Genomic DNA, 57671 nt, shown 5'->3' with positions numbered 1-57671 from the left:
TCTCGCTCATTCCCGAAGCCGTCGTCATCCGTAAGGCGCTGGAAGGCGCGACGGTCGAGAGGGCCGCGCAATGCGCAAACGGCGACGATGTGGGAAAGCTCGACGACATATTGGCGCGGCAGCGGTTCCTTGCCGAACGACAGGACATGAACGGCTTTCACGAGGCCGACGAGGCCTTTCACGAGGCGATTGCCCGAATAGCCAACTATTCCGGCATCTGGAACTATCTGAAGCCGGTCAAGGTGCAGATCGACCGGGCGCGGCGCATGACGCTGCCCGCGCTCGGCCGCATGGACCATGTGATCGGCGAGCATGCGATCATCCGCAACGCCATAGCGGCGCATGACGTGAAGGCTGCCTGTAAGGCCATGCGAATCCATCTGGGCGCTGTCATTCCCGATGTCGAGCAACTGCGCGACGCCTACCCCGACTGGTTTATTTGAGCCGACCAGCCCTGAAATAAGTTGGAGAAATGACGAATGCGCGAGGCATGGAGATGGTTTGGACCGGATGCGGGGGTTCCGCTCGATGCGGTGCGTCAGGCCGGCGCCACCGATATCGTATCGGCGTTGCACGAGGTCCCGATCGGGCGTGCCTGGACCAAGGCGGAAGTAGCGACACGCAAGGCGATGATCGAGGATACGCCGTCAAACCGCTCGCCGCTTGTCTGGTCGGTCGTTGAAAGCATACCGGTCCCCGACGCTGTCAAGCGTCACGGCGGCGGCGCGAAAGCCGAGATCGAAGCCTGGATCGCCAGCATGGAAGCGGTTGCGGCCAACGGCATCCATATCATCTGTTTCAATTTCATGCCGCTGGTTGACTGGACCCGCACCGATCTCGACTACGAACTGCCAAGCGGCGCGACCGCGATGCGTTTCGACCAGAACCGGTTCGCAGCTTTCGACCTGCACATCCTGCAGCGCAGGGGAGCCAAAGCCGATTATTCCAAGGAGGACCGCGAGCGGGCGAAAGCTGTCTTCGAGGCGATGAGCGAAGAGGAGGCCGCGACCCTCGTCGCCAACATCGCCAGTGCGCTGCCGGGCTCGACCACGGAGCCGTTGACCGTCCCGCAATTTCGCGACCGGCTGGAGCGTTATGCGGGCATCGATGCCGCCCGGCTGCGCCACCATCTCACCGAATTCCTGGCGGCGATCGCGCCCGCTGCAGAGAGCAGCGGCGTCCGGCTTGCGCTGCATCCGGACGATCCGCCCCGATCACTCTTCGGTCTGCCGCGGGTGGCCTCGACCGCCGCTGACTACAACGCGCTTTTCGAGGCAGTTCCGTCGCCGGCCGTCGGCATGTGCTTTTGCACCGGAAGCCTTGGCGTGCGCGCCGACAACAATCTTCCGGCGATGGCGAAGCACTTCGCTCCGCGCATCCCCTTCGCGCATTTGCGGGCTACCAAGCGCGAAGGCGATGGCCGCACCTTCCATGAAGCGGCGCATCTGGACGGCGACGTGGACATGGTTCCGGTACTGCGCGAATTGTTGGCCGAAGACGGCAAACGGGAACCGCACGACACCATCGTCTTCCGCTCCGACCACGGCCACCGCATGCTGGACGATCTCACAAAGAAGGTGAATCCGGGTTATCCGGCGATAGGCCGCCTGCGCGGTTTGGCGGAACTGCGCGGCGTGATCCACGCGCTCCAGTCGAAGGGTTGACGGCGCGGCAATGCCTACCGTGATCGGCGCGGCCCTCGGTCCGCCTGCGCCGATCCTGCCCTATCCCTGACGTCGATTGGCATTAGGTCGGTTTCCGCCTGTGGAGGACTGCCTCGGGAGACAGCCCGACTATCCGACCTGTTCTAGGCCAATCAATCCTTGACACGACTTCGTGCAAGCGCTTTCATGCAAGCGCTTGCACAGGGGCGCGCATGCCTGACCGAAGGCGGAACAATTCATCTTCAACACCGACGCTGAGCGAGGTGGCGGACGCCGCCAACGTCTCTTCGGCTACCGTTTCGCGTGCTTTCAGCCGGCCGGAGCTTCTCAGTCGCGAGACAGTCGCGAGGGTTCACTCGGTCGCCGCGCGGCTCGGTTATGTCCCCAACCATGCCGCGCGCGCACTAAGCACCGGCCGGATAGGCAACATCGCGCTGATCGTGCCCGATATCACCAACCCGTTCTTCGCGGCGTTGATGCGTGGAGGGCAGGCGACGGCCCGCGAATGTGGCTATGCGACGTTTATCGGCGATTCCGACGAGACGCCGGAAGTGGAGGACATTCTCCTGACCAAGCTGTCGGCGCAGGTAGAAGGTTTCATTATCGCCTCTTCGCGCCTGCACACGAAACAGATCCTAGAACATGCGCGGAAGCGGCCTTGCGTCCTCGTCAACCGCGACATTCCCGGCACGGTACGGCTTCTGGTCGATAGCGGGCCAAGCTATGGGCAAGCGCTGGAGCATCTGGTTTCGCTGGGCCATAGATCGATCGCCTATGTTGCCGGGCCGGCATTCTCCTGGTCGAACAGCCAGCGCTACGGCACCGTGACCAGGAGGGCCGCCGAGCTTGGGGTCGAGATCCTACGGGTTCCGACCTCGCGGCCAAGCTTCGAGGCCGGCCAGGCCTGCGTCGATGAGCTCGTCCTGACGGGCGCGACCGCCGTACTCGCATTCGACGATGTCATGGCGCAAGGCATCATGGCCGGGCTTGCCGCGCGCGGGCTGTCGGTGCCGGGCGACTACAGCGTGATCGGCTGCGACGGCATACTGGCGCCGACCCTTTTCCCGCCCCTGACGTCCATCGCAACCCATTGCGCGGAGGCCGGCAGGCAGGCGGTCGAGCTTCTCGTCGCTATGCTGCAAGGCAAGCCGCTCGCTCACAAGCGCATCAATCTCGTCACCGAATTCGTCATCAGGGCGACAACCCAGGCCCCGCGCTCGCAGCGAGCCAAGACGGGGCTCCATCGACTTACAACCACGGAGTGATCATGCGAATTTACGTGAAACCGGACAAAAAGCTGCTGGGCGCCGCTGCCGCTGAACTGGGGGCGCAGTCGATCCGCGCCGCGATCGAGGCGCGCGGCGCGGCCAATATCGTCGTTGCCACCGGCGCCAGCCAGTTCGAGGTACTTGCCGCGCTGGTGAAGCGGGATGACATCGACTGGTCGCGCGTCACCGGCTTTCACCTCGATGAATATGTCGCCATGCCGGATACGCATCCGGCCAGTTTTCGGCGCTATCTCAAGGAGCGCTTCACCGCGCTGCTGCCGTCGCTCGGAGCTTTTCATTTCATCGACGGGGACGTGCCGGATCCAGGTGCCGAGGTGGCGCGCATCAATGCGTTGATTGCCCGCCACCCCATCGATGTGACCTTCGCGGGCATCGGCGAGAACGGCCACCTCGCCTTCAACGATCCGCCCGCGGACTTCGAGACGACAGCGCCGTTCCACCTGGTAACGCTGGACGACCGCTGCCGCCGTCAGCAGTTCGACGAAGGCTGGTTTCCGACGCTGGAAGACGTTCCGCACAGGGCGATCTCCATGACCGTCAACCAGATCATGAAAAGCGGTCTGATCGTGCTGGCGGTGCCGGACCGCCGCAAGGCCGAGGCGGTGCGCGATACGGTCGAAGCGCCGATCTCGCCGATGGTGCCGGCCGGTATCTTGCGCCGGCATGCCGACTGCCACCTGTTTCTCGATCCGCAATCGACTGCTTTGCTTCACGAAGTGCCGGACACCGTGGGCGAATAACCGTCCACGCAACCTAGAAAAGGGAGGAGACACCAATGACAACCCGACGCAATGCCCTTCTAACGATCCTGGGTGCTGGCGTTGCCGCTACGGCAAGGCCTGTTTTCGCGCTTGCCAAGGAGTTCCCGAAGCCGAAGGAACCGCTGGTCATCAATGTGGTCGACGTTGCCGGCGACCTGCAGCTCAGCCAGCGAGCGCTTGAAAAGTTCGCCGAGACCCATCCGGAACTGATTTCGAAGTTCGTGTACACGCAGGCCCCGGCGCCCGAACTTGCCGCCAAGCTCAAGGCCCAGCAGGCGGCAGGCCGGTTGGACATCGATTTCGTGCTCACCGGTAACGACGCCCTTGCAGCGGGCATCGATCAGGGATTGTGGACCCAGATCCTGCCCGACTACGCCGATATGTTTCCCAAGCTCGACCAGCGCTACCTGCCGGGCGCCTATGCCATGCAGCAGATGGCGAAGGGCCAGGCCTTCGTCGATAGCTGGTATCCGTCAGGCCCGCTCCTGGAATATGCGCCGGATCGGGTCAAGGACCTTCCTGGCACCGCTGAAGAGTTGCTTGCCTGGTGCAAGGCGCATCCGGGAAAGTTCATGTATGCGCGACCGGCGAATTCCGGCCCCGGCCGAACCTTCGTCATGGGCCTTCCCTACCTGCTCGGCGATAAGGATCCGCTGGATCCTATCGACGGCTGGGAGAAGACCTGGGCCTATCTCAAGGAACTGAACGACTGCATCGACTATTATCCCTCCGGCACGACCGTCACCATGAAGGAACTGGGTGACGGCACGCGCGACATCATCGCCACGACCACCGGATGGGACATCAATCCGCGCTATCTCGGCATCGTTCCCGAAGACTACAAGATTGCGACCCTGAAAGGCTTCCACTGGGTCAGCGACGCCAACTATGTGGCTATCCCAAAGGGTGTTTCCGACGAAAAGCTCGGCGTTCTCCTGCAACTGATCGCCTTCATCCTGGAGCCCGAGCAGCAGGCATTCATGTACGATCACGGCTACATGTACCCCGGCCCATCGATCAGGGACGTGCCGATAGAGATGGCGCCGCAGGACAGTCAGGACACGATCAAGCGTTTCGGCCGGCCCGAATATGCCGCGATGATCGCCGACAACCCGATCGAACCGCCGCTCGACGCCAAACCGCTGGTTGCCATGTTCGAGAAGTGGGACAAGGAGATCGGCGGGGCCAAAAACGCCAAATAGGGTATCTCCGCGCACAGCCATTCGACAGCGGTTTGTCCCCGCTGCCATGATAGCTAAGCCGCCTTGACAATACCCTTGGTGGCCCGGGGAAGCCGCCGGTCCAACCGAGATCGCGGTCGACTGGCAAAGGCCTTGGCCGGTCAAGGAATGGATGACTCGTCTGGCCACATGGCGGCCGCGATGCCATCCGTCCTGACGCGAATGCGGCAACCGTCGCGGTACGGTGCCGACGTTCGACGCTCGCCCGCCTGCGCAGCCGACAGCGAGGATGCCTCCAATTGCGCTTGGTGCCGCCATAGGCCGGCACCTTGGAAATCGTCGAGGACGAGGGAAGCTTTCATCCGTCCCAGACGTTTATGAAGTGTTTACCATTCCCAGGGGCTGGTCCCGACCCGGTCGGGTTCGTAGTCACGCCCGCGGTACACCAGCCTAAAGCTGTAGGCCGAGGAAAAATGCCCGCTCAAGCTTTCATCAATCGGATTGCGGCAGCCGTTCCGGAGAATGGCGTTCACCGGTTCTTTCTTCAATTTGCCGGCTCCCAACTGACTGCAGATCCCCGTCGCCGGGCGATCTTTGATCGCATGGCGGACAGATGCGGAATAGAGCATCGTTATTCGTGCTTTGCGCCCGCCGATGATCCTGAAGGCCCAAGTGTCGATTTGGAGGGTGTTTTCAAACGGGGCGCGTTTCCAGGCACGGCAAAGCGCATGGAGATGTTCGCGGCCACAGCGCCCGCTCTGGCTGAACAGGCCGTGGAGAAGCTCCTTCACGGTCAGGACAGGAGCCGTATCACGCATTTGATCGTCACCACCTGCACGGGGTTTTCCGCCCCCGGCCTGGATCTGGAAATAATTGCCCGGTGCAACCTGCCGACCTCCATCGAGCGCACAATCATCGGCTTCATGGGTTGCTATGCAGCGATCAACGCACTCAAGCAGGCACGACACATCATCCGGTCAGAACCCGAGGCCCGGGTTCTGGTGGTCAGCATCGAACTCTGTACGCTCCATCTCAAGGAGACCTCCGACCTCGAAAAACTGCTCTCGTTCTGCCTGTGGGGCGATGGCTGCTCGGCTGCGTCGGTAAGCGCCAGCCCTTTTGGCATAGGACTGGATAGTTTTCACGCGCTCGTTGATGCCGGCAGCCGCGACCTCATGAGCTGGAACATACATGACGACGGTTTCGACATGGTGTTGTCGGGAGAGGTTCCCGCTGCAATTCACCACGCACTCGGCACAGACATCGGCAGCATTCTGGGAAACAAGAGCGTTTCCGACGTCGATCTCTGGGCCGTCCACCCGGGCGGGCGCTCCGTTCTCGACGCAGTGGAGCGCGCGCTGAATCTCCGTGCCGATGCCTTATCGGCCTCCCGCGAGGTCCTTCGTGAAAACGGAAACATGTCCTCTGCTACCGTCATGTTCGTACTCGAGCGAATGCTGCGCGAGGCCACAAAGGAAGACCGTGTGGGTTGTGCCATGGCATTCGGGCCTGGCCTGACGACCGAGACGATGATGTTCCACACAGCCGGCGACACCTAAATGGCCAATGATCTCGACCATCGTCGGATCGAGCGGGAACTGCTCGACAATTTGCCTCCCGACGATCCAAGGGCCGTCGGTTCGCGGCGTGACCTCGCTTGGATAAACGCACTGATGTTTCAGAGCGCGATCATGGCCAGCCTGTTGAAGGCAAACGTGCGCAAAAGCTCACCCAGATTTATGGAAATCGGTTCCGGCGATGGAGCATTCATGCTTTCCGTCGCAAAGCGCCTCGCCCGGCGCTGGACAGATGTCGACCTGGTCTTGCTTGACCAGTTCAACCTCATTTCGGACAGGCGGTTCGCTGATTTCTCCGCACTTGGTTGGCGGATCGAAACCATTACCGACGATGTCTTCGAATGGATCGAAAGGCCCCGCGCCGGCGCCTTCGATGTGGTAGCGGCCAACTTGTTCCTGCACCATTTTTCGGACGCAGCCTTGAAACGCCTGTTTTTGGCGCTTCGCACTCTGGCGCCAGTGTTTCTCGCCACCGAGCCGAGACGAAACGCCATTGCCTTAAGAGCCTGCTCGCTTCTGCGTGTCATTGGCGCGAACGAGGTGACTTTGCACGACGCGGCGGCAAGCGTCCGCGCCGGTTTTGCGGGTCATGAGCTCTCCAGCCTGTGGCCCTGGGATTACAGGCATCAATGTGCAGAACGCAGAATTGGACCGTTTACCCACGCCTTCCTTGCCGTCGACCGCGCTTCGGAAGGTTTGCCATGATGTACGACGCCATCGTCATAGGCGCTGGGCCAAGTGGTTCTTCGGTGGCCTTGGCTTTGAGCGGCCAGGGGCGCGCAGTTGCCATCGTCGAGCGAAGTGAATTCCCGCGCCGCAAAGTTTGCGGGGAATTCATGTCCGCAGTCAATCTGGATCTGCTGGACAGATTGGGCGGAGGCACCGCGGTTCGCGCCAAAGCCGGTCCGGAGGTCAAGCGGGTTGCACTTTTTGCATCGGGTCCGGGCCCAGAGGCGGGCATGCCGCGAGCCGTGGGAGATGCGTTTGGGCGCGCGCTCGGGCGCGACGTTCTGGATGGCATACTTTTGGATGCGGCTCGCGATGCCGGAGCCGACGTGTTTCAGCCTTGGCGGGCGGCGGAGATCACCACCGATGGTGACAACGCTACGGTTCGGATCGAAAGCAAGCACGATCAGGGAGTTCTCGTCGCGCCGGTCGTGATCGCCGCGCATGGCTCCTGGGAGCAAGGAAGGCTTCCGACGAACCTGCCGAAAACCAACGCGCCGCACGATCTTTTCGGGTTCAAGGCTCATTTCACCGGCGCTGAGCTCGACCGCGACCTCATGCCCCTGTTGGCATTTCCGGGCGGCTATGGCGGCATGGTCTGGGCCGACCGGAACAGGATGTCGCTGTCGTGCTGCATACGCCGCGACGTCTTGATCAGGCTGCGCGAAAAAGGCAACGCCTCGTCGGCAGCCCAAGCTGTTCATGCGCATATCCTTGCTTCCTGTCCCCGTGTCGCCTCCACGATCGTGGATGCCACGCTCGATGGCGAATGGCTCGCGGCAGGTCCCATGCGGCCTGGCATACGCCCACGTTTTGCCGACGATATATTTCGGGTGGGCAACCTCGCCGGTGAGTCCCATCCCATCATCGCTGAAGGCATCTCGATGGGGTTGCAGTCAGGCTGGTTGTTGGCCAATGAACTGGCCAGGTTCGACCGTTGGGACCGGGCGGCGAGGATTGCTGTTGGACGCCGCTATTCGAAGGCCTGGAACCGGCAATTTGCAACCCGCATTCGCGTGGCTGCCTTGTTGGCACGTCTTGCCTCCCATCCGATGTCCGCTGCCGCGATGAACACGTTCGTGAGCGGGTTCCCGAATAGCCTGACGCTGGGAGCCAGATTGACCGGTAAAACGAAACCGCTGCCGATCGCGTGCGACTGAGAGGCTCAAGGCTTGGTACTCCAAGACGCTGTAGCGGTCACGCACTCAGTCTTTCGATAGGCCCAGCCTTGCGATTCGAGGTGACGTCTCAGGCCCGGTCATCGCCGGGCCTGAGCTGAATTCTGCTGGCGGAACTACTTGTTGCAATTCTGGGACGGCGAGGTGGCAGTGCCGCTGGCGGTATTGGTGTCGACGTCATTGCCCGCAGTGTCCTTGCAACGGTCATTCATGCCGTTGGGCGTTGTCGTGGTCGAGTTCGTCGCATTCGGATCAGTTGTGACGGTACCCGTGGTGTTGCCGGAGCCGTTGACGCTCGTGCCGCTGTTGTTCATGCCGCCACCTGCGGTACCGCCGGCATTGCCCGAGCCGCTCGTTTGGGCCAGAGCGGATGTGGCGAGCGCTAAGGACAGGGCGGATGCGACGAAGATCGTTTTCATCATAAGTGTCTCCATTGGTTAAATCGCTTGTTGCGATCACTTTCCCAACGGAGCGCCGTCCTTGTTGTTCCTGTAACGGAAAATCGTGATCGATCTTCATTCTTGTCCGGCTTTGATGCTGAGCGAAGCACATCCAGAACTGTATAAATGACGACTGCCGGTCCGTGGCGAGGGCTACGCTCAGCCTGATCGACGGTTATGCTTGCTGAGTAGCATCGGCAGGGAAACCGGCCGGAAATTCCACACGTCAACGCCGACATCACGCTGGCGAGTAAGCGGCTTCAGCTTGCCATGCGAATGGCCGTGCAAATTTACCGATTGCTTGCCCATCTGATTCCAGGTCCGAAACGGATAATGGCACAGGATGAGGAGGGTGCCGTCCACCACCAGTTCCGCATAGTGCTGGATGCTGGCCCAGCCAGATGCGAGCGTTGCATCGCTTCCGTCATTATTGCCGATGATCAGGTGCTTGCGCCCGTTGAGCTGCGACAGGATGTTTTCGATGCCGGCCCTCGGGCGGGCAAAATCACCCAGATGCCAGATCTCGTCGTCCGAGCCGACGGTCTCGTTCCAGAGGCTCATCAGCGCCGCGTCATGCGTCGCCAGCGAGCTGAACGGCCGCCGGTCGATTCGCAGGATGCGTGGATCGTTGAAATGAGTGTCGCTCGTGAAGAAGATCATCCTGTGCGCGGCTTCCCTCGCTGATCGACCCAGCCCATACGCCGGACTAACGATCCGGTATTCGGCTGTAGGCGCTCGTCAGCTCTCTTGCTTACGGCCGTCACCGGCGGCAGACGCTGAGTGTTCAGGCTCCGCAGCCTCGAGACCTTCGATGATCGGCGTGAGCGAGCCATCTTCTTCCGGAACTGGCAGCCGGCCGTTGGTTGCGTTCGCCTTGTCGAGGGCCTGCTGGATGGCGTCCTCTATGTTGCCGATATCTTCTTCGCGAACCTCGCGCCCATATCCCGCGGCGTCCGCATCCTGCTCGAATTGCTGGGCCAACACTGTAACGCTGACTTGCGTGTCGGCGGCCAGGTTTCCGACATTCTCCTGCAGCCAGGTTCGAAAGAACTCGATCGTCGCGCTCATATCGCCTCCTGAACCGGACAACTGCTGCTGAGAGCGGTTGTTCCATGTTCCTGGCCACGCTTGCGGACTCTTGTGACGTTGACCTTGGGTGCCAGGGATCTGATGAACGCGCTGGTTGAGCATGGCCATTGCCGCCACGGCCGCTGCCATCGGTCCCGCGGCCCTTGCCGTCGGCAACACACGGTATCCGAACGGAGTAGCCCCAAACTGTCAGCTTACAATTTGCAGTCATAGGTTACAGACTTCCCTTGTTCTATAAAGGGAGGTGGGAAGTACCTGGGCCTGACAATACTCTAGTGCGAGGTTGACGGTTCGCCTTCGAATCGCGAAATGCCCAGGTGGTTCACAACTCCCAAAACAACGGGAGGTGTCAGCCAAACAGGATGAAATTCGGGTTTCGGACCCTAGTCCCCTCGGTCCGATTCACCGGTTCAAGGGCAACGTTAACACAGCTCAAAGCCGCACAGGAAAAATGCAGTCCGGCAAGTCTCGGCCTCACATCTGGAAACCAGAGCCAGGCACCGACTTCCGCGCAGCACGACGTGTCCTCTCCGGCGATTGAGGAAAATTGCGAGGTGATTGTCGCGTCTGTCGCCTGTCTTGACGCAGTCCCCCCGTTCATGGACAGAAGCGCTCCCGCAACTGCACCGAGCACAGTCGGCAGTGCCTGGCACAACGCCGACCACCTCTCCCTAGCTGGCCAGGGCGCGATATCGCGCGGCTTGGCCAGCTAGCTTTCGCGACCGCTCCTTCAAATAGGTGGATCATTCCGGATCAAGGTCCGGAGATTGAATCGCAAAGCCCGGCAGGATCCAACTCTGGCTCTCCACCCACGCGCAGTGGTTCATGTTGGATATCCAGATATGCTCATATGAGCGCCGAAATTGCAGCAACGCTTCCAGTTCCGGCTTCCCGCGCTCATAGGTGGATTGCGGATCGCCGAGCGTGAGCTTGCTGGCCGCTCGCGAGCACAGCTTCGCATGATGCAACCCCAGCTCAAGGAACTTCACCCGCATGGAGGCTTCTGGATCTTGGATTGCAGAGGCGGCCGCCCTGTCAAGCAAGGCTTCCGCCGGCGCGAAACTCTCCTCTGGATAGACAGCGTGCGCCGCCTTTGCCCAGCTTCGCCAACGAGATGCTCCAAGAGCCTCGAACCCGTCCCGCAGCTGGGCGCGAGCGTTCGAAGTATACGCCTGCCAATAATCAAAATAGCTTTTGACGTCGTCGGCCGCAGGTCCGAAGGCTGAATAATATTCCGACAACAATGACTCCACGGCAGTCTCAGGATGTGTCTGCAGGCGCATCAACAAATAGAGATTTGGACCTTGCGTCGCCCAATGGCCTGTCAGCGAGTCAAAGTCGGTTCCGACCATCCCGTTTCGCGCCGCGTTCTGAAACTCGTCGGCGAACTGGCCGGCGAATATATGCGGCATGCAGTAGCCATCCAGGAAATAGTTGGTGCGCATGAACACCTGGGCAGTCGTTGCCGCCCATCCGCGCCACTGGTCTTTTATCCAGTCCTGCTCTTCGCCGTTGCGTGGATAGTACCAGGCCGATGGGCAAAACCCGATCAGGATATTCGGGTTCAACTTGATTCCCGATGTCGGTGCCGCGAAGTAGTTCATATAGGCGTATCCCACCACGACCGCGTTAGGGTCGTCTTTGGCGGCTATCCGCTGAATGGCCTGCCATGAACGCGCATAGCGGTCCGATACGAAAGGCTTGCTGGCGATCTTCGACTTCGACGGAATGAACTTTCGATAGTCAGGCGGCTCTGGGCCATCCAGCGCCTTGCATACTTCGCACTCGCATTGCCCTGGGATGTCGTTCTCGACCGCATTGACGAAAGTTGGCTGTCCCGCAGAGGCGCTCCGATGCTCACGCCATTGCGAAACGATCTCTTCTCGCAAGCCCGGATTGGAAATGCACATCGAGAAGCGAGCGCCCAGCCTCACCGGGCCCCGTTTGCCTCTGACCAATTGAAACCATTCGGGATGCTCGGTGCCATACCGCTGCCACCAGTCGACGAAAGCGTGACCGTAGTTCGTGGGTACTCTGCGGCCCATTCGGTGGCGACGCAGGAACGTGGCCTGTGCTTTCATATATTCTTTCGCCGCTGCTGCGGTGAAACCCATTTCGGGATGTTGTTCGCTCGTGAAGCCAGCCCCAGGGCGCACGCGACGCTGCATGAACCGAGGCGTAACGACGTAATCAAGCGCAGGGATCACCAAGGACTGTGCCTTTGGGACAAACGTTCCCAGCTCACCTGGCCATAGCCATCGGACACCGAAATAGCGATCAAGGAGCTCGTACACGCCGAAGAGGGTGCCCGCGGACGTGTTTTGGTCGAGTGCACTGCCGGAATGATCGAGGCCGGCGATGCATAGATGGTTGCCGACGGTTCGGATGATACAGGTTTCACGCCCCAATGCGCCGAAGGTGATTCCGGCCGCCCGGGCGAACCGGGTGTCGCCCAGAAAGATATGGGCGGCGTTACGCAGGCCAGCCGGCGAGACATGGCTTTCAGTTGTGATGGCAGGTTGGATGCCGGTCGCTTTTCCTATGTGCCAGCCGAGTTCCGTGGCGGCGTAGTGGACAGAGCCACTCGGTTGGTCCGAAGTAACGAGCGTTACCGCAGGTCTGCCCCCGGCGATAAGCGTTACGCCAGTTGAAGATTGAGCGGCCGCTTTGCCAGGGCTGGTAAAGCCAAGCCAGTGTAACAGGCCCAGAACTGTTCCCTGTGCAAACGTCCTTCGCGATAACGGCCCCATGCCAAAGACCTCACTTAGCGCGCCCTACAAGAATGTAGACCCTTTTTGAGAAGAAGGGGGTTCACAACAATTTGTATCAAGTAAGCTTTGCATGCTTCCGCCGTTACGTTTCCCCTTACCCGCATGCCGTCTATGGATCGCCATTCGGCAGTTCGGGGCCAAGACGAAGATCAGTGTGTAAGGGCTCTCTTTGTACAATATGTACATACATACAGAGGTCCCATCTGATTTAACGGATGCAGAGAATTAATCGATATATCCGCGATTTTCCTCGAAAAAAACTATTCATATCCGCGGGATAAGCAATGCCCTCTTTTGGAGGCTTATCATGATCAAACACATTCTTTTGACAGGCTCACTGACCGCTTCAGTGCTTCTTTCATCTGATCGTTTTGCCGATTCCGGGACAAAGGTCGGGTCGGCGGATGCCGGTCGGTCCGGCGCTGTGCGACCGGTTTGCGCGACCCACTGGTGAAGTCCCCACCATCCGGGAACTCTCATGCGCCATGTTCGTTACTGCTCCACATTATGGAGAGACGGGGGTCGGATGGATTTTTCGAAACGTACGGACTGGGAGGCTCTAGCCAGCGCCCTCGACGTCAACATCTATCAGCGTTCGAAGACAGTGTGGATTGCGGCTGGAAAGTACCGCGGCAAAGACATTGAAGTGAAAGGCCGCTCGCCAAGCATCGCACTCGCATTGTGGAAGGAAGCTGCGGGTTATACCGGCTCGGAGTGGTAGAAAGAGTTGCTCCTCAAGCCGCGCCGCTCAGGTCCGAGCGCGCTCGCGCAGCGCAAGGCGCAAGCATCATTCAAGGGGCGACGCGTGGATAATCGTGACTTCGCGCGCGCCATGAAGCTCCTGACACGACAGCCTTAACAAGTCGAGCCGCCGCAGAGAGGCGGCGCTGGATATCGATTTAACAGTCGATGCCGGTACGCGATGTGTGCGCACCGGCATCGGATCACTCAGGTCCTGCCGGCTTGGCTGTGCCACCTTTGTTGTCGGTTTCGCCGCTGCCATCACGGGATCGGCACGGCCAGGCGGTACCACTTTTGGATGGATCGGCTGCCGCCAAGGGACAATTGACACAAACGGCACCTGGGGATGGCATTGGGCTATGCAAGGAGCGGGGCATCAGGAGCATTCTCCTGTGACGGTGGGCAGTCCTTCAATGAGCGATGCAGAACGTGCTCCGCGCCTCGGCCACGGAAGGTAATCTTCTTCAGGCAATGAGCGGACTCATGGACTCTGACCCCGCCGACCACATTGAGCTAACCGCTGATATTGTTTCGGCCTATGTCAGGAAGAACCGGACGTCGCCTTCCGACCTGATTGACCTGATCCAGAATGTCGGCCGTGCTTTGCAAAAGCTTGCCGTGGGCGATCACCAGCCTGAACCAAAACCTGTTCCGGCCGTGCCGATCCGCAAGTCGGTGACCCCTGACTTCATCATCAATCTGGAGGACGGACGCCGGATGAAATCGTTGAAGCGGTATCTTACGTCCATCGGCATGACGCCAGCGCAATATCGGCAGAAATGGGGTTTGCCGCCGGATTATCCGATTGTGGCGCCGAATTTAACTGCGTTGCGTTCGGAGGCAGCCAAGAGGATCAAGCTTGGACAACGGAATGCCAGTGGCCGAACTTCCAGAGGTTAACCGAATGGAGCACAGGGCGAGGCTCCGGCAGTCCTCGCGCCGTTGCTCGTATCGTCGCATTTGTTTTCTTCGAATGACAAATTTAACGTGCCTGCCCGATGCCAGCGGGACCAGCAGCCAGATAGGGTTGGGGGCAGGGCGCAAACGGCCACGCTGTTCTCACAAGCGTGCAGTTTCTGGTCCCGATCGACGCCATGCCCGATCGACGCCATGATTGAAGATTGCAACGCCTTTCCGCAGGGGATGCGCCTGGAGGCGGACGTGTGCATCGTGGGAGCGGGTGCCGCCGGCCTGGCGATAGCATCACAACTCGAAGGCATGCGGCATCGCATATGCGTCATCGAAAGCGGCGGCATGACGTACGAACACTGGCGCCAACGGCTGTCGCGCGGGCTGTCCGTGGGTCAACCCTACGAAGCTCTTGACCTTTGCCGCCTTCGTCAGTTCGGCGGAAGCACAGGCAAGGCTGGTTGGGGCGGATGGTGCAAGATGTTGGATCATGGCGATTTCGAGCATCGCCCCTGGATACCCCTGAGTGGGTGGCCCGTCGCCCATAAATCGTTACTACCCCATTATGAGACCGCAGCCCGGCTGCTCGGAATCGACGACCTGCTGACCGATTGGCCGACTTCCGCAGTCCTGCCTGAAAACGGGCCGCTCTTTTCGGAACGCTGCTTTCTCAGTCCCACTCCGGATATCGGAGCAACGCTTCGCAAGAAGCTTCAGGACGCAAAAAACGTGCAGGTCGTGCTGCATGCCACGGCGCTGCGGCTCGACACCGACGACTGCGGAAGGCGGGTTCGCTCCATCGAGGTAGCGAGCACGCCGAACAAACGATTCCAGATTGACGCGCGATTTTTCGTGCTGGCCTGTGGCGGTATCGAAAACGCGCGCCTGCTCCTTGTTTCAAACCGACAGGCGCCGAATGGCATAGGAAACCAGTATGACCTGGTTGGCCGCTATTTCATGGAGCATCCCCGGGTAAAATGGGGAAGTCTGCAAGTCAGCCAACCCGACAAAATGATAGACCTCCACGTGCCCTGGACCCGCAGGACCGGATTGTCGCCTGAAAACCGCGGCACCAATGATGCGTTCGGACTGGCGCTGCGGCCCGAGATACGCGCAAACGAGCGCCTCCTTGATTCCCGCACATGGATCAAGCCTGGACCTTGCGTCAATCACATGGATGGTTCCGAAGCCTTGCAGTATCTTGCCTTCTGGCTGCGGAGAGGCCGCCTGCATCGCGATCTGATCAAATGCGGCCGAACTATCCTGATGCATCCTGCGGGAGCAGTGTCGGCAGGTTTCGAACGGGCATGGCACTCACGTCGGCGTGCAAGGCATTTTCATTTTGATACGATACTCGAACAAGAACCGGATCCGGCAAGCCGCGTCACGCTCGATACAAGGCTCGACGAGTTCAGTCTGCCCCGTGTGAAGCTGCAATGGAATGTGGGGCCTCTCGTCCGACGGACGCTTGAGCGTGTCCAGACAATCATCACTGAAGAGATGAAGCGGCTGGGGCACAGAAGCGCCATTCATACAGGCCAGGACGAAAGGGCGGCGGGAGAGCGAGACATCCCTTATCACTGGGTTCGACACCACATGGGCACGACGAGGATGAGCGATGACCCGCGAACCGGCGTGGTCGATAGTTCGTGCCAGGTGCACGGCCTCGCAAATCTGTTCGTCGCCGGCAGCTCCGTCTTCCCGACCGGAGGCAACGACATGCCCACGCTCACCATCGTCGCGCTCGCTATCAGGCTGGGCCAGCACTTGCGGCAAAGCCTCGAATAAGGCTCACCTCCATCTTCGCTAAGGCGGCCAATCGACGGGAAAGGGCGCTGGCTGCGACGTCTCATGCCGCAGGGTCCGCATATGGAATGTGCCGGCTCCTGAATACAATTTTATGTTTTGCCGAGAAAGTATGCGCGTTCTGAGCGAAGGTCTGACCAACGGCTCACATAGCCACCCTGTTTAGCTCTTTGTCGTAACGATTCTGGGTGACCGCTACTTCCGTAGCTACCCCCTATTGGTAAGCGCATGGACTGCGAAGCCAACTATAATACTGCAACCAGGACTTTTTCACTTTGATTGCTTGGGGAAACCGAAATTTTGGCCGCGCTGTGCGTTTTGTCACACCACCACCTCCGGTCCACAAGCTATTACTAAAGTGTTAAGGTATGGGTTTAAAAGCGAAATCTCCGTTGGGGCGAGATTTGCGCGGGGGTGAGTCATGACAAGTTTTTTGCCTGCGAATGATCGGACGGACAAAACTGATCTTGATCAATATCCATCTATTCTCGACGTCAATCGTCTCTCACCGTCCTCGGGAGAGGGAATCGAGATTGCAATCATCGATGGCCGGCCTTTGATGTGTGACTGCTTCAGCAGAAGCCTCGAAATCATCGAGCCATCATTTCATATTCAGCATTACGCGTCGGTCGAAGCGTTCGACATGGCGGATCCCGAAGAAACGCAGAGAGTTTCGACGGTCCTGATGTGTGTGATGTGGTCGAACTCCCAGGCGGACTACCATCTTTCCCAGATAGGCCATCTGAAGGCGACCAGGCCCGAGGTAGGGGTGGTCATCCTATCGGATATCGAGAACTTTGAGGACATTCTCAAAGTGGTCGAAAACGGCGCGCGTGGCTATATTCCTACCAGCGTCAGGTTGCAGGTGGCCGCCAAGGCGATCCAGCTTGTCGCGGCGGGCGGAACCTTCGTCCCGCCCAGTGTTCTCTTTCATTCAGGGCGCGCTGTCACCGACGGCCAGCCCGCGACCAAGCAGCAGCCGCACGGAGACAACACTTTTACTTCGCGTCAGATGTCTGTCATCGAGGCATTGCGTCGAGGAAAGGCGAACAAGGTCATCGCGTACGAGCTCAACATGTGTGAAAGCACGGTCAAGGTACACATCCGGAATGTGATGAAAAAACTTCGTGCCAGAAACCGTACGGAAGTTGCCTACATACTCAACACAACGCCGTATGAAGGGATTGCCATACGGAATTGAAATATATGGGTGCCGCCTCACTCAACGAATAATGGTTCTTGACGGACCGTTTTAGTAGATGTGATTTGCTTGAGCTTGGGGAGCAGCCGCAACGGAAGCGGCTGCGAACCTTTGCAAGGGGGGCGCGACCAGAATGAAACAACCGCCCGTTCGATATCCAGGCCCGCAGACTGACGGGGAGATCACCTCCGTAGCTGATGCCAACCATGTGCACGGGCCGGATTTAAAAAATATCGAGCATTTCAGCAATGTTAAGTCGTCCACCCTGATCGAGATAGACCGCCGCTGTCGTTGGTTGCATCTCAATGAAGGGGATGTACTGGTCCCGGCCGGCGAAAGTGTCGACCGGCTTTTTTTTCTGCTCGAGGGTGAGCTTCGGGCGCTTGTTTATACCCGCAACGGCAAGATCGTTTCGCTCCCCCCCGCGCATCGTGGCTCGCTTGTTAACGGAATTGCCTTGAGCGGCGACATCCAGATGCCATATTCGGTCGAAGCGGCGGGACCATGTACTGTCGCTTCGATCGGCAGTCGTGCCTTTCTGGACATAGTCAAGCAGGATCCTGAAGCCCTGCATGCCGTTGTGCAATTGTTGGTGGAACGTCAGCAGGTGCTTGTCGAGCACATCGTTGAGCTTTCGACGCTCAACGTTCGGTCCCGGGTGCATAAGGAACTGCTGCGTCTATGCGCTGAAGACATCGGAGCCGACGGTTCAGCGAGGATTTCTCCTATCCCGACCCATACGGATCTGGCCCACCGCATTGGCACCCACCGCGAGGCGGTGGCACGCGAACTGAGCTACCTGCAAAACATCGGATTGGTGCTACGCCATGCGAAAGAGCTTTACGTGCCGGACGTGTCCCGCATCGCCGATCTTGTGGCAAAGTCGGACGACTAATCGTAAGCGATGCGTCGGGGCACCTTTCGAGAATGGTCGCGATCTCTGAGATTGCCGGTTGCATTGGGACCAGACATCGGTTGTGTTTGGGCTTGATCTACGCTGGCCCTGAGCGGCAGCTGCGGTGCTCCGAGGTGAACGATAGGCAGCTTCGCCTGCTCATTCGGCTGGTTCGAGACGCCCGTGAACTCGCTCCGCGACCGACTTCAGGAATTGATCGGATGTCGATGTCCATCCGAAGAGTATCTGAACGAGCGTGATCGAGGCATCATGATTGCTCCTTGGGGCGTCCCAGGCGATGGGCTCGCTGGTGCAATCCGTCAGCAGTATGCAGCGATAGTCCCTGAAGAAGGCATCCCGAATTGTCGATTCCACACACACGCTGGTCGTGCATCCTGTCACGATGAGGTGTTTGACGCCTGCGGTTTTCAGAACAGAATCGAGTTCGGTTTCATAGAAACCGCTGAATCGCGTTTTATAGAGGACGATATCCCCTGCCTGTGGCTTGAGGTCGTTGACGACATCTGTTCCCCAGGTGTCGCGGATCAGAATCCGGCTCTCGCTGCCATCCGGGGCTGCGATGGTCGCACCGACCCCGAAGATCTGGAGATGTCGAATACGGTTGGGGGCGTCCGATGTTCCAAGGTCCGAGAGGTCGCGATGATATCCCATCTTCAGGTAGACGATGGGCATGCTCAATTCGCGAGCGGCAGCTATTACGCTGGCAGTAGGGCCGACAGCCCGTTGAATCCCGGAGATATCGATTCCGGCTCTGTCGAACATTCCACCGTTGGAGCCGAAGTCATTCTGCATGTCCACGACGAGGACGGCAGCGTCAGCGGGATCGATTGAAATAGGTTGGGGCTTGGCGTCGATGACAAGTGGATCCATTTCATCCTCCCGCCAGCATGAGGTGTCGCTGTTGCGCCCTTGGCCATCATGATCCCGCGCTCACATCGCGTCACACGAATGAGCTACATCCCTGCTTGCAGCCTAAGAACAGTGGTTACGACCAGTCTGCTATCTATCCGCCTCAAAAACCGCAGGTCGCCGCGCAACGGCGGTCCTACCCCCGCAGCCATGCCGCACGTTTGGCATTTGACGCCAGCCAAAGCCGCATTGCGCTTGGCTGCGAGTTCGAGCGATAGATCTTCTGATGATAGACAAATTCGTAAGGCCACAGCTCGAGCGTTCTGTTCGCGAAATGCGTGAGCACCCAGGTGATCGCCGCCGCCACCAAAATGAAGGCACCCATTGATACGGCAACATTGTCCGAAAAGAGATGGGCGCGGGAAAACAGCGAGCGCGTCAGAAAATACGTGTAGGGATGCACCAGATACAGACTGTAGCTCACCGTTCCGAAGTATCGAAGCAGCCGATTGCCAAGGAGTAGTGCCGTTAAGCTGTTCCGCGACACTGCAAGGAAGAAATAAAGCCCCGTCGCGACCATAAGCAAGGGAAGCTCGGCATTTTGGAAATCGGACCAGTGATAGTCGTAATGGCCGCGGCTGGCGAGAAAGACGCAGGCTGCCAACGCCCCACTCTCGGCAAGCCGGTGGCGGCCCAGGCTTACCCATTCATATCGGTCATAGGCAAGGCGAATCAGCCCGCCGGCAAGAAAGTACAATGCGATCGGATACCGGGCGACAAAGAGCGCCGCGAGAAGGCCGAGCGCAATTGTGCCGAGCCTGGTCGGGCGACGAACCGTCAGGAAAACGAATGCTGCGGTAAACACATAGAACCAGACCTCGAAGGTCAGGCTCCATGCGTTCGGCGTCAATTGCTCGGTATGGGTTGCAAGGTTCAGGAATGTCAGTCCTGCCAGAACCGCTGTGAGATTGTTGGTTTCGGGATAAAAGTTGGTGGTTGCGTTCAGCACGATGAAAAGCAGGCTTAGTGCGAAAAACAGAGGGTAGAGGCGCAGGAACCGTCGGGCAGCAAACTGAGCGGGACTGTAGCGTATCGCACTGGGCAGGATGACGAAGCCGCTGATGACGAAGAAAAGGCAGACTCCGAAGGTGCCGAAATTCCAGAAGGGCGTAATGCGGTCGACATAGGCCGAATTGGAGGCGTAGACGTGCTCCGCCGTGCCGCCCAGGAGGTGAGCGAAGAAGACCATAAGAGAAGCAATGCCGCGCAACCCATGCGCGGCTACATTGAACGAATTGTCGCCAGCCCGCTTCGCTGACGGTTCGACGGGAAAATGCTGCGGACCCGATGGGTTCTGAGGATGGAGATGTGCAACGGTCATCTGAGCCTCCAAATTGGATCCCGCAGACCATTTCACCGTACACCATCCCAGGTCTCGCAATGCTCGGGAATTCGAAGGACACCCCCGCCCAAAAGTAGTGGGCTGCCGCAGAAAACTCCACCGGATGACTAACAGCCGCATTGCGGGACTGATTTAACGGCGACCGCTGGATCGCAACCGAAGTACGGCTTGGCTGACACCGATCGGAATTGGCGGGCCCTCGGCCGCTGCGACGAGAGCCGCCACGTCGAACCGCCCCGCCATGTCGCTTTCCCAAGCCGGAGATCGCCTTTGGGCGACATGCATTAGCGGAGATGGCGGCGGCCCTGCGCGTCGACGATGGTGTTGTCTGCGACATTGGCGCTGATGTGCGCGCCGTTGTGGATCAGGCACTCGGCGCCGATCTGGACGCCCAGGAGCACCGTTGCGCCCATTCCCACGACGGTCATGGCTCCGATGCCCACTCCGCCGGCTAGGATGGCGCCTGGTGTCAGGTGCGCATTGTCCTGAACGAGGCTGTCGTGGCAGACTATAGTCCCTTGATTGACGATGACGTTGTTACCGATCGTACAGCGCGGACCGATGCTCGCGCCGGCCAAAATATGGCAGCCATGTCCAATCCTGGTCGCCTTGGAGACGATCGCGGAAGGATGGATCACAGGCGGCAGAACGAAGCCCATTGCAGTGGCGCGTTCATACATTGCCCGCCTCGCCTGGCTTGACTGGGCGCCTCCGATGCCGATGAAGGCATAGCGCGTGCCCTCGGCAAGCAAGCGCTCCAGGCAGTCTTCCGTGCCGATTACCGAAATACCGCCGCAGACGTGATGGCCGGCGGGCAACGCTTGATCGGTGCAGCCCACGATATCGTATCCGGCACCATCGAGAGCATCGATCAGACAGGCAGCGTGGCCGCCGCCGCCGATGATGACGGCCCGCCTGGAGAAAGCGACAGAACTGGGCTCGCCCGGTTCGGCTCTCTTGGCGCCGGATCGGCGACCGGCAGCAGCGCGCACTTCGGCTTCGCCAATGCGGCCATTGGACGGAATGACGTCCGCAAGGTCGACCCCGAGCTCGGATGCGGCCTTGCGGGCTTTAGCCGTTATCGCGACCTCGCTGGCCCCGACATCGGCCGCGCTGGTTTCCCCGACAAGGGCATTCGAATTTTCGTCGATGATTTTGCAAAGCGTTGCGCCGACAGGAACGAAGTCACCGACCTTGACGTCCAGCAGGCCGACAGTTCCTGTCTCCGGAGCATCAACTTCGACTGCGGCCTTGGTGGTCTCAAGCACGAAAAGAATGGTGCCTTGTTCGACCCTTTCACCTTGTGTGACCCGAATCTCGATGAGCTGGAGATTGTCCTCGTTGGCGTTAACCCGCGGGGCTTCGACAAGCACGGTCATGTACGCTTAGCCTTTCTGGAACAGGTCGATGCAGGCCGCCTGGATGGCGTTCACACCCGGCAGCAGATCGTCCTCCCAGTCGCGGCTTGAGGGAATGGGGTGATCGGGTCCGGTCAATGCGCTGAAGTGCTTGACCCGACCGATCAGCGCGCGCGCACACTCCGACGCGAAGCCCCAGCCGGGAGAGCCTTCCTCCACCGCGACCACACGCGTGCAGTTGCCGACCTGGCTTCGGACATCCTCGCCAGGGAAGGGCGACAGCTGTTCGACGGCCACCACGCTGGTCGCGATTTCCTCTTCTTGCGCGAGTTTCTTTGCGGCCGCGACAGCGTGCTCGACGCAACCCCCATATGTCAGGATCACGACATCTGCATCCGCCGGATGTGGAAGCGCGTCGGGTCCGAGCACGGGCCTGGAATACATCACCTTGTTTTCGATGATCAGGTGAGGGGATCGCGATGCGAAGGCCCGATGCAGAAGCGTACCAGGATCGGCATACTCGTGAGTGGCAAGCACCGTCAGCCCGGGCACGCCGCAAAAATGCTTTTCCAGGCTTTGCGAGTGCGTCGGCCCATAGCCGCGCCGTCCGCCCATGGGAGCGCGGATGATGACGGGGACCTCAACCTGGTCGTTGTACATCCAGCGGAACTTGGCGACGTGGTTGATGATCTGGTCGGCAGCAAGCGCTATGAAGTCTCCGAACATGAGTTCGACGATCACAGGCCGGCCTTTGATGGCCATGCCTGCCGCCATGCCAACAATGCCGCCTTCGCTGATCGGCGTGGTCCAGACACGGTCCTTGTAGGCTGACGAAAGACCCTTGGTGACCTTGAAGGCGCCACCGTAGGGGTCAAGAACATCCTCACCCAAAATCACCAGACGGAGATCGGCTCCCATGAGATCGTGTAGAGCGCGATTGATCGATTCGACGACACGCATGGATCAGCCCCGCGCCAAGGCGGCCGCGGCGGCGGATTCGACCGCGCGGTCCACGACATTCAGGCAGTAGGCGTCGATCTCATCGGCGTTCGCAACGCGCTGGCGCATCGGAGGTATGGGATCTCTGGCTCGAGCTTGCTCAAGACGCTCCGCCGGCCTTGTATCATCTCCCTTGCTGTGCGGGCCGATCCGTTCGGTTCGCAAGTAGAGCCAGCAAGGGCGGGATTCGGCGCGTACATAGCCTATGGCTTCTTGGGCGAGCTCATATATCGCGATCGGATCGTTGCCATCATAGGCGAACGTGCGGACGCCGAACGGCTCGGCCCTGGCGACGATCGAACCGGAGACGGTCAGATGCTTGGGCGTCGTCTGGGCGATCTCGTTGTCCTCGATCACAAAGACCACCGGGGCGGCGAAAACAGACGCAAGGTTCAGGCTCTCGTATACGGCTCCCTCGCCCATCGTGCCGTCGCCGAGGAACACCACTGCGACGGCGCCCTCGTCCTTTCGCGCCAGCGCGCTGCCAACCGCGACGGGCGCGATGCCCCCTTGGATGCCATTGGAGTGGAAGTTGCGGAAGCACAGGTGCTGGCTGCCGCCACGTCCGCCGCAAATGCCGGTTACACGCCCCATGATCTCCGCTATCAGGCCTTCGACTTCACCCGAATAGGCAATGAAATGACCGTGGCAGCGGTGGTTGCTCCAGACAATGTCGCGGTCCCGGTCAAGAGCGTTTATCACGCCAACCGCATTGGCTTCCTGTCCAATGGACGTGTGCGTCGTGCCGAACAGCAGACCTTGGGAAAAAAGATCGAGCAAGCGCTCCTCCACGAGCCGGATGAGCATCATCTGCTGATAAAATCGAACCGCGGCCGGCAGTTCGAATCCGAGCAGACTGCGTTCTGTACGGGCAAGGGTGAGGTTCCGCGCTGCTGACGACGTCACTATCTGCAGCTCTGCCAGAGAAGACGCTAGAACGTTTTCATCCTTTCTGATGGCGCGTTCCTTTGTCATGCTGCCTCGAGCTGGCGCGAAGCCGTAACAAGGATTGACCGCGCCGTCGACGCGGCAGCCATGGTCTCCTCGGTCGTCCAGGACGGGTCGACCAGAAAAGCCATACTCGTTTCACCGAGCTGCCGTGCGACCGGCAGACGTTCGGGCGGCGCTACCCCGGCGTCCGCGAAGGCATGTTCGAGATAGATCTCCGAGCAGCTTCCCGAGAAGCACGGGACGCCGGCCGCATTGATGGCCGCGATCAACTCGTCGCGCGACCATCCGGGAGACAGCAGCTCGGGCTTGATGTAGAAATAGCATCGGTACCAGGCATGCTTATGCTCCGAACCGAGCTGGGGCGCGCGCAGCATCGGCAATTCAGCAAGCGCCTTTATCCAGATGTTGGCATTTCGCTCGCGTTGGCGAGTCCAATCGGGCAGGCGTTCGAGCTGCCGCAAGCCAAGCACTGCCTGGATTGATGTCATGCGCCAGTTGGTGCCGATGCTGTCATGCAGCCAGCGAAACCCTGTCGCCCTATGGGGGGCAAAGACCAGATCGTAGTTCTTGCCGTGGTCCTTGAGGCTCCAGGCAGCGAGCCACAATTTCTTGTCGTCCATTGCGACAAGCCCACCTTCGCCGCCCGTCGTGATGATCTTGTCCTGGCAGAACGAGAACGCCGCTATGTCGCCGAAGGAGCCAATCGGTCGTCCGTTGTATTCGGCTCCATGCGCCTGGGCACAATCTTCGATGACTTTTATGCCGCTGCGCTTTGCGAGTTCCATGATCGGAGCCATATCGCACGGCCAGCCGGCAATATGCACGACGATCACTGCCTTTGTTCGAGCCGTTATCTTCGGCGCAATCGTCTCGGCGGAAAGGTTGCCAGAACTCGGGTCGACATCCGCGAAGACAGGCGTGGCGCCGGCAAACATGACGCAGGCGGCGGAGGCGACGAAACTGCGGGGCGTGACGATCACCTCGTCGCCGGCGCCGATGTGGAGGATCTTCATCGCAAGATCCAGCGCGAGCGAGCCGTTGGCCAGCGCCACCGCGTGACGTCGGCCGAGGCTGCGCGCATAGGCGCGTTCGAAGGTCTTCACATGGTCGCCGGTCCAGGCGTTCACCTGGCCGGATCGCAAAACCTCTACCACATCGGTTATTTGTTCTTCGTCGTAGATTGGCCAGCGTTTCATCGCAGAATACTCCAGCTAGGATTCAAATGACGTTTCGCAGAAGGACAAAGGCCTCGGCCGCCCTCAGATGGGCGGCGGTGCCCCTGACGATCGCAAGCGCCCGCAAGGTTTCGATCGAACGCTCATGCGGGAAATCTCTGATCTGTGAGGCGAACATCGACGCAGCTTCGAGTTTGCGATCCAGCGTCGATGCGATGTCTATGAAGACGTTCGGCACGAAGCTCGGCGTCACATAGGGCGCATTCCAGTTCGTTTCGGAGACGGTCTCATAAGCCATGATCGTCCGCGGATATTGAGATTGGGTCGGGCGAGCGGCTACCAGCGATGACAGGAAGATCAACTGGTGGTCCATGTGCACATCACCGACGAAGGGGATGAGCAACGTATCCGGCACGACATCCCGCAACAGGGTCAGCAGCGCCCTGTTGAGCGTCGCGTGCGGCGTTTCGGCGATCTGCGCTGCCGGCAGATCAAGCCAATGCGTCTGTTGCACGCCCAAACAGGCATGCGCCGCCTTGGCCTCGCTGCGAACCCGCTCCGTCATCTCCTCTGTGAAGGCGGGCGGGCTGCCTCGCGTAACCACTGCGACATGAACTTCTGCGCCTTGCGCAGCCATCCGGGCTATCGTGCCGCCACACCCCAGGACCTCATCATCAGGATGCGGTGCGATCACCAGAAGTCGACCGAGTGCTGGGTTCATGGCCGGACCGTCCCGGCAGGCATAGCCTTCAAAGCATGGTCGACATGGCGGCGATCGACGCGTTCGCCCAACAGTGCCACTTGGACAGTCAGAAACAGTATGTGCAGATCGAGCCACAGGCTGCGGTTGCGCACATACCAGAGGTCGAGCGCCAGTTTTTCGCTGTTGGTGAGGCGGGTATTGCCGTTCACCTGTGCCCATCCAGACAGGCCGGGGCGGACCGTGCCGCGAATACGCCCAAGCTCGCCGAATTCGGCGATGGTGGCCGGGAGCAACGGACGGGGCCCCATGAAGGCCATGTCCCCCCTGGCTATCGAGAGAAGCTGCGGCAGCTCATCGATACGGACGGAGCGCATCAGCCGCGTGGCCGGCGTCTCACGCAAGGCGTCGGGGAGCAGCATGCCGTTCCCGTCTCGCCCCTCGTGCATCGTACGAAACTTGCAGATCACGAACGGGCGACCTTCCAGCCCGCTGCGAGACTGGCGGAAAAACAGCGGACGGCCAATGTTCGCCCAGACAAGGACAGCAGCCACCAGCCATAGCGGCAGGCTGAGAACCAAAAGGACCACCGCGGCGATACGGCTTGGTATGGCCCGGCCAGGCGGAACGCGCGCAGTCCAGCCGCCGGAACGTGCTGTCGGGGTGCTGAGGCCGATCATTGCGACGGTCCGACCTGGACGGAAGAGGTCGTCGCCAAGGTAGTGGCTGAACGGCTTGTCGCGTCCTGGGCGCTGTCCAGGCGGTTTATTGACACCAGGATCGTATCTCCGGCCGCAACCGGATCGTCGAGGGTCGCCACCTTTGTGGCGGTCTGGCCATTTACCTTGCGGCGGATCTGGTAGGTGAACGTGATGGAGTTGTTGCTGCGTGTCTGCTCCGCGGCCAGTGAGCTCAACAGCAGGATCTGTTCCTCGGTCGATTCTCGAACCGCGATCAGGCGTTCGATTTCAGAGTTGTGGGCCTGGAGATCCGTCAGTGCCGTGTGTGTCCAGGTCTGGGTGGCGTCATCCAGGTCACGCTGCAACTGGCTCAATTCGCGGCGCACCGTCGATGCCTGATTGTAGATCTCAAGCAGATGAGATTGCTGGGTGGTCGCTTCGCGCTCTGCGTTCGAGAGGTCTGTGATTGTGACGAGACCTTTCTTGTTGAGGCCCCTGATGCGGTCGAGATCCGCCTGTGCCGAAGCGATCACCGTCTTTTGTATGTCCGAAAGCTGTTGAACATTGGCGAGGGCAACATTCACTTCTTCGATCCCCGCAGAGAGCTGCTTGCGACGTGTGGTCAGCGCTTGTTGATCTGCTTCAAGGATGCGCTGCTCGGTAGGAAGCAGCGTCGCGAGCAGGTTGGCATTCATCAGCCCCTTGATCTTGGCTGGCAGATCCAGTTCCGAGATCTTATCGCTGTTTGCCAACTGGGCCTTGATGCGCGCAGCGGCGACCGCCTCCTTGGCGATCTCCACCACGCTTTCATCAAGAGCTCCGCGCAACCGGGCGCGTGTTACGACGCGATCCTCCGCCGTGGCTCCCCCGGTCGACTGGCCGCCCGCAAGCGCCACCGCCTGCTCCACATTCAGTGCCGGCTGGTAAGGAAATGAGCCCGGCGCCTTGACATCCCCAAGGACGAAGATCGGGCGGAAGCTCACCACCGCAAGGGCTATATGCGGGTCATTGAAGAGTTCACGCGCGATGAATGCTTTACGGATCCGACTCAAGGCGTCGGGTACCGTCAGGCCGCCGACTTCAAAGCTGCCGATCAGCGGAATGTTGATCGCGCCATCGCTGGCGACCGTGAGTTGTTCGGCGGGAAGCGCGTCGTCGATGAAGTCAAACGACACCACATCGCCGACCGAAAGCTTGTAATCATCGTCCGCCGCGGCCCAGGCATCAAGCTGGGAAATCAGAATCGCTGCAACCGCAAGGATCGCAATACCGGCGGATCCCAGTGCTTTCGCAAGGAATGTACTGGTCCATGCGCCTGTCGATCGCCTGCTCCGCGCCGCATTGCAATAAGATGCCATGGAAGCCCACCATAGAATTTTCCTGCAAAGACCCTAGCGACACCTGCGCGAGGACAATGAGTCATACCTTTGGTGGAGCGGTGACAACCTTCGGTCTGGTTCCCACCTAATTTGGCTAACTGGATGTCGGCTGCAACCAACGTATGGTGCGGCTGGATACTGTCGGATGATTGAATGCTTCCTCAGGGCGGAGCGTTGCAGACAGCTGGGAAGCTTGCGTGCACACAAGTGTTCTTCACACCATTACCAGTCTCGACGTCGGCGGCGCTCAGGTCATGCTTGCCCGTTTTCTTGGCCAGGTCGACCAAAATCGCTTCTCGACTTCAGTTCTGTCCCTGCTTTCACCCGGTCCGGTGGCTGCAAACGTAGAATATACAAGATCGGGGCTCGTTTCGCTCGGCATGACGGAACGGCCGCGACCGCGCGATGTCGTTCGGCTGACGCGGTCGATAAGACGGGCGGCGCCCGATCTTCTTCACGGATGGATGTATCACGGCAACGTCGCGGCAACGCTCGGCTCGATGCTGGGGCTCAATTTCTCGCCGGTCATCTGGAGCATCCATCACACGGTTCGAGATCTCGCCGACGAGAAACCGTTGACGCGCCAATTGATACGGCTCTCGGCCCGCCTGTCGAGGCGCACCAGCGCGATCTCATATTGCTCGCGCGTCGCCGCCGATGATCACGAGCGCCTGGGCTTTGATCCGCGCCGGAGGGCGGTTATCCCGAACGGGACGGACTGCGATCAATTTTCCCCCTCGGTCCACGCCGGTGCGAAACTGCGCCGCCTGTTCGGCTTGCCGCCCGGACGGCTGATGATCGGCCATGTGGCACGCTTCCATCCCATGAAGGACCAGGTCAGCCTGGTCCGCGCCATCAGCCGGCTCCTGGAGCAGGGATACGACGTTCAGGGCATATTTATCGGGGAGGGACATGCCGACGGCCCCGTGCGGCGCACCGCCCGTGAGCTCGGCATAGATGACCGCATTACCACGCCGGGCATCCGCGCTGACATCGCCGACCTCATGCCGGGCTTCGATGTCTACGCGCTTTGCTCGGCCTGGGGCGAGGCATTTTCCCTTGCCGTAGGCGAGGCGATGGCCAGCGGCGTGCCGGCGGTGGTTACCGCGGTCGGCGACTCTGGCTGGCTGGTCGGCGACAGCGGCGTGGTCGTTCCACCGGGAGACAGTGAAGCACTGGCCGCCGGATTGATCAGGCTTGTCAGCCTTGAACCGGCCGAGCGCCGCGCCCTGGGTCAACAAGCGCGTCGTCGCATCATGGAGAACTTCTCGCTTTCCCTTTACGTCGGCCGGCACCTGGAACTCTACGAAGCAGCTCTAGGGCGTCGTCGCCATATCCGATAGGAGCGGCTGATGGTTGCTGTGCACATGAATGGTCGAGACTCTCCTCGCGCCCCTATGGACTATGCGATGCGTCGCAAGCGCATCGTCGTCATTGCGAGCCTGACGCGTTCGCTTGTCAACTTTCGTCTCGAATTGTTGAAGGCCATGGTCGCTGCCGGGCATGATGTCATCGCGCTCGCCCCCGACGAAGATGAGCGGGCGATCGCCGGGCTCAAGGCAATTGGCGTGACCTTCCGACAGATTCCGATGGCCAGGACGGGTACCAGTCCGCTGGCCGATTTGCGAACGCTCAAGGCGCTTTACAAGCTCATCCGCGGCTTGGCGCCCGAAATCGTCCTGGCGTATACGATGAAGCCGATCATCTATGGTGGATTGGCTGCCCGCCTTGCCCGTGTACCGCGCCGGTTTGCGCTCTTTACAGGCTTCGGCTTCATATTCAGCGGCAGCATCACGGGACTGCGCGCAACTGTCTTGCGCCGGTTGAGTATTGGTCTCTACCGCTCGGCTCTGGTCGGCTGCGAAGCAGTTTTCGCTTACAATGACGCCGACGCTTCCGACATCCGGCGCCATCGGATGGTTTCTGCGACGACACCGGTGATCATGATCCCGGGTTCAGGAGTGGACCTGACGCTGTTTGCCGCAAGCCGCCCACCTTCAGGGCCACCCGTCTTCCTTCTGATCGCTCGCTTGCTTCGCGAAAAGGGAATTGCCGAGTTTGCTGCCGCCGCGCGTATCCTGAAGACCAAGTACCGCGCTGCACGCTTTCAGATTCTCGGGCCCTTCGATCCCAGTCCCCTCTCCATCTCGAAAGCCGAAATGGACCAGTGGACTAAGGAAGGTGCCGTTGAATATCTCGGCGAAACACACGACGTCGGTCCCTATTTGACCGCGTCCACCGTGTTCGTGTTGCCGTCCTATTACAGGGAGGGCATTCCTCGCAGCGCGCTGGAAGCCTTGTCGACCGGCCGGCCGATAATCACGACTAACGCCCCTGGCTGCCAAGAAACGGTGATCGAGGGGGAGAACGGTTTCCGGGTGGAGCCGCGAGACGTGGAAGCTCTCGCCTCGGCGCAGCGGGCTTTTCTCGACGATGAGGAACTCGCCGCAAAAATGGGTGCCAACTCAAGAAAGCTCGCGGAAGACCGGTTCGATGTTCACAAGGTGAACCAAACCCTGCTCGAGGCGATGGGAATATAGTCGGCCGCGCCCGATCGGCCGCGCGGCCGACGGCGGTCAAGCGGGAAAATAACGACGAATCTGCTGCCGTTTCAAATAGGCTTTCCGCAGGGCACCACGGGCCTGTCGGAAGGGGTCGACGCGGTTGAACACCCAGCCGATCGACGGGCCGCCAGCGAACCGCAGGCGCTCGACAACCTGGGCGAGAGCCTCTTGCGTGGTGTTGTCGCACGCGGCCACGACCACGACAGTGTCCACCGAGGCGGCAATCCTGATAGCGTCCTCGACGACGAGCACAGGCGGCGCGTCGATGATCACCACGTCGTATTCCAGCCGGAACGCCTCCAGCAATTTCGCGAATTGGCTGGAATTGAGGAATTCAGGCAAGGTCTGGTCGTCGGCAGATGGCGCCAGCACATCCAGTCGCGGAACTTCAGGAAGCGTCTGAACGATCTCCGCCAGGGTGCAACCACCATGTAGGTAGTCGTTGAGTGTCTTGTCGGCGGGCCCAAACTCCATGGCGCTATGGATGCTGCGGGTTCGCAAATCCAGATCGATCAGCGCTGTCAGGGCGCCGTCCATTCCAGCTGCCACGGCGAGGCCCATGGCGGTCGTTGTCTTGCCTTCCTGCGGTAGGCCTGAGCTGACCAGGATAACCTGTTTGCTCCGGCCACCGTTCATCCGGGTGCAGGCCATGTACAGCGACCGGAAGGCATCGGAGAAGGCCGACCGCGGTTGCGACAACAAGGTTTCAAGAGGGGGCGTGGCGCGTTGCAGGAACTTCTTGGGCAGTTGCGGAATCGACGCCAGCAGTGGCGCACGGATAAGCTTCGATACCCGTTGTGACTCGCGTATTCTCACATCCATGCTTTCAAGCGTCAGCACAAGGATCAGGGCTAGGATCAGCGACGCGGCGAAACCGCCCGCCGTCATCAAACGAAGTTTGGGAAAGGAAGGGCTCGTCGGAATCTCGGCGGCGGAAACCGTCCGCACGCCGGGCTCGACCGCCTCGGAAAACGGATCGAGGCTGCCAAGTCTGCCTGATACGAGGTCGTAGAGCTTCTGCTCGGTCGACAATTGGTTGTTCAGTTCCCGGAGCTTCGCTTCCGCCAGGCTCCTTTGCCGCAGTTGCTCGTTGGACTCCTCCAAAGTCTTCGCGAGTTGGTTGACCCTGCCTTCGTTGACGCGGACGTCATTTTCCAGGATTGCGATCGTACGCAGCATCTCTTGAGAGATCATCGTGCGGACGGCCGCTACTTTTGCATCCGCCTCCTGGACCAAGGGATGATTGCGCCCGTAGTTGCTGGCCAGTTGCGCGCGGTCCCTCATCGCCGTCGCTTCGTCGTTGCGCAGGGACGTCAGGAAGTCCGATGAGAGCAGGGGATCGACGTTGGCACCGGCGTCGCCGGTCTTGGCCGCCAGCCTGACCTGGGCGAGGCGCGCCTGCGCTTGCGTGTATTCACCTCTGGCGGTGCTGAGCTGCTCGTTGCTTTGCTGGATCGAGGCGCGCAGCAGATCATCGCGCGGATCGCTGGACACGCCGTGTTCTGCCGCATACTTGGCGATCTGGCCTTCTATGGCGGCTATCCGTGACGCAAGCTCCGTCGATTGCTGCCTCAGAAAGCTAACGGCGTCCTTGATGTCCTGCCGCTTGTTGTCCCGGGACCATTCCACGAACAGTTTGGCCGTCGCATTGGCTATCAGGGCCGCCCTCGACGCGTCGTCATTGAAAAAGGAGATCGTCATCGCCGAGCTCTCTCCGGACCGGTCAACCGAAACGCTCGACAGATACGATGAAATCGCCCGATCTTGCTGAACCCCCTTCGATGGCAGCGACGCGGCATCCTGCGGGTCGGCGCCGGCGACAAGGTTCCATAGTGCTCGCGGTATCGAGACGATGAAGCCGACGGTCTGTGACAGCAGTCCAGGGCCCGAATCCGAAGGGGAAGCTCGGCTCGCGGCTGGTTTCAGATAGGTGTTGAAGTCCGGGTCCTTGATGAGGTCCAGTCTGTCGACGACCAGGCTGGCAAAGACACGAGAAGTGATCAGATCCGCCTCGGTGTCCATTCGCGACTTGTCAGGCTGTTGATTAGGCTGCGCTTGTGCGGTGTCGAGAGGATTGGGATCGTCGGATTCGACAACGATCATCGAACGAGCGGTATACGTCTTGGGAAGTTCCATGGCCGCCATGAGCGCGAGAGCGGTGCCGGCAGTTACGACCGCAAGGATTAAAGGGAGGCGCCTTCGGAAAAGCGTGTAGAGTTCGCGCGGGCCGAAGGTGCGTTCCTTCGACGGCTCGATCGGCTCTTGAAGGAATGGTTCCAGACGGCTCCACACGCTGTTGTCGTCTATCAAGCTCACAGATCCCGCCCCTTTTTGTTTTGTCTTCGACTGGTCTAATCCGGCCCTGCCACATCGGACCTGGAGGCAACTCAGCATCGAATTCGCGACTTACCGCGACGACAGTTTTAACATGGTTGTGCGGCCGCAATCGCGCTCAAGAGGCTTAGCCGCAAAGGCAACATCATCCAAAAGGATAGCGTAACCGGCCCGGGCCCTATCTTGGCAGACAGGCTGAACTGCAGGCCCAATGAGGGCTGGCGAAAAGGACTCTCAAACAGATTTCAGGAGTGAGGATGAACTACGCCAGGGCTCCTCGCCATTATTGGACAAGGCCCGGCCCCAAACCGGCCGTCACATCGTTGCCAGAGGTAGCCGAGAGACTCGGGCTTTGGTTCGCCGTGGCGTCCGTCTTTCTCACGCCCTTCAATATTCTTCGTTTTGATGCATTCTACTTTACCATCAGCGACGGCTTCGCTCTCGTGGCCGTGTTTGCAGCCATGCTCGGGAAATCCTTTTCGATCTCTCCCTTGGGGGCGGGGACGTTTCTATGGAACATCGGCATCACCCTACTATGCGGTATGCTGCTGCTAAGCAGTCTGATCCTCGGAGATCCGCAGCGAGGCTTCATCATCTCGGCGCAATATCTGTACGCTTACTTTCTCCTGGCCTTCATGATCGTGTCGAGGCCCTGGGCCGAAATCGTTCTCTTGATGAAATCATTTCTTTGCTCGATCGCCGTGATGTGTCTGCAGGGGATAGTGATAATCGACATCCTCAAGCAACGCGGCACCGTCTTTGTCAGCGGCAATGGTCGTTTCCAGGGTTGGGTGGAACGCGAGAATGAATGCGCAACGCTGATAGCGCTCTCTGTCCCGCTAATGTTGTGGCTGGTGGCGTCAGGCTGCATAAGGCCTCGTTGGCTTTGGGTCGGACTGCCGCTTTTTGGTTATGGCATTATTTTGACAGGATCCAATACCGGCCTGATCGGCCTTGTCTTTGCGGTCACCATCTTCGTGGTCGCGACGGGCTCGTGGCGCCGTATCATTTCTTTAGCTGTGACCTCGCTCGCCACATTCTTCATTGCCGTTACCTGGGGCCGCGATTTCTTGCCCGAGGTCTTCCAACGCCGCGTGCTGAATGCGCTGCAGAATGGTGACCTCGATGAGGCTGGCACGTTTGCGGACCGTATGCGGCTCATTCATGAGGCCATTGGCAAAGCGGACAATAATTCGCTGCTCGGCATCGGTGCCGACCAGTATCGGCACGTCAGCGAATTGCACGCCCCGGTCCACAACGCCTATCTCCTCATATGGGTCGAGGCAGGGCTGCCCGGATTCGTCGGTTTTCTGCTCCTGCTCGTGGCAGGCATCACCATCGCCATCCTTGCCGCTCGTAATCGTGAAGGCAGGGCATCTGCCATTTGCACGGCGACGACCGTTCTCCTCTTCGCGGCGCTGGCCAATGCGCTGCCCCATATCTACGGTCGTTTTTTTGTCGTGCCTCTGCTGCTTGGAATGGCGCCCAGTGTTGCGATTTTGCGCGACGGCCCAACTCCAAGAACGGTCGCGCGCTTTCTTCGCGGTGCTCGCTCCAAGTACGGTCGTTCGCGACCTTTCCTACGCAGGCCGATCTAAGGCCCACCAGCCGAGCTTTCCAGCTTCTACAAAGGCTAAATCGGCGCACCGGAAGATCTTGGTCAGGATCTCCCCATGGCAAGAGCGAGCGATATGCAGAAACTATTTCGCCGGCTCCGATGCTGGCGCGGAGATGAAACGAGCGAGGGCGAACACGCCCTCGACGAAGTCTTCTCCCTCGATAAACCGGCCCTCAACCCAACGTCCCTGGGTATCCTGACTGTCGACGAGCTGACGCACCTTCGAATTCAGTTCGCCAGCGCTCAACTCATCCGCGGCACTGATCCACAGTCGTTGACGTGAAACTCTCTGCCCCCGCTTTGCAACCTCGAGCCGAGCGAACACCGGCTCGATCTCTGCACCGGTTTTCATGCCGTAGTGTTTCAGGAGGTCCATGTCGTCGAAGGTCACTTGGCCGCCCTCATCGATGTAAAGCGGCCGGTTGGTGTTGAGTTCGTAGAAACGTGCCCAACTGCCGTCGGGCAGGCGCGCTGCCTGTAGCCAGGTGGCAGCAGACGTCGCCGCGTGCAGCAACCTCGCATCCCCGTTTTGCTCGTTCAACTCGATCAGGTAATCGATATTGCCGGCGGTTTCGCGCGAGACGACCGCTGGCGGCTCAAACCTGCGCCCCCAAACCGGCTGCATGGAACGATCGTAACCCTGAGCCCAGCCCTGTTGTGGCGCGGGCAGCTGGGCTGCAAGGAGAAAATCACCGACCCTCTCCGCCGTCTTGAGATATGCGGGATCATGATATGTGCGGTACGCGTTGAGAAAGAGACGACCCATATCGCGGGGAAGATTGTCGTTGATGATGAAATAGGGCGGACGATCAGGCTTCTGCCACTCGTGGGACCAACTGGCCGGAATCCTCGCCTTGGCCGCAGCCTTTACATCCGCCCCAGGCGCAGCTCCCTTGAAGAAGACTGGGAAGGCCCCATTCGCGTATTGCACCCGCATCAATCGATGAAGCGCCCTGTCGATGCAGGAACGGACGTCCGGATCCGAACCGCCGCTCGCCAGGTCGAACCACATCAGAAAATTCAGCACGCTCTGTGTGTTGTTGTCATCGAGGACAGTCTCGTTGCGTTGCGGATTGTCCTTGATATCGCGACAGGTATTCCTGCCCAGCTTCAGTGCGTGGTAGCACCATGTCGCCGCCTTTTGCGGGTCGGTCTCGATCTTGTAAAACCATCCGCCGGACTCCAGCTGAGTCTTGACGAGAGCGGTTGCCACGACCTGGGCAGACTGAAGCCATTGCTTGTCGCCGGTAACCTCGAAGATACGCAGGAACGCAGCGCCGACGGCCGGCGTACCAGGCGGCTGCACCCAGCCAACGCTCGCGGGCACGGTACCGCCTTCGCCCACCCTCTTTTGGCCGTCGAGGGAATATTTCCATACATAAGTTCCCGCTACACCGAGATGATCGCGGAAATAGGCCCCCGCAAGCTCGACCGCCTCCCGTGCCTCGGCCACTGTCGGCTGAGGTTGAGGCGCCCCGGCCAGTGCAGTACCGCACGACAGCGCGACAAACAGAGCCGAGGCAATATGCCTTAGCACGGCAGCGCTCCCGCTGGGCCTCAAGCGGCCGCCTCGTGTGGACGCGTGGTTGCCTTGGCTGAACCGAGGATCACATGAGGCACGAATGGCGCCGTCACCGCCGCCGCAGGCTTGGCTTCGTCTCTGCGGTAACTGGGAAGCATATCCGCAACAAGGTTTAACACTCCCTCAGTGTCGCCGGCCCTCGCCAAGCGACGCAATTGCGAAAATCCCTTGCGAAGCGTGTCAAGCGGCATCGCGTTGGGCACGGCGCCCAAGACTCCGGAAATCGGAACGTCGACACGTCTTTCGCTTTCGTCGAAGAGTTCCTCGAACAGCTTTTCTCCCGGCCGGCAGCCGACAATCTTGATCTTGATGTCCTCATCCGGCCGAAATCCCGCGAGCTTGATCATGCGGCGCGCCATGTCGATGATCTTGATTGGCGCACCCATGTCGAGAACGAAGATTTCGCCCTGTCCGAGTTTTTTCTCCAGACCATGGGCCGATGCCTGCAAGGTCAGTTCAACCGCCTCACGTATTGTCATGAAGAAGCGCTTCATCTCCATGTCGGTCACGGTCAGCGGACCGCCGTGGGCGAGTTGGCGCTTGAATAGCGGGATCAGCGACCCGCTTGAACCCAAAACATTGCCGAAACGAACGGTCATGAAGCGGACGGGGGTATCGCCGGCGGTAAAGGCGAGGTCCAGGGACTGGCAATAGAGTTCCGCCAGGCGCTTGGTAGCGCCCATGACACTGGTCGTGTTCACAACCTTGTCGGTGGATATCTGGACCATTGCCTTGGCGCCGCAAAGGCGAGTCGCTTCTGCCACGTTCATAGTACCGATGACGTTGGTAAGAATGCCCTCACAGGGATTCAACTCGACCATCGGCACATGTTTGAGCGCCGCCGCGTGGAAGACCAGGTCGACGCGATGGCGTCGGAAAATCTCGCCCAGACGAACAGGGTCGCGTACGTCGCAGATATATGGCTTCCGGCGCACATTCGGGAATTTCTCCGCCAACTCCAGATCGATGGCGTACAGATTGTACTCGCTGTTATCGATCAGGACCACTTCGGTGGGACCGAGCGCGGCAATCTGCTGCGTGAGCTCTCCACCGATCGAGCCTCCGGCACCGGTGACGACGATGCGCCTGTTTTCGATCATTCGGGACAACGCATCTTTATCAAGAACCGCCTGCGGCCTTTCCAGCAGGTCGGTAAGTTCGATGGGGCGCAAGTCGAAGCGACTCTGATATTTAGGATTGCGCAGCTCCAGGACGGGGGCGGGGCGAGAGACAGCGATGCCCAGACGGTCGGCCCGGTCGATCAGCGCTTCAAGCGTCGGGTCGACGAGGCCAGGCACCCTTTCGGTGAAAATCACGTGGCGGGGCTTGATGCCGCGACCTTCCAGATCGCCGATGACCGTGTCGAAGTCTTCGATGCTACCCAGAACCGGCACGCCGCGCAGGAAATAGCCCTCTGTCGTTGCGCCATTGTCGAGCACGCCGACCGGCCAATGGCGTGCATTCGGATCCCGCTGCAGCGCGCGAATATAAAGATCGGCCGCATCGCCCGCACCGATCAGCAGCACAGGGACCACGTCGCGTCCGTTTCTCGCTCTGTTCGCAGTCGGACCAAAGCGGCTTAGCTCAACGAGCTTGGAGCGGATGCGAACCGAAATAAGCAGCGGCACGAGTAAAAGAAACTGGATCACTATCACCGAGCGCGGAATCGAATCGAGCCGTGTAGCCACAAACATCAGGAACACGAAGGCCAGCGATGTGACGAATGCCGCGCGAACGATACCGAGCATGTCGCCGACGGAAGCATATCGCCAGTTGCGGGTGTAGAGGCAAGTCACCGGGAAGACCACGGCGCATGTAAGCAGGAAGCAAGGGAGTGCGAAGAGCAACGAAGCGTGGCTTTCCGGACCGGTGAATTCTCCATCAAGGCCCAATCGCATGAATGAAGCAAACGACAGTGCCGCCAGCGCCAGGGCCAGGTCGATGATGTAGAGATGAAGGTTCTTGCCAACGGCCTTGGCGCGCCCGGTCACCCGCCGGCGCAAGTACGACAGCACATGAACAATTGTGCGCGGTTTGCTGACGAGACGGCCGAGAGCGATTGCAGTGGCCAGCAAAAGGGATTGGCCTCCCAGTGGACTGATTGCCTCAAACGGCTGATCTGACTGGCTCATTCTGGACCTCGACAAAGCTTAGCCGCCGCGCTCCAAGAGAGCACGTTAAGAGACGCGGCTGTTTGAACTCGCAGGCACAAATCCGTGCCTGCCAGTCCCTTGCTCAATCAAGAACAGGTTGGCCTGCAATCGTTCGGATTCGAGGCTACGATCTTATCGCTGCTATGGGGCGCTTTACCCGCTTTCTAAGCAACACATGCTTTTGTGCATGGGGGGACTATCGGAACTGCAAGCGGACTTTGCCGCGTTAATCCAAAGAGGTACTCCCACCAGTCCGGGCCAACCAGCTAGCTAGGTCTCGCTGCACCGACGCAATGGCTTACAATGGCGGAGATTAAAATGGCCGCTTGAGTTTCGGTCCGGCGGTCCCGTTCTTCGGGCACTTCATTATCGGCGACGCTAATGCGCCAAGCTCACGCTAGCAGAGGAAGCTTTCTATGCTCGGACAGTTGAAGAACAATCTTCGCGACGCTACCTTTTTCCTTGGCGAAGCCGTCGTTCCAAAGAAAATACGCTACTCGGGTCCCCTGGGAGCGTTGCGCCGCCAGATGATCTTTTGGTCGCGGGACTCCTTTGTGCTTTCATACCCGAAATGCGGTCGAACGTGGCTGCGCACCATGGTTGGCCGCGTCATCGACAAACACTACGGCCTTAACCTGCAGAATCCCATGGAAATCCAGCATTTCTGGAAGATCTCGTCGAATATCCCTTGCATTGGCTTTTCTCACGACGACAGTCCAAACCTTAAGCGCCCCAGCGAAATACAGGCCGATAAATCAAGATATTCGGGAAAAAAGATCCTATTTCTGGTTCGGGATCCGAGAGATGTGCTTGTTTCATATTATTTTGACGCAACGCACCGAATGAAGGTGTTTGACGGGACGATCAATGAGTTTCTGGCCCAGGATGTCGGCGGCATTGATTCCATCATAGCGTTCTACAACGCCTGGGCGCACAACCGCGACAAGGTGAAGGCATTTCAAATGCTGTCCTACGAACATATGCGCCAAGCTCCAAAATCGGCGCTTCGCACGGCGCTGGATTTTCTGGGCATTCAGGGCGTGCCGGAAGCGATCCTCGATGAGGCGACAACCTTTGGCTCTTTCGAGAATTTGCGAAAGATCGAAATGGCAGACGCTTTCGGTCACGAAAGAATGCGCCCGACGGACCAGTCGAACCCCGACAGTTTTAAGGTGCGGCGGGGTAAAATTGGCGGTTATGTCGACTATTTCAACAGAGACGAGATCGCTTACATGGATGAGAGAATTGCCAGCTCTTTGGACCCGTATTTCGAACTATACCACCGCAAGGCATAGCGTCGAGCTCTACTGCAAGGGGCAGCCCTTGTCGCTTCCGTGCTGGGACGTCGCATAAGGCTTCCCCGTCGAAAAAGTCCACGGCTCTCCTTCGCCTGTCATCGGTCATTTCCCCACCGTGCTTTGATGGCGTCCATGATCAAAACGTTGAGCTTGGACGCACCGGTCTCGCTGAGATGGTTGTCGTCCCGATAAAAAATCTGAGAGCCTCGATTGGCGAAACAGCGCTGTTGATCGCAGAAGGCCTTCTCCGGATACACACGCACGAGATTTGGATCGGATCCGACATTATCGTATAATTCGTATGTCCGTTGCGTTCGCCGGCGGAAATCCCCGTAGGAAACCGAAATCGGTTCCGCCTGCATATAAGCTGCAGGATCGTTCTGGCGTCTGGCCCGCATGAAAAGCACCTGCGGGACGTTCCAACCCATCTCCGGGACAGGATAGACTAAGACAACCTTCACCCCGCGCTCCAGAAGTGTGTTTATGGTGTGGGAAATGGCCGTGGCGACCGCAGCCGGATCGGCGGGCCCGGTTTCACCCAGCTTGGCCAAATGCGGGTGATCGTCGCCCGGCTCGATTCCCCCCTCGCCATTGTCATAACGGCTCTGCTCCACGAGAATGGGGAGACGCCACAAGAGCACGGCTATCGGCCGCTTCAGCTTGCCAATGTAGTCGAGCCTCTTGTCGTTGTAGTCGCCTGGACAACCCGGTTGGTCCACGTCAACCCTTTGCATACCCAGGAGAAATACGCAGCCGCCTCGATTGAGCGGTGTGAACGAAGCGATATCTCGGTAGTCGTCGAGGCTGTCTCGCATCGGACCAAGCAGAGTGCGAGCGTGAGAGTCACCTAAACTAACAAGAGCATAGCCCTCGGGGTTAGAGCCATGAAAGGTACAAGGGCCCTGTTCAGGCGCAAAGTTGAGACAGCTCTTCCCGTTCTGAAAAATCTGAGCCTCGCGAATATCGGATGCAGCGGCAATCGGGGCAAGGCCGTCCGCAAAACGGCTTGGCATGCCATTTTGGACATACCAGTAGTATCCGCCGCCGCTGAGTAGTACGGCCCCAAGTGAGGCAATCAGCCATATAACGGGCTTGCTGGTTCGCTTTCTGCTGCGGGTCGGCATCTCAACGAAGCGGTAAGTCGCAATGGCAAGTATAACAGATATCAAAATCCAACAAAGTACCATCGTGCCATCGACAGAATTGGTCGCACTCATTCTGCCGAAAGCAAATATTGGCTGGTGCCAAAGATAGAGAGAATATGATATCAGGCCGACAAATACAAACGGTTGGGAGGAAAGCGCTCGTGTAATGGGATCGCCGTGCCCTGTATACCAGATAAGCAATGCCGTTCCTGCAACCGGGATCAGCGTTACAAGTCCTGGGTGGTGCCACTGCGGTCTCATCAACGGCACCGCGCAGATCAGGAGCACCAAACCGACCGCAGGCGCGACTCGTGAAGAGCGCATCGACACAAGCCGGCCGCCAGTCAATTCGCGTCTTGCCAGAAACACCCCCAACCCTAGTTCCCAGATTCGAGGTGGCAGTAGAAAAAAAGATGCATCCGGAAAATGCCTTGTCATCCACTCCGCAAGAATGAACGAAACGACGAGCCCGAGGCACAGGATGGCGGTTAAAAACCTCCGAGCATATTTCCACACCAGTAGGAGAAAGCAGGGGAAGATCAGGTAGAACTGTTCTTCGACTCCCAAGCTCCATGTATGAATTAACGGACGAAAAAGATTGTCGGCTGCGTCGTAGCTCGCAACATGCCAGAAATATAGATTGGAAGCTGAAAAGATGGTTGCAAAAAGGCTCGCCGAATAGTCTCTGAAGGCGCTCGGCAGCATATATAGCCAAGCGAATGGGATCGTCACTGCTAAGACGGTATACAGAGCAGGTAAGATCCGTCTCGCGCGACGCTCGTAAAAGTTGGCGAACGAGAAAGTCCCATCCATGACTTCCCGCTGTACAATCGAGCCAATCAGATAGCCGCTAATAACAAAAAAGACATCAACGCCAATAAAACCGCCGGCAAAGGGGTCAAGGCCCGCGACGCGAAGCCCTGAATGGTAGAGAATCACCAGAACGACTGCGATCGCCCTCAGGCCGTCAATTTCGCGGCGATATCCAACTTGACCGGCCCGGGTCGTGGCAACGATCCCACTCTGGGCAGCTGCCGTGTCTTGGTTCGCATTGCGAGCAGGATGATGGGCTTCGTACGGCAGACCTCGATCCATGCCGGGGGAACCATATATCAATGGCGCAGCTGACTTTTCGCGAAACTCACTCATGTCAAAGGAGGCCCTTCCCTTGGATGCGTCTATCAAGATACCGGCGTGCTGACGCCCGGATCGGCCTGAAGCTGCTGCTGCAGCCAGGTCGTCGTGCTTTTTGCGGCTCCGATGACAAGGAAATCGATGTGCTCTACCCGCATTGTGAAACCCTTTAACCGCCGATTTCGCTGGTTAGGTCGGTCGCCAAGCCGGCCTTGCGGGAGCAAAGCGCCCTGTCATAGATCTTCATGACATTTTCGACATGGCGGTGTGTGCTGTAGGAGAAGAAGGCGTGGTCGCGGGCTGCATCGCTGATCCGGGCCCAGAGCGGCGGATTGGACAACAACCGCGATAGCGGCTCCATGAAGGCCCCGGCGTCTTCCGGCGTGACCAGAAATCCGGTCCGTTCGTTCTCGATAGCTTCCGGATTGCCGCCATGATCGGTTGCAACCACCGGCGTCCCAAGGAACATCGCCTCGATAAGGGTTCGGCCGAAGGGCTCTCCCATGGCGGGAACGACCAGAACATCCGTTGCTGCGAGGAAAGGTTCGATCGGGTTGCGAAAACCCATGAAGCGCACCGTTTGGCCGAGCCCGCGCTCGGCGCAGCGCACGCGGGCGGCAGCTTCAAGATCTTGCGAGCCCGCGGGAGAATTCCCGAACACGCAGCCGACGACTGGGATTTGCGGATGCTCCCGCACGAAACGATCAAGGATATCGATGAAGAGGAGCGGCCGCTTTCGTTCGATCAGCCCACCGATGAAGCTCAGGACGCGTGTTCCCGGTGCAAGGCCTAGCTCGTCCAGAAGTGCAGCCTTGGCCGCGATCCTGTCAGGCACAGTCGACGGATGGTCGAAGGGACTATGGATGACGCTGAGCCGTCCCTTGAGGGATCTGATCGGATGCCGCGGTCGCGAAAATCGCGACACTGTCACCATGCGATGCGCGATGAGCGGCGCCAGCACGTTGGCGCCTTTGGCGTCAGGGTCGCCGCGATGATGCCAAACCAGCCGGACACCTGACAGCCTCGCCGCAATGCCCCAATTCACATGCGTCCTGCCGTCATTGGTGTGAACGATATCGAACTTCTGCTCCTTGATGAAACGCCGCATGCGCGGGAGCGTACTGGTCAGATAGGTCATGACATCGCCGGGAATTGTTCCCTTTCCAGGCGAAGTCGTCGGCAGCGGGAAACCCATGAAAGGCTGACCTTCCATTTGCAGAAAGGCCGCCAGAGGCCCGGCCGTTTCCTGAAGCACCAGAATCGGAACGACCTTCGATGTATCGAGGTTCTGGATGAGCTTGAGCGCCGAGATGTGGCTTCCACCGACATCATCACCGATAAATGGAAAGCAAACCCGTACCGGCCCCTGGCTAGCTCCTCCAACCATCGCTTGTTACCCGGTCGCAGTTCCGAGGTAGCTGCCTCGTTCAAGGTAGCCGACGATCGCTTCCGCGGCCCCCTCGGCGCTCAGATCCGGCGTTACCGTGATCTGTGGCGCTTCTGGGCGTTCATAGGGACTGCCGATGCCGGTGAAATTCTGGATCAGCCCGTTTCGGGCGCGTCGATAAAGGCCCTTCGGGTCGCGGCTTTCGGCGACCTCCAGTGGTGTATCGATGAAGATCTCGATAAACTGCCCTGGGCCGAAGAGGTCGCGCGCCATCCGCCGTTCCGCCTGAAACGGTGAAATGAATGAAGTAAGCGCTATCAGTCCGGCATCGACCATCAGCTTGGCCGCCTCGGCCACGCGTCGAATGTTCTCCACGCGATCAGCATCGGTAAAGCCGAGATCTCGGTTCAAGCCATGGCGAACATTGTCGCCATCAAGCAGGTAGGTGTGCTTGCCGAGCGCATGGAGGCGCTTCTCCACGAGATTCGCGATCGTCGATTTTCCGGAGCCCGACAGGCCTGTGAACCACAGCACCACGGGCCTTTGACCTTTGGCGATCGCCCGCGCATTCATGTTGACATCCAGTGCTTGCCAATGGACGTTGTTCGCCCTGCGCAGACTGAAGTCGATCATTCCGGCACCGACCGTGTGGTTGTTGATCCGGTCGATGACGATGAACGCGCCGGTTTCGTGCACGCTGGAAAAGGGGTCGAAGGCGAGCGGCGCCTGCGTCGTCAAGTTGACAAAGCCGACGTCGTTCTTCTCGAGGGTTTTTGCTGCCAGTTTTGCAAAATTATTGATGTCAACCCGGTGTTTTATCTGCGTGACGCTCGCACCCACCACGCTGGTGGCGAGCTTGATCAGATACGGGCGGCCGGGGATCAATGGATCCTCGTGCATCCAGAGCAGATGGGCCGCAAACTGGTCTGACACTTCCGGGCGCTCCGCCGCCCCCGCCAGGACGTCGCCGCGGGACACGTCGATCTCATCTTCGAGCGTCAGCGTGACAGCCTCGCCCGCCGCTGCCTCCGACAGGTCTCCGTCCTGGGTGACGATGCGCTTGACCAGGCTTGTCACGCCGGAGCGTGCCACGACCACACGGTCTCCCGGCCGGATCACGCCGGCGGCGACAGTGCCGGCAAACCCGCGAAAGTCGAGGTTCGGACGATTGACCCATTGCACCGGCATCCGGAAAGGCGCGCTACGGCGGTCTCGTTCCACCTCCACGGTTTCCAGATGCTCGATGAGCGTCGGGCCCCGATACCAGGGCAGGTTCTCGCCTTTCGAAAGAACATTGTCGCCATAACGCGCCGACAGCGGGATGGCCTCCAGAGAAACGAAGCCAAGCGGTTCCGCGAAGCTTCGATAGGTCGCCTCGATCTCCTCGAATGCCGTTTGCGAATAGTCGACCAGGTCGATTTTGTTGACCGCAAGGACGACATGCCGGATTCCGAGCAGCGAAACGATGAAGGAATGTCGGCGTGTCTGGGTCAGAATGCCCTGCCGCGCATCGACAAGAATGATCGCCAGGTCGGCATTGGATGCGCCGGTAGCCATGTTGCGGGTGTATTGCTCATGGCCGGGCGTGTCGGCGACTATGAATTTGCGCCGCTCCGTGGCGAAGAAACGATAGGCCACGTCGATCGTGATACCCTGTTCGCGCTCGCTGGCGAGACCGTCGACCAGAAGGGCGAAGTCGAGATCGCCGCCGGTTGTGCCGTGGCGTTGGGAATCGCGGGTAAGTGTGGCAAGCTGGTCTTCCATCAGCAGCTTCGTGTCGTAGAGCAGCCTGCCGATCAGCGTCGACTTGCCGTCATCCACGCTGCCGCATGTCAAAAATCGCAGCAGGCTCTTCTTCTCGTGAACGGCAAGATATTGCGAAGTGATCTCGTCTATCGAGGAAGATTCGAGTTCCGCGGTTTGAGCAAAACCCAGCATCAGAAGTACCCCTCGCGCTTTTTCTTTTCCATCGATGTTGCTTCGTCATGGTCGATCAGCCGGCCCGATCGTTCGGAGGTCCTCACGACAAGCATTTCCTGGAGCACTTCGGGAACAGACGCGGCAGTGCTTTCGGTGGCCGCGGTGAGGGGATAGCAGCCAAGCGTGCGGAAGCGGACCGAGCGCATTTCGGGGGATTCGCCTGGGCGAAGCGGCAGACGGTCGTCGTCCACCATGATCAACTGTCCGTCGCGCTCCACCACCGGGCGCTTGGCCGCGAAATACAGCGAGACGATGGGGATGTTCTCCCTCATGATGTATTGCCATATGTCGATTTCGGTCCAGTTCGATAGAGGAAAGACCCGGACCGACTCCCCTGGTTTCAGCCGGCCGTTGTAGAGGTTCCATAGTTCCGGGCGCTGGTTCTTTGGATCCCAGCCGTGGCTATCGCTGCGCAGCGAAAACACCCGTTCTTTCGCGCGGCTCTTTTCCTCGTCGCGCCGCGCGCCGCCGAAAGCGGCGTCGAAGCCGAGCGAGGTCAGTGCCGATTTCAGCGCCTCCGTCTTCATGATCTGCGTGTAGGTCGACGAGCCGTGTGTGAATGGCGTGATCCCTTCGGCCAGGCCGGCCTCGTTGCGACGCACCAGCAGCTTCACACCGAGCCGCGCGACAGTCTCGTCGCGGAAACGGATCATTTCTTTGAATTTCCACGTCGTATCGATGTGGAGGAGGGGGAACGGCAGCTGCGACGGATAGAAGGCCTTCATCGCGAGATGGAGCATCACTGCCGAGTCCTTGCCCACCGAATACAACATCACCGGGTTGCGCAGTTCGGCGACGACCTCGCGAATGATATGGATTGATTCAGCCTCGAGTCGTTGCAGATGGGTGAGCGACGAAGGTGAGGAAGGCGAGCGCCGCTGCGCTGCAGGCAAAGTGACCAGGGCTTGAGGTGCCGGGGCTCGAGATGCAAGAGCTTGAGGTGCAAGAGCTTGAGGTGCAAGAGACATCTAGATCGCCTTTGAAGGGGCAAGACTTGCTTGGTTGAGAGCGTCCGCCGGCGGGGTTTGCCGGTCGGGGTGATGGGCGGTCTTGAGTGCCTGTCGCAACGAAAGCGCCAGACCGAAGGCCCACAGAATGCCCAGGACGATATGGGCAATATTGCCGCCCATCGCGCCGATCCGCGGGATGAGCAGCAGGGCCGTTACGTGGAAGGCGGCTGTCGCGACGACAACAATGCGCAACACCTCACGTTGCCGGCCCATGGCAAGCAGCGCCGAGCGGGCGGCTGAGCCCGAAAGCACGAACGTGACAGCCACCATCTGCACGATGACTAGGCTGGCTGCGCCTATGAACTCCGGTCCCGCGGTCCAGGCGAGCAGCGGCCGGATGAGCACCGCCACGACCAGGACGCAAATGACGCCAAAGCAGAGCAGCATGGCTTCGGTCTGAAAGATCACCCGCTTGAATTCCTCGATGCTGCCTTTTGCCCAAAGGCGGGCGACGTCGGGATAGAGAACGTTTTGCACCTGCGGCCCTACTTGCTGGCCGACGCGGCCTATGCGCTTGGCGATCTGGTACAAGCCAGCCGAGGCCGGGTCGGCTAGCCATCCGACCAGCAGTGTATCGAGCTCTTGCGCGCTCGCGCGCAAAGTGAGTGAAATGTTCGACGACCACGCGAAATCCCAGATGCCAGGGAAGCGGCGTGTGATGCCGGCCAAAGGCGCGCCCAGGACATTGTGGACACCCTGCCTGTGTAGCGCGCGCATGGTCAGCGTCAGCAGCGCCAGGGAGCCGAGGATCTGCGTTCCGGCCCAAACCGCTGTGAAATAAGCGAGATCGCCATTGATCAGCACGCCGAGCAGACACAGCAGTACGCGCAGAACGGCGTTGAGCAGCTGCCCATAGGCGAGGAGGCGGAAGTTGCCGGCCATGCGCTGGACAGCCACGGGGACGCCGGAAATCTGAAACAGCAGAACGCTGGAATAGAGAACAAGAAGATGCACGATTTGCGTCGACCAACCGAAAACCGGCGCAATGAGAAGGGCCGCGCCAATGGCGACGACCCAGGCGCAGACAGCGGCGCCGACATCGATAAGCAGGCCGAACTTCATGAGGACGCGCAAATTCTCGTGGCCCTCGGACGCGTTCATGCCGGCTGCGTATTTGATAATTGGCTGCCACGACTGGAAGCTGACAACGCGCTCGACGACCCTTGTGAACGCGATGATCAATGCAAGCTCACCATAGTTCGTCACGCCAAGCGCTCGTGCTGAAAGCGTAAAGGCTACAAGCGCCAGCAATGAGCCAAGAAAATTGCCGGTCAGAAGGTGTGCGATATTGGCCAGGCGTGTGCGGCCCGCACTCTTGCGCCTGGCAGCTTGCAGCACCCGTCGAGCCAGTTTTCCGATCATCGCAACCGTAGCCAAAGTCGCCCCGCTCATTCTTGATCGGCAATACGCGTCCCTTGGTCGTTCTCTGGGATTGTTTCTGCCGATGACATCCATCATCGGCAGAAACCAGAAAGCCGCCACGACCAAGTTTGGTCCTGTCGCAACCCCAATAAGCTAGCACCTGATCGCCGCTACGACCGATGGCCTACCCCATTAGCGGTAGCAGCTTCATGGCCGGTTTATCGCTAAATATATACGGCGCGAAAAAGTAGAACTATAAGAGATGCCGAACTAATAAAGAGAAATCCCCCTAAATATTTGGCTTTGTAAATTTAAAAAAAAGCAAACGGCTCCATATCTTATTAATCTCCTCGGGATGAAGCACAACATATATGGTGCGCCTCTTTCGCTGTTGGTCGAGGACTGCTCTAAGGTTGGATCCGGTAAGAGATATGCCGAAATCCGACGGGCCCGAATAGGCCTGGCCGAGCATGCGATCCAGCATCAACTCTCCCAAGGCCGGAGTGTAACGCGCAGAGCTCCAGTACCACCGCATCGTCTGATGACGATCGCCCGGATCCGGAATGTCTTCCATTGTAACGGAGTTATAGCCGCTAAAATCCCACAGTTTCACTTCAGATGTGGCTGTCTTGGATGCATTGACCTGACTTACAGTATACGTCAGATCCACACGCCATCGGTCGTAAACCGGGAGTAGCCCCATGGCCCTGAGTGCTTCCATCTGACGAGCATGTATCGGTGAAATGAAGAGCGTGACGTCTACTCCAGCGGCGGTGAGACGATCCAGCAGGTCGTGCAACAGGCCGATTCTGGTGCGGTCATAATCGAAGCTGCCGGGAGACGAAAACTCCGCCATCAACCGATTCAGCCTCTGGTCGGACACCTGTCTGTAGCTGTAATTGTGCGCCAACATGATCTGGTGAAAACCGTCTTCCTTGTCGGTCTCCTGAAATCCAATGCTGTTGGCGTGCACCGTCCGCAAAGCGTCGATAAAGCTTTCGGGGGAGAACAAGGACCGCGCATAAACGATAGGCATTGGAACCCCGGCAAAGCCGGACTCCGGAAAATCCTGGGTTTCCGTTCGGTCCGCCTCAAACATGGAGAAATCGAGATTGACGATCATCCGGCGGGGGGCGCCATGAGCCAAGGCGAACATGCCAATGTCATAGAGTTCGGCCATGCTCGCATGCGGAACCGCGGCATTGTAGGCCTTCAGCCTAGCTAGGCTCGGTCCGGCGGGATCAAGCCCGACGCGCGCCCGCGAGCCGCCGAGGATCAAAGTGTCGTAGTCGGTGAGCCATAGACGTAGTGAGCGCTCGGCTGTCGTGCCGATCGAAAGGCGATGTGTCTTTTCGGCATTGAAATCAGGAATCTCAAGATGGTGGTTGATGCCATATGGATCGACAACAAAAACGAAAGCGGCAGTCCCAAGCTCGAGCAGAATACCGATGGCTGCAACCCTTGCAGCGAACCGTGGCAGGCGCGATCCAGATGTCCTCAACGGCCCGCCCGACTGCGAAACCTGCGAGCCCATGAACTCGGGCATGGTGGCGTGTCCCGCGGCGCTGATCCCCTCTCGGGTGAAGATCTTGTAAAAGGTCAGGCAGAGAATTTTCAGGTCAAGTGCGAAGGTCCGGTGATCGACATACCAGACGTCCAGGACGAAGCGGTTCTCCCAATCAAGTGCGTTGCGGCCATTCACTTGCGCCAAACCTGTGATGCCGGGAAGGACTTGGTGACGACGCGCCTGCTCAGGGCTATAGCGGGGGAGATACTCCATCAAGAGTGGACGAGGCCCGACGAGGCTCATCTCACCCCGCAATACGTTGATCAATTCGGGCAGCTCATCAAGGCTGCTTGCGCGCAGAAAGCTGCCGAAGCCAGTTAGCCTGTCAGCATCGGGAAGCAGCCGGCCATGATGATCCCGACGATCGGTCATCGTTCTGAACTTGATTATCTTGAATGGTTTTCCGTGCAGGCCGGGACGTTCCTGGCGGAAAAAAACAGGACGCCCAAGAAACAGCGCGACTGCTATTGAAAGCACCGCGATGAAGGGCGACATCAGCAGCAGAAGGCAGGCGGCACCGAGCAGGTCGAACGTGCGTTTCATGAGCGATGCTCCTTTCATCAGCATGCCTGCCGCGGCTCGCTGATACGCCCTCTGGCCAACCGCAAGGCTTCGTAGTGATCAAAAGCCAGGCCGCGCCACGGGACACAATCTCGAAAGTCTGCATGTAGCCTTGTGTCTTGAGGCCGATCCCAGCCAGGGACGACGTGTGGGCATTGCCTTGCCCCGCGCGGCAGGTCGCCGCTTTTAGTTATATTGGCTGTAAAGTGCGCCTATCAAAGATCATCTCCGGATGAACATCAGGATATGTGCGCCGGATTTGAAACGCTCGAGGTGTTCTTGTCCGACATTGGATATTTTTCATTCGCAGATCGCGAACCTGAACAACTGAGTTCGTGATCGATTGCCTTCACTCAGAATTTCGTCAAAGCGGAGTCCCATTTTTCCGCAATCTGCTGCATTGAGAACCGATCGATCGTTTTCCGGGCCGATCTACCCATTTTGTGGCGAAGAGCATTATTTCGCATCAGGCATGCCATCGCAGATGCCAACTCGGCAACATCGTCGACTGGTACCAGCAGACCCGAAACGCCTGGTTCGACGATTTCGGATGGACCGAAATCACAGTCCGTTGCGACGACGGGCAGGCCGGCCGCCATCGCCTCGATCAGCACGTTGGGAAAGCCTTCGTAGCGTGACGGCAGGACAAAGAGGGAGGCGTCGCGTGCCCATTCGCCCGGACGCTCGGTAATGCCGGCAAGCTTTACCCTGTCCTCCAAATCAAACGCATTGATCTGACGTTGAAGAAGAACCCGATCAGGTCCCTCGCCGAAGATCGTCAATGCCCATGCCGGAAATTCGGTGGCGATTTTAGCAAACGCCTTTATCAGCGTGTCGAAGCCTTTCTGTTCCACCAGGCGTCCGACGGCGACCAGGCGAAACATTTCATTGCCATGGTCTTTGTAGGCATCGGTCGCTTCGCACGGATTTCCGATGACCTCGCAAGGATTTCCGATAACGTGGGCCTTTTTTCTGAGCGTATCTGGAAGCGTCTTGACAATCGCATCAGTCTGCATGACCAGCCGATCCGCCTGCCGAAGTACAATTCCAGAAACGAGCCGCCAGGCGGCGTGTTTCTTCTGCGCTTTGGGATTGTTCCTTTCCGAGATAATAACCCGGATGCCAAGATTCTTCGCCGCCAGCAGGCAGAGAATATTAATCTTTGTTAGAAACGAAACGATCAGAGTGGGCTGAAGCTGCTTGAATTCCGCGCGCAACATGGCCACGCGCCGCAAGCTGCGGATAAATCCGAGTTTCGAAAGCCGCGAAGCCCCATCCTCTACAAGTCTGTGGACGGTGACCTTCGGGTGCAGGGCAAAATAGCTCTTATCTTGCTCTCCCACGAAAGCAAATAGATGGACTTCATCTCCGCGCCTGCATCGATCTGCGGCGAGCAGACTGACGACGCGCTCCGTCCCTCCCGCACCCAGGCCCGCCTGCACAATCGCAAGTCGCATTTACTCCCCTCTTAACGTCAAGACGTCGACGGATTATTTCCATACTTCTCGGCAATCTCCGCCAAGTTGCTGCATGGATTGGTGGAAAGGGATTCGATGACAGGAAGATCTCTCTTGATCATCTCGCCTTGGCCGTGTTCATCCATGGTTTGGCGGCGAAGTTCATACCAGCCGCATACGAGCCGCGTTCCGCCACGGCGAAGCAGTTCCATCGCGGCTGGAGTTAGCCAGTCGATGCAGGTCTGCTCAATGAGTTCGGCTTGCGCATCACTAAGATAGTCGGCAAAGCCGCCGACCTTGCCGAGACGCGCATGCTGGCTTTCGCCATCGTGCGCCGCTAGGCCGTCCGCCATCTCATGCTCACGCATTACGTCGAAACGCGAAGCGTCGATAGAATCCTGAAGCGCGCGCACGGACGGTGTGTGGCCGAGAAATGTCAGGATACGCGTGCAGGCACCCATAGGATCTTCAGTCAGTTCCCCATAGCCCAATACTGCACTCACGTGATGCTTTAGACCTCTACCCCAATCATTCAGATATACTATCAGAGCCGGCAGGCCTTGTTCGCGATCGGCAATGAACGCGTCCATGGTGCCTTCGAAGCAGTGTTTGTGACGTGTGGCATCGAAATAAGCTGACACGATTACGTCGCGCGGATCTCGGGTCATGAAGATGATGGGTCGATTGAGAAAAAGCGAGCGTCTATAGGTGAGGTGCGAAACCAGGACGAGCGGCACGCGATGGCGCTCATCTGTGTAACGAAAAGCCGGGATGCCCCTTGTCGGATCGAGATCGAAATCCGGAAGAACCTCGAACATTGGCGAAAGATCGCCATTCTCGCCGTTGGCGTGGCGACTGAAGTATTCCGAAAGTATGTGTCTAAGCTGGGTTGCTCCGGATTTGGGATAGGAGACAAGAAACGCGTCTGCACCCGACGCAGCCCAGGTCATCCTGATCCGGGCGTCGATCTTATGCAATGTCAGACGGGTGGTCGTCAGCATGGTGACAGGTCTTCAGTCCTTGGGGATCGTAGCGCAGCATGTATGACGTCGCAGTCGAAGGACGCGATGGGCGAGCTGCCGGCCATGGCCTTGAGCGGTACCGCGCAATCTTCGTAGCGGGACGAAGCACAAATGCGTCGACGTCCAGAAAGCAGGATCGCCATGCGTGGAAGATCAGATCCGCCCTTCCCGACTGTAGCGGCGCTGCGATCCAGAAATGCCAAGCCGGCGAAGCTGTCCATCGCGTATTCCAATCCCGCTGTCGCAATCCCTAAATACCCAGCTTTCTTTGAAGGGACGAGTTGCACATAGGGATGCATGGCCGGCTGCCGTTTACCTCTAAAGGAGGACTTGGGCGCAGAAACGAAGCAGACAATAGAAGAGATCTGTGTCCATCTATCGCTCACGTCGGTGAGTTGGAGCCTTGAATTCATGCGCATAGCCTTTGTCGGTGCGGTGGAGGGATCTCGGGTCGCATTCGATGCCCTTGTCGAAGCTGGCATGACGCCATCGCTGCTTGTCACCCTTGCGGGCGAAGCTTCCAAACGCCATTCCGATTTCGTCGATCTGGCGGGGCCGGCACGTCTGGCCGGGACCGCGGTCCACCTGACCAAGGACATCAATGCGCCCGACACGATCGACAGGCTCGAAGCCGAGCGGCCCGACTTGACGATGGTGGTCGGCTGGTCGCAAATCTGCCGCGGCGAATTTCGCTCGGTCGCCCGATATGGCTCGATCGGCTTTCACCCGGCGCCGTTACCGCGTTTTCGGGGCAGGGCGGTGATCCCCTGGACGATCATTGCGAATGAAAAAGAGACGGGCTCGACTTTCTTCCGGCTCGACGAGGGTGTCGACAGTGGCCCTGTCGTCCTCCAGAAGCTTTTTGCCGTGGCACCGGACGAGACCGCGCGCTCGCTCTACGACAAGCACAAGCAGGCCCTGTTCGAGATGACGCCGCTTGTCGTTTCGGCGATAAGTCGTGACAAGGCCGTGGGCGTCGCGCAAGACGAATCCCTTGCCAGCTACTGCGCAAAGCGCACCGCCGATGACGGAATGATCGACTGGAGCGATGCCGCCGAGAATGTCCTTCGTTTTGTCCGTGCCGTCGGCGATCCCTATCCGGGCGCCTTCACTTTCACTTCCGGTGCCAAGATCGTGATCGACAAGGCGCGCATGTTTGCCCTGCCTGGGCGCCATATCGGGCTGACCGGCCAGGTCCAAACTCATACCGACAGCGGCTTTACAGTGCTTTGTGGAGACGGAGCCGCCATTGAGGTGACATCCTGGCATGGCGAGAGGCCCAGGATACACGCCAAGCTGTGCTCGGCATGACCAACCTGTGTCGGGCCAAGGAGTTAGGCGCGTGCACTGATCACAGGACTGCGCGCTTCAGGCGGCTATTGTCGGCCGCGACGGCCGTTCTTCCAGATACCAGCGTACGAAGGCGGTCACCCCGTCCTCGACGCTGGTGCAAGGGCGAAAGCCGGTAAGGGCCTCCAGCAGGCGGGGGTCGGCATAGGTTGCCCGCATGTCGCCAGCCTGCATCGGCAACATCTTGCGGATGGCGCGTTTGCCCAGGCACTTCTCGATCGTCTCGATGAAAGGCAGCAGCCCGACAGGCTCGCCGCCGCCTATGTTGACGACACGCCACGGCGCGACGGGTGACAGCGTGTCGACGACGCCGGGAGCGGACGCCGCGCGACCTGTCGCCGGCGTGCATTCGACGAGCCGGACGATGGCTTCGACGAGATCGTCGATATAGGTGAAATCACGCTTCATCAGGCCTTCGCCATACACTTCGATCGGACGGCCGTTCTCGATCGCGTCGACAAATTTGAAGAGTGCCATGTCGGGCCGGCCCCAGGGGCCATATACGGTGAAGAAGCGGAAGCAGGTGGTCGGCGTCCCGAAGATATGTGAATAGGAGTGCGCCATCGCCTCCATCGCCTTCTTCGTGGCCGCATAGAAGGTCAACGGGCAATCAGCCTTGTCGGTTTCGACGAATGGCATCTTGTCGTTCGCTCCATAGGCCGAGCTCGTTGACGCAAGGAGCAAATGCCGGGGCTTGAGATCACGCGCAAGCTCAAGCACGTTGAACGAGCCGACGAGATTGCTGTCCGTGTAACTTCGCGGATTGTCGATTGAGTAGCGGACACCGGCCTGCGCGGCCAGATGCACGATCACATCGGGCCGGGCGGAGTCCGCGGCGCGGCGAAGGGCATCCAGGTCTTCCAGTTGGCCGATATGGGCGCGAAAGGCGTCGTATCTTTGAAGCAGGGCGTGTCGGGACTGCTTCAGGACGATGTCATAGTATGGCGTCATCCCGTCGAAGCCGGTGACGCGATGACCGTCCTCGAGCAGCCGGCGCGCCAGGTGAAAACCGATGAATCCTGCGGTGCCGGTGATCAGATACCTCATTCCGCGGCCGCGGCGAAAACTGCCTTGTCTGCGACCGCTCCCTCACCGATATTCACGTACTCGAAGCCGTGCTTGGAAATCTCTTCCCGCCGGTAAATGTTGCGCAGGTCGACCACCACCCGTTTCGACATCGTGCGGGACAGTCGTTCAAAATCCAGGGCGCGGAACTGATTCCACTCGGTCACGATGACCAGCGCGTCGGCGCCCTCGGCGCATTCATAGGCGCCTTCGGCATAGCTCACGCTTGTGCCGAGCACGATTTTCGCCTGATCCATGCCTTCGGGGTCATACACTCGGACATGTGCTCCAAAATCGATCAAGGCCTGGATGATCGAGAGGGAAGGCGCTTCACGGACATCATCGGTGTTGGGTTTGAAGGTAAGACCCAGCAAGGCCACCGTCTTTGCGCGGACATCGCCGCCGCAGGCAAATACGATCTTGCGCGCCATGGTGCGTTTTCGCTGGTCGTTCACGGCAACCGTCGTTTCGATCAGGCGCAATGGCGCGCCGCTGTCCTGCGCCGTCTTGACCAAAGCCAGCGTGTCTTTCGGAAAACAGGATCCTCCATAGCCCGGGCCAGCGTGGAGGAACTTTGAGCCGATGCGATTGTCGAGCCCGATGCCCCGCGCTACCTCGCGCACGTTCGCGCCCACGCTCTCGCAGAGATCCGCGATCTCGTTGATGAACGTGATCTTGAGCGCCAGGAAGGCGTTGGCCGCATATTTGATCAGCTCGGACGTGCGGCGGCCGGTAAACAGGATTGGCGCCTGGTTGAGATAAAGCGGCCGATACACCTCCGCCATCACCTCCCGGCCACGCGCGTCCGACGGCAGGCCGATAACGATCCGGTCTGGTCGTTTGAAGTCGTCGATCGCGGCTCCTTCGCGCAGGAATTCCGGGTTGGAGACGACCGCCACGTCGGCCAGGGGATTGCATTGGCGAATGATCCGTTCGACCTCATCCCCCGTGCCCACCGGCACCGTGGATTTGATTGCCACCACGGTGAACCCGTGAACAGCGGCCGCGATTTCCCGGGCCGCTTCGTAGACATAGGACAGATCGGCATGGCCGTCGCCTCGCCTCGAAGGCGTCCCGACGGCAATGAACACCACGTCCGCATCGGCGACCGCCGCTGCAAGCTTGCTGGTGAAGGTGAGCTGGCCGCTCGCGGAATTCTTGTCGACGAGGTCGTCGAGACCTGGCTCATAGATCGGCATTCTTCCGGCCTGGAGATCGGCAATCTTGGCCTCCGCCTTATCGACGCAGACGACTTGATGGCCGAAATCAGCCAGGCAAGCGCCCGATACAAGACCCACGTAACCCGAACCAACAATCGCGATGCGCATGTAACCGCCACTCTGATGATGACAACTGACGCGATTAAGCCAGCAGCGGCCAAGAAAATGGAGTGCGCAATCGGATAAGACATTACCACTTCCGAGACCTGGTATAGGCCCGGACGGTCGTCTGGCGCGGTTTGACAACGCTAAGTGCTGATGGCCATTGCAAATGGACGAGACGAGATGATCTGGCGCGCAGCCACGCTCGGCTGCAAGCCGGCTGACGGCGCTTCATTGGCGCGTCGATTGCTTGAGTTCATTTTCCGTCAAAATTCCGGTCGGCGGCCGTTCGGTCTTTTGCCATGCTCTTAGAAGTAGCTCGGTTCTCGCTTCAACTTGCCGTCCGGGAGCCGAGCCGGGAAATTGCCCTCGAACAGCCTCGCCTGAGCTTGATAGATCTTCGTCCGGGTGAGGCTGCGCGCTGGAGTGTCCTGCCGTGACGAACAACGCTAGGCAAGAGCACGCCGAGGCCGGCAGGGCGATTTTCCGGTCCATGCAATGGAACTGTTGCCGGCTGCGCGTGGTCGCATTTGCCGGCGAACATTCAAAGAATGTAGCTGAGGGCCTCGCTTTCCGTCGCACTGTCAGCCGCGGAGACAGGCTTGGCGAAGAGGAAGGCACCATCTCGCGAGAACAGATCCGCCGGCATCATCTGGAACTCGCGCTGCGAATGCGGGACATCCAATTCACGATCGACAATATGCCAGAGGCTGTTGAAGAACGACCCGTCGGCTTGCCTCATGCTTTCCCCCCGAAGCGGCTTTCTCGATGAGAAAACCGTTGCTGGATTGGCCCACATGTCGGCAATGGCGATATCGTAATAGCCGGGATGCGCGGCATTGGGTTTGATAATCGCGAAGGGCGTGTTCTTTTCCGGCCAGCCTATGCGGCCCACGGTCAGGCACTCTTCCGGCTCGGGCAATCTTGCCTCCACAAGATAGGCCAGTGCCGCATCGATGCCCCCGATTTCCGAAACGACGCACGATGTCAGTCCCGCGCGGGCAAGCTGCATCAGCTTTCGAGCCTCCTGTTCATCCATATCGGCCCATCTCAGGAAAGCCATCCATTGCTGGTGCAGGCAGTCGTCCTTGGCCTGGCAAAGAAGTCGTCCTGCCTCCAAAGCGGATTCGACCCTCCTCCTGTCCGCCTCCGCGAAGGCTTCTCGCGCAGGGCGAATTCGGCCGGCTATTTCCATCAGGTCATTTGAGATGTTTTTCATATCCTCCTCCCCAGGCGGATTTCTAATCTGACTTATGCGCTCCATGATGCGTTGGTTTTGTATTGCGTAGAATGCCTTCACGGGAACGCGTGAGATATCTTAGTGACGTGGCCAACCTATTCTTTTGAGCAAGGGTCCCACTTCCGACCGTCGGCCGACCCGCGCGCGATAGTGTTCGCTACTACTTGCTGCCATAGCTTCGCTTTCGTCGTTGTCGGCGTCGCCTGGTCCACACGACGACGTCTGCAAATTCTGTCGTCCGATCCGCCGAACGCCATCTGCCGGGCGGTATGCGCGCGATGGAAGCTCGGGACCCAACACTGGTCGCGACATGCATGGCTTGTCCCCCGGGTTTAATTTTTCGACGACTGAAGAATACGCGTACCCTATCATTTCGGTGATGATGCTCATCCAACCAGATCTGGAGACCTGCGCAGGAAGGAGTAGTCAGAAGAGCTGGAGAAAGCCCGAATGACCGCGGAGAAGGAAAATCCACACGCCTTTGGGCGAATGGAAGTAGGCGCCGTATCTTTCAACGAACTTGCACGCCCAAGGCTCTTGAAGTCATAGCGGAGGGCAATCTGGCTTGAACGAGTGGGGCGATCCCGAACTCCATGACAGCAGTGGCCATCACAGCACCCGCTCGGGCGGGTTGGCGGTTTCGACAGCCGAGTGTCATTCCGGGTTTCGGATTGACGCTCGGCTTCTCGCTTGCCTACCTTACCCTCATCATCCTCATTCCGCTGTCGGGGCTGATCTGGCGCTCGGCGGCGCTCGGCTGGACCGATTTCTGGGCGAT

General features: G+C 59.3%; 45 protein-coding genes and 1 pseudogene (1 of these 46 running past the window's edge). 19 read left to right on the top strand and 27 right to left on the bottom strand.

What is annotated here, in order from left to right; all coding sequences use genetic code 11:
- The 8 genes from LB551_RS22240 to LB551_RS22205 form a co-directional block, all read left to right on the top strand.
- A protein-coding gene (locus LB551_RS22240) for a GntR family transcriptional regulator (protein ID WP_411970960.1) crosses the window boundary here: on the top strand, positions 1 to 443 show its 3' portion. 301 nt of this gene lie to the left of the window's left edge; 443 of the gene's 744 nt are visible here — the last part of the coding sequence; the start codon falls outside the window, past its left edge; its stop codon occupies positions 441 to 443.
- Between the two features lie 36 nt (positions 444 to 479).
- Positions 480 to 1664: a mannonate dehydratase gene (gene uxuA / locus LB551_RS22235; RefSeq protein WP_224660486.1), complete on the top strand. Its 1185-nt coding sequence runs from the start codon at positions 480 to 482 to the stop codon at positions 1662 to 1664.
- A 212-nt stretch (positions 1665 to 1876) separates the two neighbouring features.
- Entirely contained in the window at positions 1877 to 2929 is a 1053-nt protein-coding gene (locus tag LB551_RS22230) for a LacI family DNA-binding transcriptional regulator (protein WP_224660485.1), read from the top strand.
- 2 nt (positions 2930 to 2931) lie between these two features.
- Positions 2932 to 3693, top strand: coding sequence for a glucosamine-6-phosphate deaminase (locus LB551_RS22225; protein WP_224660484.1), 762 nt, complete (start codon positions 2932 to 2934; stop codon positions 3691 to 3693).
- A 35-nt stretch (positions 3694 to 3728) separates the two neighbouring features.
- Positions 3729 to 4916, top strand: a complete 1188-nt coding sequence (locus LB551_RS22220) for an extracellular solute-binding protein (RefSeq protein ID WP_224628121.1) — start codon at positions 3729 to 3731, stop codon at positions 4914 to 4916.
- 356 nt (positions 4917 to 5272) lie between these two features.
- Positions 5273 to 6454, top strand: coding sequence for a type III polyketide synthase (locus LB551_RS22215; protein ID WP_318012748.1), 1182 nt, complete (start codon positions 5273 to 5275; stop codon positions 6452 to 6454).
- Positions 6455 to 7177, top strand: coding sequence for a hypothetical protein (locus tag LB551_RS22210; protein WP_224660483.1), 723 nt, complete (start codon positions 6455 to 6457; stop codon positions 7175 to 7177).
- Positions 7174 to 8358, top strand: a complete 1185-nt coding sequence (locus tag LB551_RS22205; RefSeq protein ID WP_224660482.1) for an NAD(P)/FAD-dependent oxidoreductase — start codon at positions 7174 to 7176, stop codon at positions 8356 to 8358. Before LB551_RS22210 ends, LB551_RS22205 begins: the two co-directional genes overlap by 4 nt.
- A gap of 134 nt (positions 8359 to 8492) precedes the next feature.
- On the opposite strand, the gene LB551_RS22200 is transcribed toward LB551_RS22205, so the two are convergent.
- The 4 genes from LB551_RS22200 to LB551_RS22185 all read right to left on the bottom strand — a co-directional run bounded on the left by LB551_RS22200 (position 8493) and on the right by LB551_RS22185 (position 12655).
- Positions 8493 to 8798: a hypothetical protein gene (locus tag LB551_RS22200; RefSeq protein ID WP_140552796.1), complete on the bottom strand. Its 306-nt coding sequence runs from the start codon at positions 8796 to 8798 to the stop codon at positions 8493 to 8495.
- A 177-nt stretch (positions 8799 to 8975) separates the two neighbouring features.
- The gene (locus LB551_RS22195) at positions 8976 to 9476 is read right to left on the bottom strand and encodes a metallophosphoesterase family protein (RefSeq protein WP_224628113.1); all 501 of its coding nucleotides are present in this window, start codon (positions 9474 to 9476) and stop codon (positions 8976 to 8978) included.
- 78 nt (positions 9477 to 9554) lie between these two features.
- The gene (locus LB551_RS22190) at positions 9555 to 9884 is read right to left on the bottom strand and encodes a hypothetical protein (protein ID WP_224660481.1); all 330 of its coding nucleotides are present in this window, start codon (positions 9882 to 9884) and stop codon (positions 9555 to 9557) included.
- A gap of 764 nt (positions 9885 to 10648) precedes the next feature.
- Positions 10649 to 12655: a DUF4838 domain-containing protein gene (locus tag LB551_RS22185; protein WP_224660480.1), complete on the bottom strand. Its 2007-nt coding sequence runs from the start codon at positions 12653 to 12655 to the stop codon at positions 10649 to 10651.
- A gap of 547 nt (positions 12656 to 13202) precedes the next feature.
- On the opposite strand from LB551_RS22185, the gene LB551_RS22180 reads away from it, so the two are divergent.
- The 5 genes from LB551_RS22180 (at position 13203) to LB551_RS22160 (ending at position 18228) form a co-directional block, all read left to right on the top strand.
- Complete coding sequence (locus tag LB551_RS22180) at positions 13203 to 13397, top strand: hypothetical protein (RefSeq protein ID WP_140552792.1); 195 nt, start codon at positions 13203 to 13205, stop codon at positions 13395 to 13397.
- 440 nt (positions 13398 to 13837) lie between these two features.
- Positions 13838 to 14317: a MucR family transcriptional regulator gene (locus tag LB551_RS22175; protein WP_411970959.1), complete on the top strand. Its 480-nt coding sequence runs from the start codon at positions 13838 to 13840 to the stop codon at positions 14315 to 14317.
- 210 nt (positions 14318 to 14527) lie between these two features.
- Positions 14528 to 16114 (top strand): FAD-dependent oxidoreductase, encoded by a 1587-nt coding sequence (locus LB551_RS22170; RefSeq protein ID WP_224660479.1) that lies wholly within the window; start codon positions 14528 to 14530, stop codon positions 16112 to 16114.
- 439 nt (positions 16115 to 16553) lie between these two features.
- On the top strand, positions 16554 to 17333 hold the full coding sequence (locus LB551_RS22165; RefSeq protein ID WP_140552790.1) for a response regulator transcription factor: 780 nt from the start codon (positions 16554 to 16556) through the stop codon (positions 17331 to 17333).
- A 133-nt stretch (positions 17334 to 17466) separates the two neighbouring features.
- A complete protein-coding gene (locus LB551_RS22160) occupies positions 17467 to 18228 on the top strand; it encodes a Crp/Fnr family transcriptional regulator (protein ID WP_224660478.1) in 762 nt (253 codons plus the stop codon).
- A gap of 159 nt (positions 18229 to 18387) precedes the next feature.
- On the opposite strand, the gene LB551_RS22155 is transcribed toward LB551_RS22160, so the two are convergent.
- From LB551_RS22155 to LB551_RS22115, 9 genes are all read right to left on the bottom strand, one after another.
- The gene (locus tag LB551_RS22155) at positions 18388 to 19119 is read right to left on the bottom strand and encodes a cysteine hydrolase family protein (protein ID WP_224660477.1); all 732 of its coding nucleotides are present in this window, start codon (positions 19117 to 19119) and stop codon (positions 18388 to 18390) included.
- 175 nt (positions 19120 to 19294) lie between these two features.
- Positions 19295 to 20479, bottom strand: a complete 1185-nt coding sequence (locus LB551_RS22150) for an acyltransferase family protein (protein WP_224660476.1) — start codon at positions 20477 to 20479, stop codon at positions 19295 to 19297.
- Positions 20480 to 20784: 305 nt separating this feature from the next.
- Complete coding sequence (locus tag LB551_RS22145; protein ID WP_224628103.1) at positions 20785 to 21879, bottom strand: NeuD/PglB/VioB family sugar acetyltransferase; 1095 nt, start codon at positions 21877 to 21879, stop codon at positions 20785 to 20787.
- Positions 21880 to 21885: 6 nt separating this feature from the next.
- A complete protein-coding gene (locus LB551_RS22140) occupies positions 21886 to 22818 on the bottom strand; it encodes an alpha-ketoacid dehydrogenase subunit beta (RefSeq protein ID WP_140552785.1) in 933 nt (310 codons plus the stop codon).
- A 3-nt stretch (positions 22819 to 22821) separates the two neighbouring features.
- Entirely contained in the window at positions 22822 to 23832 is a 1011-nt protein-coding gene (locus LB551_RS22135) for a thiamine pyrophosphate-dependent dehydrogenase E1 component subunit alpha (RefSeq protein WP_224660475.1), read from the bottom strand.
- A complete protein-coding gene (locus tag LB551_RS22130; protein ID WP_140552783.1) occupies positions 23829 to 25004 on the bottom strand; it encodes a DegT/DnrJ/EryC1/StrS family aminotransferase in 1176 nt (391 codons plus the stop codon). Before LB551_RS22130 ends, LB551_RS22135 begins: the two co-directional genes overlap by 4 nt.
- A 22-nt stretch (positions 25005 to 25026) precedes the next feature.
- Positions 25027 to 25704 (bottom strand): PIG-L deacetylase family protein, encoded by a 678-nt coding sequence (locus tag LB551_RS22125; protein WP_140498445.1) that lies wholly within the window; start codon positions 25702 to 25704, stop codon positions 25027 to 25029.
- Positions 25701 to 26363: a sugar transferase gene (locus LB551_RS22120; protein WP_224660474.1), complete on the bottom strand. Its 663-nt coding sequence runs from the start codon at positions 26361 to 26363 to the stop codon at positions 25701 to 25703. The genes LB551_RS22125 and LB551_RS22120 overlap by 4 nt, the downstream gene beginning before the upstream one ends.
- The gene (locus LB551_RS22115; protein ID WP_140552781.1) at positions 26360 to 27721 is read right to left on the bottom strand and encodes a polysaccharide biosynthesis/export family protein; all 1362 of its coding nucleotides are present in this window, start codon (positions 27719 to 27721) and stop codon (positions 26360 to 26362) included. The genes LB551_RS22120 and LB551_RS22115 overlap by 4 nt, the downstream gene beginning before the upstream one ends.
- A 170-nt stretch (positions 27722 to 27891) precedes the next feature.
- Here LB551_RS22115 and LB551_RS22110 point away from each other — a divergent pair, with 170 nt between their 5' ends.
- Both LB551_RS22110 and LB551_RS22105 read left to right on the top strand, forming a co-directional pair.
- Complete coding sequence (locus LB551_RS22110) at positions 27892 to 29085, top strand: glycosyltransferase (protein ID WP_140552780.1); 1194 nt, start codon at positions 27892 to 27894, stop codon at positions 29083 to 29085.
- Between the two features lie 9 nt (positions 29086 to 29094).
- Complete coding sequence (locus LB551_RS22105; protein ID WP_224660473.1) at positions 29095 to 30282, top strand: glycosyltransferase family 4 protein; 1188 nt, start codon at positions 29095 to 29097, stop codon at positions 30280 to 30282.
- A 36-nt stretch (positions 30283 to 30318) separates the two neighbouring features.
- Here the strand turns inward: LB551_RS22105 and LB551_RS22100 are convergent, their stop codons facing one another.
- Complete coding sequence (locus LB551_RS22100) at positions 30319 to 32616, bottom strand: GumC family protein (RefSeq protein WP_224660472.1); 2298 nt, start codon at positions 32614 to 32616, stop codon at positions 30319 to 30321.
- Between the two features lie 281 nt (positions 32617 to 32897).
- Between LB551_RS22100 and LB551_RS22095 the strand changes: the two genes are divergently transcribed.
- On the top strand, positions 32898 to 34238 hold the full coding sequence (locus LB551_RS22095; RefSeq protein ID WP_224660471.1) for an O-antigen ligase family protein: 1341 nt from the start codon (positions 32898 to 32900) through the stop codon (positions 34236 to 34238).
- Positions 34239 to 34340: 102 nt separating this feature from the next.
- On the opposite strand, the gene LB551_RS22090 is transcribed toward LB551_RS22095, so the two are convergent.
- Both LB551_RS22090 and LB551_RS22085 read right to left on the bottom strand, forming a co-directional pair.
- Entirely contained in the window at positions 34341 to 35795 is a 1455-nt protein-coding gene (locus LB551_RS22090; RefSeq protein WP_224660470.1) for a pectate lyase, read from the bottom strand.
- A 20-nt stretch (positions 35796 to 35815) separates the two neighbouring features.
- On the bottom strand, positions 35816 to 37972 hold the full coding sequence (locus LB551_RS22085; RefSeq protein WP_140642928.1) for a nucleoside-diphosphate sugar epimerase/dehydratase: 2157 nt from the start codon (positions 37970 to 37972) through the stop codon (positions 35816 to 35818).
- A gap of 437 nt (positions 37973 to 38409) precedes the next feature.
- Here LB551_RS22085 and LB551_RS22080 point away from each other — a divergent pair, with 437 nt between their 5' ends.
- Entirely contained in the window at positions 38410 to 39288 is an 879-nt protein-coding gene (locus LB551_RS22080) for a sulfotransferase domain-containing protein (RefSeq protein ID WP_224660469.1), read from the top strand.
- Between the two features lie 98 nt (positions 39289 to 39386).
- On the opposite strand, the gene LB551_RS22075 is transcribed toward LB551_RS22080, so the two are convergent.
- The 8 genes from LB551_RS22075 to LB551_RS22035 form a co-directional block, all read right to left on the bottom strand.
- On the bottom strand, positions 39387 to 41585 hold the full coding sequence (locus LB551_RS22075) for an acyltransferase family protein (RefSeq protein ID WP_224660468.1): 2199 nt from the start codon (positions 41583 to 41585) through the stop codon (positions 39387 to 39389).
- Positions 41586 to 41739: 154 nt separating this feature from the next.
- Positions 41740 to 42957 (bottom strand): glycosyltransferase family 4 protein, encoded by a 1218-nt coding sequence (locus LB551_RS22065; protein WP_140552773.1) that lies wholly within the window; start codon positions 42955 to 42957, stop codon positions 41740 to 41742.
- Positions 42958 to 42963: 6 nt separating this feature from the next.
- Complete coding sequence (gene cysN / locus LB551_RS22060) at positions 42964 to 44895, bottom strand: sulfate adenylyltransferase subunit CysN (RefSeq protein ID WP_224660467.1); 1932 nt, start codon at positions 44893 to 44895, stop codon at positions 42964 to 42966.
- Positions 44895 to 45905 (bottom strand): sulfate adenylyltransferase subunit CysD, encoded by a 1011-nt coding sequence (gene cysD / locus LB551_RS22055; protein ID WP_224660466.1) that lies wholly within the window; start codon positions 45903 to 45905, stop codon positions 44895 to 44897. The genes cysN and cysD overlap by 1 nt, the downstream gene beginning before the upstream one ends.
- The gene (locus LB551_RS22050; protein WP_411910507.1) at positions 45906 to 47309 is read right to left on the bottom strand and encodes a lipopolysaccharide biosynthesis protein; all 1404 of its coding nucleotides are present in this window, start codon (positions 47307 to 47309) and stop codon (positions 45906 to 45908) included.
- Positions 47310 to 47598: 289 nt separating this feature from the next.
- Positions 47599 to 49419, bottom strand: a complete 1821-nt coding sequence (locus LB551_RS30045; protein ID WP_318012747.1) for a sugar transferase — start codon at positions 49417 to 49419, stop codon at positions 47599 to 47601.
- A 371-nt stretch (positions 49420 to 49790) separates the two neighbouring features.
- Positions 49791 to 50894, bottom strand: coding sequence for a glycosyltransferase family 4 protein (locus LB551_RS22040; RefSeq protein WP_224660465.1), 1104 nt, complete (start codon positions 50892 to 50894; stop codon positions 49791 to 49793).
- 17 nt (positions 50895 to 50911) lie between these two features.
- Entirely contained in the window at positions 50912 to 51895 is a 984-nt protein-coding gene (locus LB551_RS22035; RefSeq protein WP_224660464.1) for a sulfotransferase domain-containing protein, read from the bottom strand.
- Positions 51896 to 52327: 432 nt separating this feature from the next.
- Here LB551_RS22035 and LB551_RS22030 point away from each other — a divergent pair, with 432 nt between their 5' ends.
- Positions 52328 to 53227 carry a formyltransferase family protein gene (locus LB551_RS22030; RefSeq protein WP_411970962.1) on the top strand — a complete coding sequence of 300 codons (900 nt, stop codon included), beginning with the start codon at positions 52328 to 52330 and terminating at the stop codon, positions 53225 to 53227.
- Between the two features lie 57 nt (positions 53228 to 53284).
- On the opposite strand, the gene LB551_RS22025 is transcribed toward LB551_RS22030, so the two are convergent.
- The 3 genes from LB551_RS22025 to LB551_RS22015 form a co-directional block, all read right to left on the bottom strand.
- Positions 53285 to 54313, bottom strand: coding sequence for an NAD-dependent epimerase/dehydratase family protein (locus LB551_RS22025; protein ID WP_224628053.1), 1029 nt, complete (start codon positions 54311 to 54313; stop codon positions 53285 to 53287).
- Positions 54310 to 55659 (bottom strand): UDP-glucose dehydrogenase family protein, encoded by a 1350-nt coding sequence (locus tag LB551_RS22020; protein WP_224660462.1) that lies wholly within the window; start codon positions 55657 to 55659, stop codon positions 54310 to 54312. Before LB551_RS22020 ends, LB551_RS22025 begins: the two co-directional genes overlap by 4 nt.
- A gap of 538 nt (positions 55660 to 56197) precedes the next feature.
- Positions 56198 to 56872 (bottom strand): hypothetical protein, encoded by a 675-nt coding sequence (locus LB551_RS22015; protein ID WP_224628041.1) that lies wholly within the window; start codon positions 56870 to 56872, stop codon positions 56198 to 56200.
- 614 nt (positions 56873 to 57486) lie between these two features.
- Here LB551_RS22015 and LB551_RS22010 point away from each other — a divergent pair.
- Positions 57487 to 57671 (top strand): annotated as a pseudogene (locus LB551_RS22010) (molybdate ABC transporter permease subunit); the annotation flags it as partial.

This window comes from Mesorhizobium sp. BR1-1-2 (assembly GCF_020165435.1).
GTDB lineage: Bacteria > Pseudomonadota > Alphaproteobacteria > Rhizobiales > Rhizobiaceae > Mesorhizobium.
Note: the sequence above shows the minus strand (reverse complement) of the source record. Positions and strands in the feature narration are given on the sequence as shown.

What these genes read in the sequence shown, in the direction of transcription:
- uxuA (WP_224660486.1), top strand. Translation starts at nt 480, where the DNA reads ATGCGCGAGGCATGGAGATGGTTTGGACCGGATGCGGGGGTTCCGCTC.
- LB551_RS22230 (WP_224660485.1), top strand. Translation starts at nt 1,877, where the DNA reads ATGCCTGACCGAAGGCGGAACAATTCATCTTCAACACCGACGCTGAGC.
- LB551_RS22225 (WP_224660484.1), top strand. Translation starts at nt 2,932, where the DNA reads ATGCGAATTTACGTGAAACCGGACAAAAAGCTGCTGGGCGCCGCTGCC.
- LB551_RS22220 (WP_224628121.1), top strand. Translation starts at nt 3,729, where the DNA reads ATGACAACCCGACGCAATGCCCTTCTAACGATCCTGGGTGCTGGCGTT.
- LB551_RS22215 (WP_318012748.1), top strand. Translation starts at nt 5,273, where the DNA reads ATGAAGTGTTTACCATTCCCAGGGGCTGGTCCCGACCCGGTCGGGTTC.
- LB551_RS22210 (WP_224660483.1), top strand. Translation starts at nt 6,455, where the DNA reads ATGGCCAATGATCTCGACCATCGTCGGATCGAGCGGGAACTGCTCGAC.
- LB551_RS22205 (WP_224660482.1), top strand. Translation starts at nt 7,174, where the DNA reads ATGATGTACGACGCCATCGTCATAGGCGCTGGGCCAAGTGGTTCTTCG.
- LB551_RS22200 (WP_140552796.1), bottom strand. Translation starts at nt 8,798, where the DNA reads ATGATGAAAACGATCTTCGTCGCATCCGCCCTGTCCTTAGCGCTCGCC.
- LB551_RS22195 (WP_224628113.1), bottom strand. Translation starts at nt 9,476, where the DNA reads ATGATCTTCTTCACGAGCGACACTCATTTCAACGATCCACGCATCCTG.
- LB551_RS22190 (WP_224660481.1), bottom strand. Translation starts at nt 9,884, where the DNA reads ATGAGCGCGACGATCGAGTTCTTTCGAACCTGGCTGCAGGAGAATGTC.
- LB551_RS22185 (WP_224660480.1), bottom strand. Translation starts at nt 12,655, where the DNA reads ATGGGGCCGTTATCGCGAAGGACGTTTGCACAGGGAACAGTTCTGGGC.
- LB551_RS22180 (WP_140552792.1), top strand. Translation starts at nt 13,203, where the DNA reads ATGGATTTTTCGAAACGTACGGACTGGGAGGCTCTAGCCAGCGCCCTC.
- LB551_RS22175 (WP_411970959.1), top strand. Translation starts at nt 13,838, where the DNA reads ATGCAGAACGTGCTCCGCGCCTCGGCCACGGAAGGTAATCTTCTTCAG.
- LB551_RS22170 (WP_224660479.1), top strand. Translation starts at nt 14,528, where the DNA reads ATGATTGAAGATTGCAACGCCTTTCCGCAGGGGATGCGCCTGGAGGCG.
- LB551_RS22165 (WP_140552790.1), top strand. Translation starts at nt 16,554, where the DNA reads ATGACAAGTTTTTTGCCTGCGAATGATCGGACGGACAAAACTGATCTT.
- LB551_RS22160 (WP_224660478.1), top strand. Translation starts at nt 17,467, where the DNA reads ATGAAACAACCGCCCGTTCGATATCCAGGCCCGCAGACTGACGGGGAG.
- LB551_RS22155 (WP_224660477.1), bottom strand. Translation starts at nt 19,119, where the DNA reads ATGGATCCACTTGTCATCGACGCCAAGCCCCAACCTATTTCAATCGAT.
- LB551_RS22150 (WP_224660476.1), bottom strand. Translation starts at nt 20,479, where the DNA reads ATGACCGTTGCACATCTCCATCCTCAGAACCCATCGGGTCCGCAGCAT.
- LB551_RS22145 (WP_224628103.1), bottom strand. Translation starts at nt 21,879, where the DNA reads ATGACCGTGCTTGTCGAAGCCCCGCGGGTTAACGCCAACGAGGACAAT.
- LB551_RS22140 (WP_140552785.1), bottom strand. Translation starts at nt 22,818, where the DNA reads ATGCGTGTCGTCGAATCGATCAATCGCGCTCTACACGATCTCATGGGA.
- LB551_RS22135 (WP_224660475.1), bottom strand. Translation starts at nt 23,832, where the DNA reads ATGACAAAGGAACGCGCCATCAGAAAGGATGAAAACGTTCTAGCGTCT.
- LB551_RS22130 (WP_140552783.1), bottom strand. Translation starts at nt 25,004, where the DNA reads ATGAAACGCTGGCCAATCTACGACGAAGAACAAATAACCGATGTGGTA.
- LB551_RS22125 (WP_140498445.1), bottom strand. Translation starts at nt 25,704, where the DNA reads ATGAACCCAGCACTCGGTCGACTTCTGGTGATCGCACCGCATCCTGAT.
- LB551_RS22120 (WP_224660474.1), bottom strand. Translation starts at nt 26,363, where the DNA reads ATGATCGGCCTCAGCACCCCGACAGCACGTTCCGGCGGCTGGACTGCG.
- LB551_RS22115 (WP_140552781.1), bottom strand. Translation starts at nt 27,721, where the DNA reads ATGGCATCTTATTGCAATGCGGCGCGGAGCAGGCGATCGACAGGCGCA.
- LB551_RS22105 (WP_224660473.1), top strand. Translation starts at nt 29,095, where the DNA reads ATGGTTGCTGTGCACATGAATGGTCGAGACTCTCCTCGCGCCCCTATG.
- LB551_RS22095 (WP_224660471.1), top strand. Translation starts at nt 32,898, where the DNA reads ATGAACTACGCCAGGGCTCCTCGCCATTATTGGACAAGGCCCGGCCCC.
- LB551_RS22085 (WP_140642928.1), bottom strand. Translation starts at nt 37,972, where the DNA reads ATGAGCCAGTCAGATCAGCCGTTTGAGGCAATCAGTCCACTGGGAGGC.
- LB551_RS22080 (WP_224660469.1), top strand. Translation starts at nt 38,410, where the DNA reads ATGCTCGGACAGTTGAAGAACAATCTTCGCGACGCTACCTTTTTCCTT.
- LB551_RS22075 (WP_224660468.1), bottom strand. Translation starts at nt 41,585, where the DNA reads ATGAGTGAGTTTCGCGAAAAGTCAGCTGCGCCATTGATATATGGTTCC.
- LB551_RS22065 (WP_140552773.1), bottom strand. Translation starts at nt 42,957, where the DNA reads ATGGTTGGAGGAGCTAGCCAGGGGCCGGTACGGGTTTGCTTTCCATTT.
- cysN (WP_224660467.1), bottom strand. Translation starts at nt 44,895, where the DNA reads ATGCTGGGTTTTGCTCAAACCGCGGAACTCGAATCTTCCTCGATAGAC.
- cysD (WP_224660466.1), bottom strand. Translation starts at nt 45,905, where the DNA reads ATGTCTCTTGCACCTCAAGCTCTTGCACCTCAAGCTCTTGCATCTCGA.
- LB551_RS22050 (WP_411910507.1), bottom strand. Translation starts at nt 47,309, where the DNA reads ATGATCGGAAAACTGGCTCGACGGGTGCTGCAAGCTGCCAGGCGCAAG.
- LB551_RS30045 (WP_318012747.1), bottom strand. Translation starts at nt 49,419, where the DNA reads ATGAAACGCACGTTCGACCTGCTCGGTGCCGCCTGCCTTCTGCTGCTG.
- LB551_RS22040 (WP_224660465.1), bottom strand. Translation starts at nt 50,894, where the DNA reads ATGCGACTTGCGATTGTGCAGGCGGGCCTGGGTGCGGGAGGGACGGAG.
- LB551_RS22035 (WP_224660464.1), bottom strand. Translation starts at nt 51,895, where the DNA reads ATGCTGACGACCACCCGTCTGACATTGCATAAGATCGACGCCCGGATC.
- LB551_RS22030 (WP_411970962.1), top strand. Translation starts at nt 52,328, where the DNA reads ATGCGCATAGCCTTTGTCGGTGCGGTGGAGGGATCTCGGGTCGCATTC.
- LB551_RS22025 (WP_224628053.1), bottom strand. Translation starts at nt 54,313, where the DNA reads ATGAGGTATCTGATCACCGGCACCGCAGGATTCATCGGTTTTCACCTG.
- LB551_RS22020 (WP_224660462.1), bottom strand. Translation starts at nt 55,659, where the DNA reads ATGCGCATCGCGATTGTTGGTTCGGGTTACGTGGGTCTTGTATCGGGC.
- LB551_RS22015 (WP_224628041.1), bottom strand. Translation starts at nt 56,872, where the DNA reads ATGAAAAACATCTCAAATGACCTGATGGAAATAGCCGGCCGAATTCGC.